Source organism: Duganella sp. CF458, assembly GCF_900113115.1.
In the GTDB taxonomy this organism is placed as follows: Bacteria; Pseudomonadota; Gammaproteobacteria; order Burkholderiales; family Burkholderiaceae_D; genus Rugamonas.
In genome coordinates this window covers 110,888-165,631 of the sequence record NZ_FOOF01000002.1, presented here as the reverse complement: position 1 = coordinate 165,631, position 54,744 = coordinate 110,888, and the positions used below count along the sequence as shown (strand labels likewise).

Here is a 54,744-nt window from a genome sequence, read left to right as displayed (position 1 = left end):
GCACGGCCATGTCGCCAGCGCCAAGCCGCTCGCCGATGCAACGCTGTCCATCCGCCTGCAGCACGCTACCCAGCCGGCCCGCGATATGGTGCTGATGGCCCGCCCCGATGCGCAAGGTGATTTCAGCGTTGCCTTGCCGATGTTGGAACGCTCGCGCTGGCAAGTGCTGGTGGAAGGCATGCAGCGCGACTGGCGCCTGGAAGGCGCATGGCAATGGCCGAGCGAGCGCGAAGTGGCGATCCGCGCGGACGCGGGCAAACCCTAACCGACCAGATACTCACGCGCCAGCGTACGCGCGCGGTGCAGGCGGCTCTTGGTAGCCGCCGTCGTCAGCCCCAATTCCTGCGCAATCTCCGCAATGCTCAACTCCTCGAAATCGCGCAGCAGCACGATCTGCAGGTAGTCGCGCGGCAGCGATTCCAGCGCCTGCACCAATTCCGTCCGCAAGCCGGCGTCATCCTGGGACGCCAGCCACTGCTCCGCGCGCTCTTCGTCGTAAGGATCGAAATGGAAAGCGCGCCGGCCCAGCCGCCGGCATTCGCGCTGCACCACCTTGAACAGCCACCCCGAAAACGCGGCCAGCACCTTCAGCGACGACAGGCGGCGCGACATCACCAGCAGCACCTCCTGCACCGCATCATCGACGTCGCTGACCAGGCAATTGCGCTGGGCGTAGCGGCGGATATCCGGTTGGCACACTGCCAGCAGCTTGGCCAGCGCCTGCGGATCGCCGCCGTGGGCCGCCTGTAGCACCGGCTGGTGCTGTTCAAGAAGTGCCATTTACCGTTTCGCCTTATCCAGTTTGCGGCCAACCATGGCGCAGGCCGGGCAGAAGCCAACGAGCCCGGACAGGACGATGCCCGCCGCCGACAGCGCCAACACGGTGCCCCAAAGGCCGCCCAGGGCCGGCACGCTCCACGCCACCACGGCCAAACCGGCAATCACGCGCAACGCCCGCTCCCAAATTGGTACATTTTTAACATAGAACATTTTGCACTCCTTTTCGCTTTGGAGGGAAATTCCTCACCGGATAAGAGGAGTCGCTGCGTCATTTGGATTCGCGGTTACAAAAATAATTTACACTAGCGAGCAGCTCCCTCGCCCAAAGGACGTCAATGAAGCCTCTCGGGATCAATGTGAAGGTCGCTCTTGCCACCAGCATCACGTCGATCGTGATGATCGCCGTGGTGACCGTGTTGCAGGCACAACGCCTGCGCGAGGACTTCACCAAGGTGCTGTTTGCGCAGCAGGATGCCTTGATCGCCCGCACGGCCGAAGACCTTGACGACAAGCTGACCGCCTTGTTGGACGTGATCGCCCAATCCGCGCGCAAGCAGCCGCGCAGCCTGATGGGCGATCCCGCCGGCCTGCGCAACTGGTACGAAGAGCGCGCCATGCTGTCGATGTTCGACGACGTCATCGTCATCGACGGTGCCGGCTTGGTGGTGGCCGACGTTCCGCACGTCGCCGGCAGGGAAAAAGTCTCGGTGGCGGACCGCGAATACTTCAAGAAGGTGCTTGAAACACGCAAGCCGCTGATCGCGGGCCCGATCAAGAGCCGCGTCAGCGGCCAGCCCATCGTTCAGATGGTGGCGCCTATCCTGGACGATCGCGGCAAGGTGGTCGGCATGCTGGCCGGTGTGCTGCGCCTGTACAAGGACAATATGCTGGGCCACTTGCGCACCGCCAAGGTCGGCAAGACCGGCTATTACTTCGCCGTAACGATCGCCGAGCCTTCGATCTATGTGGTGCATCCCGACGCCAGCCGTATCCTGCAGCCGCGCGCTCCGAATGCCAATCCCGCCACCACGCGTGCAATGAAGGAAGGATTCGTTGGCACGGTCCTCAGCGTCAATTCCGCCGGCGTGCCTGGCGTGACCAGCTACCGGCGGCTGAAGTCCACCGATTGGCTGCTTGCCTCGATCCTGCCGGTGAAAGAAGCGTTTGAGCCTTTCGAAGGGGTGCAGCTGCACCTGCTGGCCTGGGGCGTGGCGGCGTCCGTCATTTCGGCCCTGCTGCTCGGCTGGATTACGCTCTACCTGCTGGCGCCGGTCGCCAGACTGCGCAATGCGATCCAGGACTTGCGCGCCAAGCCGGGCGCGTTCGCGCCGATTCCGGTCACCCGCAAGGATGAAATCGGCGAGCTGACGGAAGCGTTCAATAGCCTGATGCACGAGCGGCAGGCGGCCGAAACCCACTTGCAAACGTTAATGGCGGAGGCCGACCTGCGCGCCGTGGAACTGGAACAGGAGCGGGACCGCGCGGAAGCCGCCAACCGCGCCAAGACCGACTTCGTGGCCAATATGAGCCATGAGATCCGCACGCCGATGAATGCGGTGCTGGGCATGGTGTATCTGCTGGGGAATACCTCGCTCAGCGCGCAGCAGCGCAAGTACCTGACCATGATCCGCACTTCGGGCCAGTCCTTGCTGGGCATCCTGAACGACGTGCTGGACTTCTCCAAGATCGAAGCGCGCCGCATGGAACTGGCGCCGATCGACTTCGACCTGGACGAGACGATGGCGACCCTGGCCACCACCATGACCATGAATGGGGGCGACAAGGAGCTCGAGCTGGCCATCGTGGTGGCGCCGGACGTACCAAGCCTGCTGCATGGCGACGCACTGCGGCTGCAGCAGATCCTGACCAACCTGGCCGGCAATGCGATCAAGTTTACCGAGCGGGGCGAGGTTGTGGTCTCGGTGCGAACGGCTGTACGGGTGGCCGACCGCGTGCTGCTGTGCTTTGAAGTCCGCGATACCGGCATCGGCATGACCGAGCAGCAGACTACCCAGTTATTCACCGCTTTCTCCCAGGGCGACGAGAGCATCACGCGCCGCTTCGGCGGCACCGGCCTGGGCCTGGCCATCACGCGCCGCCTGGTGGAACTGATGGGCGGGCAGGTGCAGCTTCAGACCATCCCCGGCGCGGGCAGCACGTTCTCCTTCGAGCTGTGGTTCGGCGTGCTGCCGGACCGCAGTGAGGCACGACGGTTGCCCGCCATGGGCCGGCTGAACGTGCTGGTGGCGGACGACAACAGCACCAGCCGCGCCATGATCACCCAATTGTTGCGCGCGTGGGGCTGGGACGCGGACGAAGCCGATTCCGGCGCAGCGGCGCTGCAACGCTTCCGGCAGCAACTTGCCAGTCCACATCCTTACGACGTGGTATTGACCGATTGGCATATGCCGGGCTCGGACGGCTACGCTTCCGCACGCGAGATCCGGCGTGCTGCCGAAGGCCATCGCCAGCCTATCGTGGTGACCATCAATGCCTTTGCGCGTGCCCAGGTCGACGACATTGCCGGCACGCCGGAGGCTGACGTCGTGCTGATCAAGCCGATCACCGCATCCAGCCTGTTCGATGCCATGCACCAGGCGCTGGCGGCAACCAGCGGCGCCGAAGACGTTTCGGCGTCCGCATCCGCTCTTGGCAATCGCCTGCGCGGCGTGCATTTCCTGCTGGTCGAGGACAATCCGCTGAACCAGGCCGTTGCGCGCGGCATTCTCGAACTTGCCGGCGCCACGCTCGACGTGGTGGGAGATGGCCAGCAGGCTGTGGATATCCTGCGCACCAGCGCCAGCCGCTATGACATCGTGCTGATGGATATGCAGATGCCGGTACTCGATGGTTTCAGCGCTACGCGCGTGATCCGCGAAGAACTGAAACTGGACCTGCCGGTGATTGCGATGACAGCCGGCGTGCTGGCGTCCGAGCGCCACCGCTGTACCGAGGCCGGCGTCACCGGCTTCATTGCCAAGCCTGTCGTGGTGGAGGAAATGATGGCGGTGATCGAGCATAACCTGCACATGGCCCCTGCGCGCGCCAACCCGGCGAACGATGCCGCCCCGGCGATTGCAGGGCAAGTTTCGACGGAACAGGTGTTCAGCATGGATAGCCTGATGCGGGTAATGGGCAAGGACCAGAAGGGCCGGGCGGTCATGTTCAAGATGGTGCGCGGTGCGCTGGAAGGCGGTCTGCAGCCGATGGATGATGCCGACGCCGCCGTGCGCGCAGGGCGTCCAGGTGAAGCGGCGCGCATCCTACATAGCCTGCGCGGTGCAGTCGGCGTGCTGGGCGCAAAGCGGCTGGTGAAGGCCACGCTGGACGCGGAGTCGGCAATCCGCGTCGGCGATCCGGACACGCTGCCCGACATGCTGACTGCCGTGCGCCATGAACTCGAGCAAGTCCTGGCGCACGGACGCCGCTGGCTGGAGCAGGAGGACCGCTAGCTTTCGCGGCGGTTCATGCAGGCGCCCGGTTCTGGCGCCGCTTCCGCCCCTGCGCAGGCCCGGGGATCCCGGTTCTTCGCCTTCATCGCCGTGTTCTACTTGATGGTCGTAAAACCGGCCTGGGGATGAATCACCTCGCCCCGCTCCAGCATGGCGATGAAATCGCTGATCCGCCTGGCCCGCGTCTCTGCGCGCTTTGCCTGGTGAGTGCGGAACAGGATCGCATAGCGGTTCTGGGAGCTCAGGGCGGCGAAATTGGCGCGGCCCTTTGCGCTGGCATCCAGCGCCGACTGCAGGTCGGGCGGTACTTCCGCCGCGCTCCATGAGTCATATGCCGCCTCCCAGCGGCCATCCTGCTTGGCACGTTCCACCTCCGCCAGCCCGGCAGGCTGCATCAGCCCCTTCCCGGTCAGCGCCGCCACCTTATCCCGGTTGATCTTCGACCAGATGCTGCGCTTCGCGCGCGGCGTGAATTTTTGCAGCCAGTAGTGCTCGTCGATGGTCTTTTTCTGCCCATCGATCCAGCCGAAGCACAGCGCCGCGTCGAGCGCTTCCGGGTACTGCACCGACGTTTCCGGCGCGCCCTTCTTGGCGATCTTCATCCACACGCCGGGCGAAGCGGCATGCTGCTTCTGCAGCCACGTCCACCATGCTTTGCCGCTAGCGAACAAGCGCTGTTCCAGTTCGGGTTTGTCACTCACAGTTTGACCTTTCGTGCGACTTCGACAAATGCCTTGGCTGCCGGCGAGGCCTGCGCCAGGTTACGCAGCGCCAGCCCGACGCGGCGCCGTACAGGCGGGGAGAACGGCCGCACCGCGATATTCGGATGGCTGGAGGCCAGGTCCATCGGCAACGCCAACTCCGCCATGCCGGACACGCCATTGCCGCGCCCCACCATGCCCAGCACGGTCAGCACCTGCGACATGCGGTAGCGCACTTGCGGGCACAACCCCTGGGCGGCAAACAGCGGTTCGATCAGCGAAGAGCAGCCGGCATCGGGCATGATAAAGGGTTCGTTCGCCAGATCGTGCGCGCTAACGGATTTCTTGGCCGCCAGCTGATGGCCGGCCGGCAGCAGTGCCACCATCTGGTCTTCCACCAGGTCTATGGTGTCGAAGCGGTCGTCGGGCTGCTGGATAAAGCCGATATCGACGCGGCGGTCGAGAATCCATTGCAGCGTATCGTCGTCGGTGCCCTCGTCGATGCGCACTTCAATGCCCGGGTAGCGCTTCTGGAACACATCGAGGATGGCCGGGATCAGCTTGAGCGACGAGGTAGGGCCGAACGAGCCGATGCGCAGCAAGCCCTTGTTCAAGCCGCTGGCTGCAGCGACTTCCTGCCGCATGGATTCGGCCAGGCCAAGGATTTCGCGGGCGCGCACCAGCAGGCGCTTACCCAACTCTGTCACGTCCGCCGTGGCGCCCTGGCGCTCGATCAGTTGCGCGCCCAGTTCCTGTTCCAGCGACTTGACGGCGTGGGAGATGGCGGACTGGCTCACCCCCAGGCGCAGGGCGGCGGCGGTAAAGCCGCGCAATTCCGCCACCAGGGCAAAGATTTCCAGTTGGGTGAACGTCATGAGCTTTTCCTCATTTTTCTATGAGTAAGGATTAGTATTAATGTATATCCTCCTTCACTGACACGCAAGGCCCACTGCCATGATCTACCTGAAACTGATCGCCTGCACCCTGATCTGGGGCGGCACCTTCATCGCCGGCCATATTGTCTCGAATGCACTGCCGCCGCTGACGGCAGCCTCCATCCGCTTTTCGATTGCGGCGGTACTGCTGCTGCTGCTGGCGTGGAAACGGGAAGGCGGCCTGCCGAAGTTGTCGCTGCAGCAGCTGGGCGCTACGGCGGCACTGGGCCTGACCGGTATCTTCCTGTACAACTTCTGCTTCTTTTCCGCGCTGGGCAAGATGGAAGCCAGCCGCTCGGCACTCTTTATTGCGATGAATCCCATCGTGACCGCGCTGGCCGCAGCCGCCGTGCTGCGCGAACGCCTGAACTGGCAGAAATGGGCCGGCATCGGCATCGCCTTCATCGGCGCCACCGTGCTGATCACGCGCGGCGAGCCGATGGCCGCCCTGCACGACATCAGCCAATCGATCGGTGTGGGTGAGTTGATGATGCTGGGCGCCGCCTCCTGCTGGGCCGCCTACACCCTGGTCGGCCGCGCGGCGCTGAAAGGCCTGTCGCCGATCGCCGCCACCACCTATGCTTCGCTGTGGGGCCTGGGCTTCCTGCTGATCACCGCCTCGCGCGAACTGCCGAACGTGGGCTGGGCTTCGCTGGGCTGGCAGGTGTGGGCGTCCGTCACCTACCTGGGCGCCTTCGGCACCGTGGTGGCTTTCGTGTGGTGGTATGAAGGCGTGAAAGCGCTTGGCCCGGCACGCACGGCGGTGTTCAACAACCTGGTGCCGGTGTTTGGGGTATCCCTCGCGGCGCTGATGCTGGGCGAGCAGGTGATGGCTTCGATGATTGCCGGCGGCCTGCTGGTAGCCACCGGCGTCACCATCACGAACCGCTAATCAGGCGTAGCGCAGCACGTCGTCCAGCGGACGGCGTGGCTTCTGCGGCCAATTGCCCTGGGCGGCATGGCCGACGGCGACCAGCATTACCGGCACCTCGTCCGCACCCAGCCCGAAGGCCGCGTGCACGGCTGGCGCATCGAAGCCGGTCATGGCGCAGCTCGAAAGGCCCATGCCTTCGGCTGCCAGGATCATGGTCATCCCGGCCAGGGAGGCGGAACGCAAGGCTTCATCGCGCTGGGCGCGCTCGTCGCCGTTCATGGAACCTTGGGCCATGCGGGTCCAGCTATCGACAACGGGCTGGATAAGTATGCCTTTATCCACAGCCGGTTTCAGTGCAGCGGCTACCTGGTCCTGCGCCTTCAAGGTGCCGCTGATGATGAAGGTCACCGGCGCATCCACTACTTTCTGCTGGCCGAAGGACAATTCGCGCAATTTCTCACGTGCTCCCGCCGAGCGCACAGCGACGAACTTCCAGTTCTGCACGTTGTAGGCCGAAGGTGCCAGCGTTGCCAGGCGCACCAGTTCCGCCACCTGCTCGTCGCTGACCGGCGCTGCCGCGTCGAAATAGTTGGCTGATACGCGGGATTCAATCAAGTCTTTAATGGGCTTGTTCATTTTATTTGGCCTCCTGCAGTTTGAGTTGAAGTGTCAGCACGCTGCCCAGCACCACGGCCAAGCCGATGATCGCGGTGCCGCCCAGCTTTTGACCGAGCAGGATCCAGCCCAGTACCACCGCCGTCGCGGGGCTCAGCAAGCCAAGCGAGGACACGGCAACCGGCGACAGGCGGCTCAGGCCACGGAACCAGAGCAGGTAGGCCACCAGGGCGCCGACGAACGTCAGGTAAGCGTAACCAAGCAGTTCGCTGGCGGCCAGCGAGGCAGGCAGCGGCGGGTCGGCCAGCAGCGCCAGCGGCGCGAGCATCAGGCCACCAAGCAGCAGCTGCCAGCCGGCCAGCTCGACCACCGGCAGACCGGTTTTCCAGCGGCGCGCCAGCCAGGTGCCGACGGCCATGCTCAGGGCACCGGCCAGGGCTGCGGCCACGCCCAGGGCATCCCAGCGCGCGGCTGGCGACAGCAGCAAGGCGCCCATGCCGGCCACGCCTACCGCTGCGGCACCAAGTGCGGCCCACTGCGGACGGCGGCCATCCCATCCCCAGGCCAGGCCCATGATCACGATCGGCTGGATGGCGCCCAGCACGGCAGCCAGGCCGCCCGGCAGTCGATAGGCGGCAACGAACAGCAGGGCCTGGAACGCGCCGATGTTCAATGCTGCCAACACGGCGACGCGCCACCACAGGTGGCGGGCCAGCATGCGGCCGGCGAACAGCACCAGCAGCAAGCCCGCCGGCAGGGCGCGCACGGCGGCGGCGGTGAACGGACGCCCGGCGGGCAGGATTTCGGTGGCGACGATATAGGTCGAACCCCAGATGACGGGGGCCAGCGCGGTGATCGCGGTATCGGCGAGGGGGAATTTTTTCATGGGAGGCAAAACTATCTTGAAGTCGAGATAAATCGAAGTATAGCAAATTATCTTGAAATCGAGATAAATTGATATAATCGTCCCGATAGCTAACCTGGAGACGGCTGTGGATAAAGTGGATTTAATCCTGGAGCAATGGGCACGCGAGATGCCCGCCCTGGACGTTGGACCGATGGGCGTGATCGGGCGCCTGAACCGCTGCGCGGCGCTGATGCGGCGGCGGCTCGATGCGACGTTCGAGGAATTCGGGCTCAGTAATTGGGAATTCGACGTGCTGGCGACCTTGCGCCGCTCCGGCGCCCCTCATCAGCTGGCGCCGACCGCCCTGTTTTCCCAGCTGATGGTGACTTCCGGGACGATGACCCACCGCCTGCAAAGGCTGGAGGCTCAGGGCTGGGTAACGCGGGCGCCGAATCCGGCCGATGCGCGCAGCATGCTGGTCCAGCTCAGCCCCGCAGGCTTGGAGCTGATCGAGCGCGCCGTGGTGGCGCACGTGGAAAACGAGAAGAACATCATCGCCCCGCTAGGAGCGCAAGGCACAGCCGAGCTGGACGCCCAGCTGCGCAAGGTTCTCGCGATGCTGGAAAACTAGGCTGTAGCCTTGAACGCTCCAACCTGGGCGCCGATCCGCGCGCCCATGGCCTCGCCCAGCGCCTGCAGGCCGCTCAGCGGGCGCACCATCACCTCGAAATCGACAATCTTGCCGGCCTCATTGAAGCGGATGAAATCGATGCCCTTGAGCTGCTTGTCGCCGACGTTAGCGCTGAACTCCAGCACCACGTTCAAGCCGTCGTCGCTCGCCAACTGGCGGTGATAGGCAAAGTTCTCGAACACCTGGTAAGCGGTGTTCAGCACCAGCACCACCGCCTGCCGGCTGGCGTAAGGCTTGTTCGCAATCGGCGAGCGGAACACCGCCTCCGCATCGACGATGGAGGGCAGGGTGGACAGATCGCCGCTGGCGACCATCTTGTGCCAGCGCTCGAGCGATTCCGCAACGGCAGGTTGAAGCTGCATGGGCTTACTCCTTAAATGGCGGCAGCCAGTCGGGTGCCTTGGTTGATAGCGCGTTTCGCATCCAGTTCGGCCGCCACGTCGGCGCCGCCGATCAGGTGTACTTTGCAGCCCGCATCGAGCAGGCCTTGCTGCAGCTCGCGCAACGGCTCCTGGCCGGCGCAAACAATCACATTATCCACAGGCAGCACATGCTGCTGGCCTTCCACCGTGACGTGCAGGCCCGCGTCGTCAATGCGATCATAGCTGACGCCCGATTGCATGTTGACGCGCTTGGCTTTCAGGCCGGTGCGGTGGATCCAGCCTGTGGTCTTGCCCAGGCCATCGCCAACCTTGCTGGTCTTGCGCTGCAGCAGGTGGACCTGGCGCGGCGAAGCTTCCACCTGCGGGGCGCGCAGGCCGCCGCGGTCCTTGTAGCCATTGTCGATGCCCCACTCGGCGTAGAACTTTTCCGGTACCAGGCTGGCGCTCTTGCCTTCGTGGGTCAGGTATTCGGAGACGTCGAAACCGATGCCGCCTGCGCCGATCACGGCCACGTTCTTACCCACTGGCGCGCCGTCGCGCAGCACCTGCAGGTAGCCCAGGGCCTTGGGATGGTCGATGCCGTCGATGGCGGGGTTGCGCGGGGTGACGCCGGTAGCCAGCACCACGTCATCGAAGCCGCCTGCCGCCAGGCCGGCCGCGTCGACGCGGGTATTCAGGTGCAGCTTGACGCCGGTCAGCTCGATCTGGCGGCCGAAATAACGCAGGGTTTCGTTGAATTCTTCCTTGCCCGGCACCTTTTTCGCCACGTTGAACTGGCCGCCGATTTCGCTGCCTGCGTCGAACAGGGTGACGTCGTGGCCGCGCGAGGCGGCGGTGGTGGCGAAGCTCAGGCCCGCTGGCCCCGCGCCGACCACGGCGATGCGCCTGGCTTGCTGTGCCGGTGCGATAACCAGCTCCGTTTCATGGCAGGCACGCGGGTTCACCAGGCAGGACGTGATCTTGCCGGAGAAGGTGTGGTCCAGGCAGGCCTGGTTGCAGCCGATGCAGGTGTTGATCTCGTCGCCGCGGTCTTCGCGCGCTTTCTGCATGAAGAAGGCGTCGGCCAGGAAGGGGCGCGCCATCGACACCATATTCGCCGCGCCGTCGGCCAGGATGCCTTCGGCCACTTCCGGCGTGTTGATGCGGTTGGTCGCAACCAGCGGGATGCCGACCTTGCCCATCAGGTTCTTGGTGACCCAGGCGAAACCGGCGCGCGGCACCTTGGTGGCGATAGTCGGGATGCGCGCCTCGTGCCAGCCAATGCCGGTGTTGAGGATGGTGGCGCCAGCCTGTTCGACCGCCTGCGCCAGCTGCACCACTTCTTCCAGCGAGGAGCCGCCTTCCACCAGGTCCAGCATGGACAGGCGGTAGATGATGATGAAGTCCTGGCCCACGCGCTCGCGCACGCGGCGTACGATGTCAACCGGGAAGCGCATGCGGTTCTCGTAGCTGCCACCCCATTCGTCGGTACGGTGGTTGGTGCGGGCCGCGATGAATTCGTTGATCAGGTAACCCTCGGAGCCCATGATTTCCACGCCGTCGTAGCCGGCTTCGCGTGCCAGCACGGCGCACTGGGCATAGTCCTCGATGGTGGCCGCCACTTCTTCCGTGCTCAGCTCATGCGGGGTGAACTGGTTGATCGGCGCCTTGATCGCGCTCGGTCCCACCAGTTTCGGGTGATAGGCGTAGCGCCCGAAGTGCAGGATCTGCATGGCGATCTTGCCGCCTTCCGCGTGGACGGCGGCAGTCACCTTGCGGTGCTGCGCCACTTCCTCGGTGGTGGTCAGCTTGGCGCCCGCCTTCCATGGACGTCCCGCCTCGTTCGGGGCAATGCCGCCGGTGACGATCAGGCCCACTTCGCCGCGTGCGCGCTCGGCGTAGAAGGCGGCCATGCGTTCAAAGCCGTCGACTTCTTCTTCGAGTCCGACGTGCATGGAACCCATGATCACGCGGTTTTTCAGGGTGGTAAAGCCCAGGTCGAGCGGGGCGAGCAGGTGTGGGTAGCGGTTCATTGGCGTCCTCATTATGCAACTGGTTGCATAAATATAGCCCGGTTGACGCGTCTCTGCAACTAGTTGCAGAGACGGTGTGGCTTGTCCGCCTCGCGCCGCTCAGGCAAGATGGTGGCATCTTTTTCATTGTTTCCTGCCATGTCTTTGCCCCACGCGCTGTTGACGTCCCTGTCCGAGCGAGCCGGTTCCGGCTCGGAGCTGGCGCGGCGCTTCGATAAATCGATCGGCTTTTTCTGGGCCGCCACCCACCAGCAGATTTACCGCGAACTGGCGCGCCTGGAGCAAGCCGGCTGGATCGAATCGCTGCCCGCCGAAACGGGCCGCGGCCGCAAACGCGCCTACCGGGTGCTGCCGGCCGGCACCGCGGAGTTGCGGCGCTGGGTCGCCGAGGGCGAGGATCCCCGTCCGCAGCGCGACGCGCTGATGGTGCGCATCCGCGCGGAAGCGGCGATCGGGCCGGCGGGACTGGCAGAGGAAATGCGCCGCCACCTGGCATTGCATGAGGCGAAACTGGCGCTGTACAAGAGCTTCGAGCAGCGCGACCTGGCCGGCGAATCCGATTCGCGCGAACGGAAACTGCAATACGTTCTACTGAAGGGCGGTATCGCGCAGGAAGAGCTGGCAATCAATATGGCGCGCGAGGCTTTGCGCATCCTGGAAAGTTGAAACCAGAAGTTTCAGGAACTACGAATAGTGTAGGCAGTGTTATGCTCCAGGTAAGAGTTTGCCGGGAGATCAAATGCGTCGTCGCGCCGTGCTGGGTTTCGCGCTGTCTGGCCTGCTGCCAGCCTGGGTAGCTGCGCAAACTTTGCCGGTGATGAACGTCTCCACCCTGGTGGGCGACGACCCCGCCGCCACCGTCTCGGAACTGGTGCTGCGCGAAGCCTACCGGCGCATTGGCCGCACACTCGTCGTGCACCAGCTGCCCGGCGAGCGCTCGCTGATGTACGCCAACGACGGCAAGATGGATGGCGAGCTGTATCGCAAGCTTGGCCTGGACCGCGATTACCCCAACCTCGTCATCGTTCCCGTTCCCTTGCTCACCTTCGAGCTGGTGATTTTCTCGCGCGGGACATCCTTCATCGTCAATGGCTGGGAAAGCCTGCGCCCTTATACCATGGGCTTTGTGCGCGGAAACAAGATCGCACAGGAGAACACCAAGGGCATGAAGGTTGAGCAGGTGCCGACCATGCACCAGGCTTTTGAGAAACTGACGATGGGGCGCACCGACCTGGTGCTGGGGCACCGCGCCTCCGGCATGGCCGTGGTGCGCAGCCAGAAACTGGACGGCATTACTGTACTCGAACCGCCGCTGTCCTCCTTCCCTGTCTATCACTACCTGAACAAAAAGCATGCTGCGCTGGTGCCGGAGCTGACGCGGGTGCTGAAACAAATGCAGGCCGATCGCACCATCGAGCGCATTCAAAAGTCCATGTCAGGCAATTGACCGGCAATACCAGTGAGTGACTTGCATATTGCCGGTATCTACCGTTTAACAGAATGTCTCATTTGAGACATCGCCCGCTACATTCACGTTTCCCTCATTTTTGCCGCCGTTTTCCGCGCGTGCATTTTTGCAACTGGTCTTATATTGGTGACACTAATTAAAACCACTTGACTACCAATTGTCCCCATCCCATCCTGTCCCGACAACCACAACCAAAGAAGGAGGGGAGCAATGGAACGAAAGATTTCAAGAAGTTTGCTGGTCGCCGGCTTGACTGGCAGCGTGCTGGCGGCCTGCGGTGGCGGCAGCGATAATGGCCAGACGACACAGCAGCCAAAGACGCTTGCGTCAACGACCGTAGCGGAATCGTGTCCGGCCTGGAGCAGCAGCGCGGTGTATACCGCGGGCATGTGCGTCACCCATAACGGCACCGTGTACAAGGCCAAGTGGTGGACGCAGAACAATGTGCCGGGCACCGAGCAGTATGGGCCTTGGGAGGCGCAGGCGACTACACCGACTCCTACCCCAACGCCTACTCCGACCCCAACACCAACGCCGGATTGTCCGTCCTGGAGCTCCAGCGCGGTCTACACTGGCGGCATGTGCGTGACCTATAACGGTTCCGTGTACAAGGCGAAGTGGTGGACGCAGAATAATGTCCCTGGCACGGAAGCGAATGGGCCTTGGGAACTGCAGTCGACCACGCCGACGCCTACCCCAACTCCAACTCCAACTCCGACTCCAACCCCGACTCCGACTCCAACCCCAACACCCACTCCAACACCTACGCCGACGCCTACCCCGACTCCAAACGGCCGCGAGATCGGTTCCTACTTCGCACAGTGGGGCGTGTACGGCCGTGATTACGAGGTGGCGGACATCCACACCACGAAAACGCCGGTGAACGGTGTGCAGACCAGCGTCGCCGACCAGCTCACCTTCATCAACTACGCCTTCGGCAATGTGTACCAGAAGAACGGCGGCTACGAGTGCGACATGGTGACGAAGGCCGAAGTCGGCAACGACAATCCATCTTCGCCGGATGCCGGCACTGGCGGCGACTCTTATGCCGACTACCAGCGCCAGCCAAAACGCACCGTCAACGGCCAGTCCGTGCCGTGGGATGCGCCATTGTCCGGCAACTTCCTGCAACTGAAACTGCTCAAGCAGCAGCATCCGAACCTGAAAGTCTTCATCTCGCTGGGCGGCTGGTCGTGGTCGAAATTCTTCTCGGCCGCATCCAAGACCGACGCGCTGCGCAAGCAGCTCGCCAAGTCCTGCGTGAAGATGTTCATCGCCGGCGACCTGCCGGTACAGGATGGGCGCGGCGGCCCCGGCGCAGGCAAGGGCGTGTTCGACGGCATCGACATCGACTGGGAATACCCGGGCGGCGGCGGCCAGCCGTACAACACTTACGACGCGGTCAACGACAAGCATAACTTCACGCTGCTGATGGCGGAGTTCCGTGCCCAGCTTGATGCGCAAGGCGCCATCGACGGCAAGCGCTATCCACTGACCGCAGCGATCGGCGCCGGCGTCGACAAGATTGCCAACACGGAGCCGAACCTGTACGCGCAGTACATGGATTGGGTGAATGTGATGACCTACGACTTCCACGGCGCGTGGGAATCGAGCACCAACTTCCATTCGCCGCTGTACCGCGACCCTGCCGATCCTGCGACCGGCAACCTGGTCAAGTACAACGCCAACGACGCGATCGCAGCGCTGACGGCAGCCGGTATGCCGAAGAACAAGATCCTGCTTGGGATTCCGTTCTATGGGCGCGGCTGGAAAGGCGTCACTGCAGGCCCGAACGGCAATGGCTTGTACCAGGCCGCTACCGGCGGTGCGGGCGGTACGTACGAAGGCGGTATCGACGACTACAAGGTCCTGCGCAACAAGACCGGCCAGCGCTGGTACCACCCGGTGACCAAGCAACTCTACCTGTACACCAGCACCGGCGAGTGGTGGAGCTATGACGATCCGACCGTGATCGGCACCAAGATGCAGTACGTCCGCGACCAGGGCCTGCGCGGCGCCTTCTCGTGGGAACTCGATGGCGATGCCAGCGGTGCACTGACCAGCGAAGTCTGGAAAGGACGTTAATCGTCCATCCCCCTGCCGGCGGCGCTCCCCACGCCGCCGGCTTTTCCCATTTGGAGACGATTATGAAACGTCGTGCGACGGTGCATTCCATTGGCATCAGCGACGAATGGCGGCGCTGGATCGCCGAAAACCTGATGCTGGGCCATTCTCCTGCGACGCTGGCCGGCATCCTCGGCCAGTCCGGCATTCCGCCCCAACTCGCGCAAGCCGAAATCACGGCTGCGATGAACAGCCCATACCTGCACGGTGTACAACGCCTGCATAACCGGCTGGCCAAGCGCGACTGGCTGCTTGGCATCCAGGCACGCCTGAACCGCATGGCGCCGCAGGAAGTACCGCGCCGCGAGCGATTGTCGACCGAGGCTTTCCTGCACGAGCACTACCTGTGCAACCGTCCGGTGATCATTACCGGCATGCTGGACGACTGGCCTGGGCGCGGCAAATGGACGTTGGATTGGCTGGCCGCGCAGTTCGGCGAGCGCGAAGTGGAGGTGCAGTTCGGCCGCAATGCCGACGCCGATTACGAAATGAACAGCATCGCGCACAAGCGCCACATGCCGTTCGGCGAGTATGTGGAAAGGGTACGCAGCAGCGGCAGCACCAACGATTTCTACATGACGGCCAATAACGACGGCCGTAACCGTCAAGCGCTGGATGAGTTGTGGCAGGACATGCCGCTGCTTCCGGAGTATCTGAATGGCGAGCGCAAAGGCTTCTTCTGGCTTGGTCCGGCAGGCACCATTACGCCCTTCCATCACGACCTGACCAACAACTTCATGATCCAGGTGATGGGCCGCAAACGCGTACGGCTGATCGCCCCGTGCGAGACGCCAAAGTTGCAAAACCAGCGCCATTGCTTTACTCCCGTCGATGGCCGCGACATCGACCTGCAACGCTTCCCTTCGATGGCTGGCGTGCCGGTAGTCGACGTTGAGCTGGCGCCCGGCGAGATCCTGTTCCTGCCAGTCGGCTGGTGGCACTTCGTCGAAGGGCTCGACATCTCATTAACCATCTCGGCGACGCACTTCCGCTGGGATAACGACTTCTTCAGCAGTTATCCGAATAACCACGATTTCTAATAACGGAGACAGCAATGAATTTTCGACCGAATTACCTGATGCTCGCGCTGGTTGGCAGCGCCATCGCCGGCTGCGGCGGTGGAACCGACAGCGGCCAGGCCCCACAAGCAACACGCACTCTCGCTTCCACGGCGGTTGCTGAATCCTGCCCGGCATGGAGCGCGAGCGCGACTTACACCGCGGGTATGTGTGTGACCTATAACGGCACTGTCTACAAGGCGAAGTGGTGGACGCAAAATAACGTCCCTGGCGCCGAACAGTATGGCCCATGGGAAGTGCAGGCGACTACGCCGACGCCGACGCCAACGCCAACGCCAACGCCCACTCCTACGCCAACCCCGACGCCAACGCCTGACTGTCCGGCATGGAGCTCCAGCGCGGTCTACACCGGCGGCATGTGCGTTACCTATAACGGCGCCGTGTACAAGGCGAAGTGGTGGACGCAGAACAATGTACCGGGCACCGAAGTGAACGGCCCATGGGAGCTACAGACGTCCACGCCAACTCCGACGCCGACTCCAACTCCGACGCCGACTCCAACTCCGACGCCGACTCCAACTCCAACTCCAACTCCGACCCCGACACCAACTCCTACGCCGACACCGACGCCGACTCCAACACCTACCCCGACTCCAACGCCTACGCCAACGCCGACTCCAGTGGCCTGTCGTCCTGACGGCCTGACTTCGCCGGTGCCAAACGTCCCGTATTGCAGCGTGTACGACGCCAATGGCCGCGAGAAGCTGGCAAATGGCCTGAACCGCCGCATCGTCGGCTACTTCACGAGCTGGCGCACCGGCGCCAACGGCCAACCGTCCTACCTGGTCAACGACATCCCGTGGCAGAACGTCACCCACATCAACTACGCCTTCGCCAGTGTCGGCACGGACAATAAGGTGTTAATCGGCAGCGGTGCCAGCAGCCCCGAAACCGGCATCACCTGGCCGAACATCCCCGCCGCAGCGATGGATCCATCCCTGCCGTACAAGGGCCACTTCAATCTGCTGGCGCAGTACAAGAAGAAGCATCCAGGCGTGAAGATCATGCTGTCGGTCGGCGGCTGGGCTGGCAGCGGCGGCTTCTACACCGCCACCACCAATGCGGACGGCAGCATCAACACGGCAGGCATCAACACCTTGGCCGATTCGATGGTCAGCTTCCTGCGCCAATACACCTTCTTCGACGGGATGGACATCGACTACGAGCACCCGACCACCAACAACGAGGCAGGCAACCCGCTCGACTTCCCGATCTCCAAGCCACGGCTGGCTGGGCTGATGAAAAGCTACAACGTGCTGTTGAAAACCGTGCGTGAAAAACTCGATGCGGCGGCGGCGGCAGACAACAAGTACTACATGCTGACGATCGCCGGCTCCGCATCCGGCTGGGTGCTGCGCGGCGAGGAAAACCTGTCCGGCCTGAAGTACCTCGATTACGCCAGCTTGATGAGCTACGACCTGCACGGCGGATGGAACCAGTACGTCGGCCCCAACGCCGCCTTGTTCGACGACGGCAACGACGGCGAACTGAGAGCCGGCAACGCCTATCAGTACGGCGGCATCGGCTACCTGAACGTCGACTGGGCATACCGCTACTACCGCGGTGCGCTGCAGGCCGGCCGCATCAACATCGGCGTGCCGTATTACACGCGCGGCTGGAAGGAAGTCAGCGGTGGCAACAATGGCCTGTGGGGCACCAGCCCGGTGGTCAACGACCCGGTGGTTTGCGCCGGTGTGAAGTCCTGCGGCAAAGGCGCCACCGGCATCGATAACGTCTGGTACGACCTGGACACCAACGGCAAACCGGTACCGGGTGGCGGCAACCCGCTGTGGCACGCGCTCAACCTGCAAAATGCCATTGTGCCATCCTACCTCGATGCCTATGGCGTCACCGAGAAGACCATCACCGGCACCTACAGCCCGCAGTACAGCGCTACGTTGGCGGCACCGTGGCTGTGGAACGCCACGCGCCAGGTCTTCCTCTCCACGGAAACAGCGCAATCCATCGCAGCCAAGACCAGCTACGTCGTCAACAACGGCATCGGCGGCATCATGATCTGGGAGCTGGCCGGCGACTATGCATGGAACGCAGCGCGCAATGGCGGCGCGGGCGAGTACTTCATGGGCTACACGCTCACCAACAACATCGCCGCAGCCTTCCGTAGCGCAGCGCCATATGGTGCCACGCGTGCCGAAACGGCAATGCCAAGCAGCAGCGCGAAGGTCAGCATCTCCCTCGGCGGCTGGAAGCTGGGCGACAGCAACTACCCGATCAATCCTGTGATGACGGTGACGAACAATACCGCCACCACGATTCCGGGAGGTTCGGCCGTGGAGTTCGACTATCCGGTTTCGGCACCGGCCAATATGAGCGACCAGTCGGGTTACGGCCTGACGGTCATCAAGGCTGGCTATACCGGGCCGAATAACATCGGCGGCTTCAAGGCCAACTTCAACCGCGCCAAGTTCACGATACCGGCATGGCAATCGCTGGCACCCGGCGCATCGGTTTCGCTGACGCTTAACTACACCTTGCCGATCAGCGGTCCGTCCGCCTACACGATCACGGTGAACGGCGTGCGCTACGCGCTGAGCGAAGAGTATCCCGACCTGCCGGTGGCGCTCAAGTAAGCGAGGGGGGCTGACATGAGAACTCTCACTTATGCGTTACTCGCACTGGTGCTGTCCGCCTGCGGAGGCGGCGGCACCGAGGGGACTGCGCCCGCGCGCACGCTGGCGCTGGGCGCCGTGGCCAGCGCCACGGCATCCTGCCCGGCGTGGAGCGCGAGCCAGGTGTACACCGCCGGCATGTGCGCCATTTACCAAAGCAAGCAATATGAGGCGAAATGGTGGACACAGGGGAATGCACCGAGCCAAGCCGATACCTGGGGTCCGTGGAAGGTCATCGGTGATGCCACTGATCCGCCCACCGACCCTGGCGATCCGCCGACGCAGCCCGGCGGGGTGCCGACCAAGTTGCAGGCCGAGGCGCGCGAGCAGGCGCTGACCAACAATGACTTCTTCCGCAGCGTCAAGGCGTCGATACGGACACTCGACAACGCAGCGGTGGAAGCCGTGGCGCCCAGCGCGGCAAGCAACCCCGCCAACGTGAAGCGGGTCGAACGCCTTTTGTCGTCGGCGAAATGGGACTACTACTTCTCCCTGCGCGAAGCGAGCTATGAGTATCGGCGCTTCCTGCAGGCGGTCGCGAAGTTCCCGGCAGTGTGCGGCGACTATAGCGACGGCCGCAATGCGGACAACATCTGCCGCCATTCGCTGGCCACGATGTTCGCGCACTTTGCGCAGGAGACTGGCGAGCACAATGCCAGCCTGCCGTTGCCGCAATGGCGGCAAGGCTTGAAGTACTTGCGCGAACTGGGATGCAACGAGGAAGGCCCGGGCTGCGGCTACAACACCGAATGTGCGGATCCAGTCTTCAATACGGTCTGGACCTGCGGGAAGAACGCCGATGGCAGCTACAAGAAGTATTTCGGGCGTGGCGCCAAACAGCTCTCGTACAACTACAACTACGGGCCGTTCTCGCAGGTGATGTTCAATGGCGACCAGTCGGTGCTGCTGAAGAATCCTGACCAGGTGGCGTCTACCTGGCTGAATTTGGCATCGGCGACGTTCTTCTTCGTCTATCCGCAACCACCCAAGCCATCGATGCTGCACGTGATCGACGGAAGCTGGGTTCCCAACGCCAGCGATACCGCCGCCGGCGCGGGGAACAACTTCGCCACCACGATCATGATCATCAATGCGGAATGCGGCACCGGCAGTGAAAAGCCGGCGGCGCAGAACCGCATCGATTATTACAAGCAGTTCGCGGCGGATCTCGGGTGGAATGTGGCTGGCGAACAGCTGTCGTGCGCCACCATGCAGCGCTTCGGTCCGTCCAGTTCCGCTGCCTACAACATCTATTGGGAGAAGAACTGGAACAGCGGCGGCGATTACCAATGCCAGCTGGTGAATTACCAGACGCCCTACAACGCGCTTATCGCCGGCAATTACGTGAAGTGCGTTGAGCGCAACTGGAACGTCACGCTCAAGTAAGCTGCATCAGCGCTGCGCAGTGGCACCGACCGTGCCAAGGGATTCCGCCATTCGTACCATTTTCACGAATTCGGCGCGATACCCTTCACGGTCGGCGCCGCGCGCACCTTCCGCCAGCTTGGCGATGTCTCCAAAGCTGAAATCCGCCACCTGCTGCTCGCCACGCAGGCGCTGTCCGAAGGCCGCGACCGCAACGGCAAAGCGCTGGTCATCCGGCGCGGCGTCGAGCGAATCCCGCGCACTGTCGGCACGTACGGCGTGGTCGACCTGCTTGCTGGCCGACTGGCCCGGCAGCTTGTAGCGCACTTTCACGTAGCACAATTCATCGCTGTTGCCCGATTCCGTGGCCTTCTTCTTGCCCGGCTGCGCGTACCGCAGCGGATCGACCAACTTGCCCGCGTTGGCGGCCGGCGTGATCTCGTAAATGGCGGTCACGGTGTGGCCGGCGCCCATATCGCCCGCGTCGACCTTGTCGTCCTTGAAGTCCTGACGGTTCAGCATGCGGGTTTCGTAGCCGACCAGGCGGTAGGCGGCGACTTGCGCCGGGTTGAATTCAACCTGCACTTTCACATCATTCGCAATCGGGAACATGGTCGAACCCAGTTCCTGTGCCAGCGCCTTGCGCGCTTCCAGCAAGGTGTCGATGTAGGCGGCGTTGCCGTTGCCGGACTGGGTCAGTCGCTGGATCAGCGCGTCGTTCAGGTTGCCCAGGCCCACCCCGAAGACCGACAGGTAGACGCCGGACTTGCGCTTGTCGACGATGAACTTTTCAAGCTGCTTGGGATCGGTGATGCCGATATTGAAGTCGCCATCGGTGGCCAGGATCACACGGTTGACCGCTTTGGGATCGAAGTTGCGCTCGGCCTGGGCGTACGCGCGCTGCAGGCCGTCGCCGCCGGCAGTGCCGCCCGACGCGTGCAGGTTGTTGATCACGTCGATAATTTTCTGCTTGTCCTTGCCGCTGGTCGGTTCGAGGGCGACAGCAGTGCCGTTGGCATAGGTGACGATGGAGACCATGTCATCGTCGCGCAGCTGCTCGGCAAACAGGCGGAAGCCTTGCTGCAGCAGCGGCAGGCGGTCGCGCGGGCCCATCGAGCCGGAAATGTCCACCAGCAGCACCACGTTGGCGCGCGGACGGGCCGCAGCCTTGATGTCGTAGCCTTTCAGCGCGACGTGGACAAGCTGGTTGCCTTGCTGCCAGGGACTCGGCATCACCTCGGTTGTTACGGCGAACGGCTGGCTGGCGTTGGCCGGAGTAGCGTAGTTGTAGGGGAAGTAGTTGACCATTTCCTCCACGCGCACCGCTTGCAGCGGCGGCATGCGGCCGTCGGACAGCATGCGGCGCACGAAGGAGTAGGAAGCGGTATCGACGTCGACGCTGAAGGTCGAAACGGGCTGCTCGCTCACCAGGACGGATTTGTTGCCGTCCTTGTCGGGGAATTTGTCTGCGGATTCCGGCAGTCGCGCACTATGTGGCACCGGCGCGGGCATGCCGGCCAGGTAATTCATTGGCGGCGCCGACTTCGCAGCCTGTTCGCGCGTCCGGCCCATGAGGGCATTGGCGGCATTGGCGGCATTGGCGGCTATGCGCTGGTCAGCCATCGGCACCGGCGCGACGGGTGGTGCCGGCGCCGGAGCTGCGGCAACCGGATAAGGCTCGTGCCTTGGCGGCAGGGTGCTGCAGGCTGCGAGCGTGAGCGTGAGCGTGAGCATGCCCACGGCCACGACCGGGGCAAATCCAATGTTCTTTTTCATGGTGGACGTCCTCTGGAATTATTGTCTTGCCAAGATGCTCCAGAGGCACGTCCGTTGCAACGAAGGTTACAACTTGTATCGCTTATGCGGTGACCACATTGATCGCCACGTCGATGTTGCCGCGCACAGCTTTCGAGTAAGGGCAGATGGCGTCGGCCAGGTGGGCGACCTCGGTCACTGCCGCGTGGTCGGCGCCCGGCGCGAACACGGTCAAGCGCGCCTGGAGGAAGTATTCACCGCGCCCTTGGCCAAGATCGACCTCGATCTCGACGTGGGTACCGTCCGGCAGCACCACCTTTTTTTCCTTGGCCGCCAGGCCAACGGCGCCCGAGTAGCAAGCCGACCAGGCACCGGCGAACAACTGTTCCGCGAGTGGGTGCGGCTGGGTCGCCTGGATGTCGATCACGCGACCGGCCGGGTTGCCAGGCGTGGTCAGGTGGATGTCCAGGAAACCTTCAGGATTGCCGGAAAAGATCGCGGAATCGACAGGGGTGGTGGTGGTTTTGCCGGTGGCGAGGACTTTGGTGATCTTGCTCATGTGTAGCTCCATTAAGTTCAGTTAAGCTCAGTTGATTTGAATCGCATACGATGCAGTCGCATTCGATGAACAGGAGTATAGCCGTGCATTTCGCGATGTCAAGCGGATTCGATTGCATCGGATACGATATTTAATTTACTTGAGCTGGCTCGATCGCAGCGGGACAATTCCTCGGTTATCCATCAGCCGTGCTCATATGTCGAACGCCAGACTGCCCTCGTTCAAGTTCCTGATCGGCTTTGAGGCAGCCGCACGGCTGGGCAATTACTCGCGCGCGGCGGATGAGTTATGCGTTTCGCAATCTGCCATCAGCCACCAGATCGCCCAGTTGGAGCAACAACTCGGGCAACCGCTATTCCGCCGCAAAGGGCGCGGTGTCGAATTGACGGTGGCCGGGCGCCTGTTGCTGGACAGCGTGGGCAAGTCGCTGGAGCAGATCCGGAATGGCCTCAACCGCATCGAGACGTATATGGACGACAGCCTGGCCACGATCGTGTGCCCGGCCCATATTGCCAGCGGCTGGCTGCAAGCCCGGGTGGACCGCCTGTGCGAAGCGCACCCGGCCCTGTGCCCGATCATCTCGGTTGACGTCACGGCCCGGTATATCGACGAACTGGATGTGGATATCTGCATTACGAGCGAGCCGCTCAAGCAGGCCGGCCTGCACCAGGTGCCGCTGCTGACAGACGAGCTGGTGGCGGTCTGCGCGCCGGCCCAGCCCGCGCATCCGGAGCTCGGCATTGCCTGTATTGAAGGCGACTTGACCAGCGACTGGATCGGCCCATTCGTCCGCCGCCATTTCGGCAGCCGCCGCAAGGTCGCGATATATGACGATCCGCGCCTGGCCCTTGATGCCGCCCTGCGCGGCCGCGGCATGGCACTGGTCTCGCGCCTGCTGGCCGACGACGCCCTGCGCTGTGGCCAGTTGCAGCTTCTGCCCGGCTATCCGAGCCTGCCCCTTGGCACGGTATGGATTGCCCGCGCCGAAGGCGATACCCGTATCCCCCTGATCCGGGAAATGTTCGACAGCCTGCTGCGTTTCGCCCAGACAGACCCGCCTATCATGAGCAAAATCGATTAAAAAGGGCAAAAAACATCAATTGTTCGCATGAGTGACGGTTCGTAGAATTCGAACTTTCGAATCGCAACCAACACTCAACATGACGAATCGACGTACTTTCTTGCACCTGGGCGGTATCGGGCTGGTCGGTGGGCTCATCAGCGCATGCGGCGGCGGCGCCGATCACACTGCGGGAGGTGACGGCACCACCGTCGCGCCCCAACCCAAGCCCGACACGGCGAACTGGCAGATGCCGGATGAAGGCAGCCCCCAGCGCGCAGTATGGATGGCCTTTGTGGCGCAGGAGTCGATTTGGGGCACCCAATTGCAGTTGCCAGTACAACAAGCACTGGCCCGTATCGCCAACGCCATCGCCGTCCACCATCCGGTGAAGATGCTGGTGAACCCGGAAGACCTCGGCGCGGCCCGCCAGCTGTGCGGCGCCAATGTGCAACTGATTGAGCATGCGGTCGACGACCTGTGGATGAGGGATACGGGCTGCGTGTTCGTGCGCGACGGGCGCAATGCGCACAATACCCACGAAAAGCGCGCCGCACTCAGCTTCAATTTCAATGGTTGGGGCAACAAGCAGGCGCATACGCGCGATGCAACCGTGGCAGCCCGCATGGCCGCACTGAGCAACGTTCCCCTGCTGCGCAGCAAGCTGATACTGGAAGGCGGCGGCATCGAGGTCGACGGCCAAGGCACGGCAATCATCACCGAAAGCTGCGTGCTCAACGCTAACCGCAACCCGGGCGTGAGCAAGGCCGATGCTGAGCTGGAATTGAAACGCCTGCTCGGCCTGGAAAAGATCATCTGGCTGCCGGGCATCGCAGGGCGCGACATCACCGATGGCCACACCGACTTCTACGCCCGCTTCATCAAGCCTGGCGTGGTGGTTGCAGCGCTGGACAACGACAGCAAATCCTTTGACTACACTGTAACTCGACAACACCTGGATTTGCTGCGCAGCGCAAGCGACGCGCGCGGCCGTCCGCTGCAGCTCATTACGCTGGAAACGCCAAAGCAAGTGCGTCCAGCCTATGCAGGCAAGGACTTCGCCGCAGGGTATGTGAACTTCCTGCTGACCGACAAGGCCCTGTTCCTGCCCGAATTCGGCGATGCCGCTGCCGACCAGGCCGCCCGCAACGCGCTGGCGGCACAGCTGCCGGGCCACCAGATCGTTCAATTGAATATCGACGCCATCGCCGCCGGCGGCGGCGGCATCCACTGCACCACACAGCAAGAACCTGTTTGACTCATCAACCGGCCACCACAGGAGATACCATGCCGACCCGCAGAACATTCATGCAGCAAATCGCAGCAGGCAGCTTACTCGGTTTGACCGCAGGCGCAGCCGGCGCACGCGGCATCGCCGCCAGCAGCTGGTATATGCCCGACGAGCATTTGCCGCAAGAACGCGTATTCGTTTCATATGCGGCGTCCGGCACCGTATGGAAGGATTGGGCCGCGCCGGTCAATGCCGCCGTGGCGCGCCTGGCGCAGGCCATTGCGCGCTACCAGCCGGTGACGGTGTTCTGCCGGCCGGCGCAACTGGCACAGGCCCAGCGCGAATGCGGCTTGACGAACATCGATTACTTCCCGCTGGCGCTGGACGATATCTGGGTGCGCGACTATGGTGGCTGCTTTGTGATCGACGGCGCCGGCAACCTGGGCCTGGTGGACTTCAACTTCAACGGCTGGGGCGGCAAGCAGCGTGCCGCCAGCGACACCCGTGTCGCCAAGGCCCTGAGCGAAGACCTGGAAGCGAACTACTTCGTCAGCTCCCTGGTCGGCGAGGGCGGCGGCATCGAGGTGGATGGACACGGCACCGGCATCATGACGGAAAGCTGCTGGGTCAACGCCAACCGCAACCCTCGCATGGGCAGGAGCCAGGTCGAAGCAGAGCTGAAACAGCGGCTCGGCCTGCGCAAGATCATCTGGCTGCCGGGCATCCGCGACAAGGACATTACCGACGCCCACGTCGATTTCTACGCCCGCTTTGTGCGCGCCGGCGTGGTCGTGGTGAACCGCGACGACGATCCGCAATCCTACGATTACGCGGTCACCCGCAAGCACCTGGACATCCTGAAGAACGCCACCGATGCCGATGGCCGCAAACTGGAGATCCACATCCTGCCGCCGCCGGCCAAGCCGCGCAGCAACCGATTCTCCGAAGGCAACCCGGATTTCGCCGCCGGCTACATCAACTACCTGCCGATCAATGGTGCGGTGATCGCGCCGCAATTCGGCGACGCGGAAGCCGATGGTTATTGCCGCGAGCTGCTGGCCAGGCTTTATCCAGGCCGCGACATCGTGCAGCTCGATATCGATCCGATCGCTGCCGGCGGTGGCGGCATCCACTGCGTCACGAAGCAGATGCCGCGGCTATAGGAGAACTTATTTGTCCAGCGACTTGGCCAGGTTGTTGCGCAGCTTGAGCACGGCGTCGCGCGTCTCGGCGAATTCATCGCCGGTCAAGCCGCAAGCATCGCGCAGGCTTGTGTTGAAAGCGCGCTCGCGCAGCGCGCGGCCCTGCGCGGTCAGGCTGACCAGCACCTGGCGCTCATCGGAGGCACTGCGCTGGCGGGTGACGTAACCCATGGCTTCCAGCTTTTTCAGGATCGGCGTCAGCGTGTTCGATTCCAGGAACAGCTTTTCGCCAAGCTCGCTCACCATCTGGCCCGATTCTTCATACAGCGCGATGACGGTGATGTACTGGGTATAGGTCAGGCCAAGCTGGTCCAGGATCGGCTTATAGGCCTTGCCGAACGTGAGGTTGGCCGAGTAGATGGCGAAGCACAGGAAGTCCGCAAGCTTCAGGTCTTTCGGGTCCGGTATCGGCTTTGCATTGCTCATGATAAGTAGTGGCATTGGTTGAACGCCACTACTTTACCATGTGATCCGATTCAATCGGATCGGAGGCTTCACAGGAAGCCGAGGTCGCGCGTGCTGTAGTTGTCCAGGTTCTGCAGCAAATCAAGCAGTTCGCCGTCGCTCGCTCCCAGCCATTTTCCTAGCGTTGCCGCATACTGGTCAACCGAGGTGCTGGGCAGCAAACGGCCCTGGCCGACGTCATCCGGACCATTGTTGGCAACCACCGGCGCGGTCCCGTAGAAGCGCTTGCCCTTGACGGCGCCGCCCATCATGAAGTGCATGCTGCCCCAGCCGTGGTCCGAGCCGTCGTTATTGGCCACCAGGGTGCGGCCGAAATCGGAGGCGGTGAAGGTGGTCACCTTGTCGGCCACGCCCAGTTCCACGGTCGCCTGGTAGAAAGCCGACATCGCGTCGCCCAGCTTGGCCATCAGGCCCGGATGGACGGTTGCCAGGTTGTCGTGCGTGTCGAAGCCGCCCATCGAAACGAAGAACACCTGGCGCTTGGCGCCCAGGCTGTCCTTGGCGGAGATCATACGCGCCACCATCTTCAACTGGTCGCCCAGCGAATTCGACGCCGGGAACACCGTCTGCAGCACGGGCGCCGTGGCCAGGGCCGAGGTGAGCGCCGCGTTGGCGTCCACCGAACGGCGCGTGACGCGGTTGTATTCGTTTTCCAGCGAGTGGCTGCGCTGCTGCGTGATGAGGGTGCGCAGCGCTTCGGTGGCGCTGGAAGAGCCAAACAGCGGCGACTTCAGCCCGTTGAACTGCATCGAACCATTGGCCGACACCTGGTATTGCACGGCGGTCTTGCCGGCCATGTAGACCGCGTTGCCCGACACGTTGACGCAGGTGAAGGTGGCGTTGCCATTGCTGGCTTCGAACAGGTCGCCCAGGCGGCCGCCCCATCCCGAACGCGAGCCTTCCGGCGCGGACGATTGCCAGATCGATTGCTGGTCATTGTGAGAGAACAACTTGGGTGGCAGCGGCACCGACTTGGCCTGGTACTGCGCCTTGGTGGTCGGCTGGATCAGCGGGCCGACGTTCAGCATGACGCCCAGGGCGCCCGCGTTGAAGATCGGGACCAGCGGCGCCAGCGCGGGGGCGAGCGCGAACTCGCGCGTGGCGCCGGTCGAATCCAGCACGGGCACGGACGGCACCAAAGCGGTAGCCGTCAAGGCGTCGCGCGCATAGGCGATGGTTGGGCGCAGCTGCTGGTACAGCGTGTAATTGGTGCTGTCATATGGCACCACGGTATTGGCGTAGTCGTTGCCGCCATACAGGAAGACGCAGACCAGCGCCTTGTAGTCGCTTGCGGTGGCTGCCGCCGCCTCGGCGATCGACATCAGGTTGATTGCCCAAGGCGCCGCCACGCCTGCCACGCCGAGTGCCGATGCGCGCTTGAGGAAGGCGCGGCGCGAAGCTTGATTAGTCATGGTGGGGGCCTTATTTCTGTACGATGAATTCAGGGGACGCCATGACCAGCGTGAGCGCGGCGTACACGCGGTTGGCGCGTGCGGCGTCGGTGCCGGTGGCCATGCTGGTGACGGCGGTGCGGATCAGGGTGACGGTGTCGGCACTCAGCTGGCCGGCGGCCAGCACCAGGTTGATCTCGTCGACCAGCCCCGGTACGTTGTCGGCCAGCGGCAGCAGCGTGGAATAGTCGGCCTTGACGTCGCCGATGCCCTTGCTGATGGCCGTTTGCATGTAGTTGGCGTAGCCGACCACGCTGGTTTCGTTCACGATCTGGAATTCCGGCGCGACCACGCCCAGCGCCGGCGGCACATAGCCGGGGCGGAAGAAGTTGAACACGCTCGGCGAACGCAGCGGGCTTTGGCCGAGGCGGGACGCGGGCTCGCTGGTATTGCCGATGGCCCAGGCATCGCTTGGCGAGGTCACGTTGTACGCGCGCGCCCAGGCGGTGAAGCGCAGGACGGGTTCGCGCACCTTGCCGAACGTGGTGGAACTGAGGTTGGACGCGTTGCGTGCTTCCTGGTCCAGCAGGATCGCCTTGACCACCGCTTTCAGGTCGCCTTTGACTCCGCTGCCGTTGTTGTTGAAGACAGCGGCCACGCGCGCCACATAGTCCTTCGCAGGATTACTGGTGACCAGGCGCTGGATCAGTTGTTTCGAGACGAACGGCGCCACGTTGGGATGCGCGAAAATCGCGTCGAGCGCCTGGTTCAGAGCCGTTGCGGCATCGACGCCGCTGGCGATCGTGGTGCCGAGGAAGGTCTTTTCGCCGGGCTCGTACTTGTTTCCGACCTGGACCATCGGGCGCTTGCGGTAGTCAGGCGTATCGTTGGTGCCGCCGGCGAGATCGGAGTCCCAGCCGGTGAACACGCGGGCCAGGCCGGAAATGTCGGCTTGGGTATAGGTTTCCTGCTCGCTCGGCGTGCCGTTCGTGTTCAGTTTCAGCAGGCCGATGGTGAACAGCTGCAGGAGCTCGCGGGCGTAGTTCTCGTCCGGCATGGAACCGGTTTTCGGATTCGCCTTGGCGTTGCCGCGATAGGTCAGGTATTCGCCCATGGCCGTCGACAAGGTGATCTGCTGCAGCAAGGTGCGGTAGTTGCCGAAGGCATTAGCCTCCAGGATGTCCATATAGGCGGCGCCGGTGAAGGCGCGCCAGGCACCGGTGAAGCCGTCCAGCGAAGCGACCACGATTTCGGACAGGGCCAGCGTCACGCGCTGGCGCAGGGTATCGGGGGACTTGAGCAGCTTGAACCACAGCGCGGCGTCGATGCCGGCCTGGTTGTTTTTGTTGTCGATGGCGTTGAAGCCTTTGGCCATCAGCCAGTCCCAACGCGATTGGGTAGCCGGCATGGCCATTTGCTCGTCCAGCCATTTGCTGTAGCCGACGGTCTGCACCCGCGTCATCTGTTCATGCGTGGCGCCCATCGAAGCCTGGGCGAGGAAGCGCGCAGCCTGTGCGTTGGCAATCGATTCGACCACGGACGGGGAAGTGCTGCCGCTGTCACTCCCACCCTCGCTGCCGCCGCCGCCGCAAGCCGTCAGCAATGTTGCCGCAGCCAGCGCCACGGGGAGTGTTGGCAAGCTCTCCTTACCTTCGATTGTGTCGTCCATTGTTGCCCCTTGGAAATTTCCTGGAGGGAGCAGTATAGCTAGAAATGGTTGGGAAAAACCTATCGTGCGCAGCGATTGTCTGTTTTATTCCACCCCGCCAAGGCTAGTCAGACGTGACTTGTTTCGTGAAAGTTTTCTGCGCACGGGCGTTTGCCAGTCGCAAGTTCTTTAATGTACTATTCGGCAATTGGGTGCGCGCGTCCTGTCCAGGATGCGCGTTAAACGGGAAACCGGTGACGCTGCCATATGCAGCCATTCCGGTGCAGCCCCCGCTGCTGTAAGCCTGACGACTTCGGAAATACGCCACTGCGCTTTGCGCGGGAAGGCCCGAAGGAGGATGAAGGCGAGCCAGAATACCGGCCCGATACTACCAGCACTATTCTCCGGGGTGAAGGGAAGCCGCTGTCGACCGGCTTCCTGCGTCTTGTCCGCCGCCCCTGTCGACCGTCCTCCTGCTCTCCCCTGATAGTGCTTTCATTGACCATTCGACGGGAGGTTTCGAATGCATATCATGGAAGGTTTCCTGCCGCCTGCGCACGCGCTGGGCTGGGCAGCCGTATCCATTCCCTTCCTGGCCTGGGGCTTGCGCAGCATGGCGCTCGGCCTGCAGGCGCACCCCGAACGGCGCATGCTGTTGGGCGTTGCTTCGGCCTTTGCGTTCCTGCTGTCGGCGCTGAAGCTGCCGTCCGTAACGGGCAGCTGCTCGCATCCGACCGGCGTCGGGCTGGGCGCGCTGTTGTTTGGCCCCGCCGCGATGGTGCCGGTTGGCTTTGTCGTGCTGCTGTTCCAGGCCTTGCTGCTGGCGCATGGCGGCTTGACCACGCTTGGCGCCAATGTGTTTTCCATGGCGGTCGTCGGGCCTTTCGTCGCCTATGGCGTGTTTCGTATTGTGGCCGCAATTGGCCTGCCACGCGCCGGCGCAGTGTTCCTGGCCGCCTTCATTGGTGACCTGGCGACCTACCTGACCACCTCCGCACAATTGGCCTGGGCCTTTCCTGATCCGGTCGGCGGCATGGGCGCTTCGTTCGCCAAGTTCGCCGGCATCTTCGCATTGACGCAACTGCCGATCGCCATCAGCGAGGGCTTGCTCACCGTGTTGGTGGTGAACGCGATGGCCCGCTTCAATGCACATGAACTGCGCCTGCTGCCGGTCATGGCCCTGGTGAAAGGGAAAGCCGCATGAAGGCGCGCACCACATTGATCTGGGTCGCCATCGTCCTGTTGACGGTGATGCCGCTATGGTTTGCCGGCGAGACGCCGGCAGCATTCAGCGGCGCAGACTTCCGTGCGCAGCAGGCGATCGGTACCATTGCGCCGAATTACAAGCCCTGGTTTGCGCCGCTGTTCGAGCCTCCGAGCGGCGAAGTCTCGTCGCTGCTGTTCGCGCTGCAGGCAGCCATTGGCGCCGTGGTGATCGGATTCTGGCTCGGCATGTCGGTGGCGCGCGAGCGGGAGCGGCGCTGCGCAAAGCAGGATGCCGGACAGGATACCCATGCGGATTGACGCAACGGCCTACGCCTGCCGCTGGCAGGACGTCGCGCCGGCAGCCAAGGGCGGGTTTGCGCTTGCGGGAATGGTTTCGGCCTGGCTGGCTTGCAAACCGGGCACGCTGGCCATACTCGCGCTGCTGTCCATGCTGGGCACACTGGCCGGCGCGCGCGTCCCATTGCGTACCTACCTCGCAGTAGCGCTCGCCCCGCTCAGCTTCGTTTTGTTGTCCTGCCTGACGATGCTGGTCATCGCCACCGGCGACGGCAGCTGGCGTTGGGCGCCGGAGCTGCTGCCGACAGTTGCGCACATTGCCCTGCGCTCGGTCGCCGCGCTGGCTGCGGTGCTCGGGCTGGTGCTGACCACCCCGATGCCGGACTTGCTGGCATTGCTGCGCCGCTTGCGCACGCCGGAACTCCTGCTGGACCTGATGGCGCTGTGCTACCGCATGCTGTTCGTGCTGCGCCAGGCATGGGACGAAGGCAGCACCGCGCAGGCCGCGCGGCTCGGGCATCGCGGCTTGCGCAAGCAATGGAGGTCGACGGGCCTGCTGGCGGGGCAAATGGCGGTGCAGGTGTGGCAGCGCGCATCGGCACTGCAGATGGCGTGCGACGCGCGCGCCTGTCAAGGTGGATTGCGTTTCATGCCTGCATCCTTCCCCCGTACGCGACGCCAGCTTGGCCTGTCGCTGCTGGCCAGCGCGCTGCTTCTGGCACTCTCCCTGCGGGACCGCCTATGACGCCCTTGATTGAACTGCAAGCGGTGGAGCACGTATTCGCCGACGGCAGCACCGGCCTGCGCGGCTGCACGCTGTCGCTGGCGCCGGGACGCCGTCATGCAATGCTTGGCGCCAACGGCGCCGGCAAGACCACCTTGCTGCTTCACCTGAACGGCCTTCTCCGCCCAAGCGCAGGGCAGTTGCGCTGGAACGGCCGAGCCTATGACTATCGCCGCAGCGCCCTGGCCGCCTTGCGCAGCCGGGTCGGCCTGGTATTCCAGAATCCGGACCGCCAGCTCATCTCCGCGTTGGTCGAAGAGGATGTGGCATTCGGCCCGCTGAACCTGGGACTCGATGACGCCACCGTGCGCGAACGTGTCGCCGCAGCGCTTGACGCAGTTGGCCTTGGCGGCTTCGGCCGCCGTCCCGTCCACCACCTGAGCTTTGGCCAGAAGAAGCGCGTCTGCATCGCCGGCGTGCTGGCCATGGAGCCCGAGGTGCTGCTGCTGGACGAACCCATGGCAGGCCTGGACGCACCGATGCAGGCCGAACTCGAAGCATTGCTGGATCGCCAGGCCGCACGCGGCGTGACGGTCGTGCTGTCCACCCACGACGTCGACTTTGCTTACCGATGGGGCGACGAGATCCACATGATGGCTGCGGGCAGGTGCATCGCCTCGACACCGGCACTGGAATTAGCTTCGCAGCGCGAGGCACTGCACGCCGCCGGCCAGCGCATGCCGCATGCGCTGGCATTGCACGCCGAACTGGCGAAGCGCGGCCTTCTTGCCGCTGGCACCACCCTGCGCAGCGTTGATGCCGTGCTGGCCGCCCTGCGTGCGCAGCCGGTCCACGAACACACAGGAGAATTTCAGACATGACACTCGGCCCTATAGGCAAAGTCTGGTTTGTCGGCGCCGGTCCCGGCGATCCCGAATTGATCACGCTCAAAGGACAGAAGCTGCTGGCGCAAGCCGGCGCGGTGCTGTTCGCCGGCTCGCTGGTCGACCGGGCCGCGACGCTGTACGCGCCGCCCGGCTGCGTGATCCGCGATTCGAAAGACATGACGCTGGAAGAAATGACAGCCTGGCTGATCGAACAAACACGCGCGCACGCCACCGTAGTACGGCTGCAAACCGGCGATCCCGGCCTGTACGGCGCGCTGATCGAAATGGCGCGCCCGCTCAGTGCGGAAGGGATTGAATGGGCCGTCGTACCCGGCGTTTCGTCCGCCATGGCCTCGATGGCCGCCGCCGGCGAATCAATGACCTTGCCCGAGGTGACGCAAAGCGTGATCTTCACGCGCGTCGAAGGACGGACGCCAATGCCGGAAGGCGAAGACCTGGCCGGCCTGGCAGCACACCGGACCACCCTGTGCATTTTCCTGTCGATCACCCTGATGTACAAGGTCGAAGCCGCGCTGCGCGCGGCAGGCTGGCCGGAAGACGCGCCAATGCTGGTGGTGCACAAAGCCAGTTGGCCGGGCGAGGAAAAGATCCTGCGCGGCACCCTGGCCGACATCAAGCAGCGCTGCCGCGAAGCCGGCGTCGCCAGCCAGGCCATGATCGTCGCCAGCCCCACGCTGGGCGCACTGCACTGGGAAACCCTGGTGCGCTCCAAGTTATACGACCCAACTTTCACCCACCGTTTCAGAAAGGCCAGCGCATGAACCAACCCATCATGATGCCAGCGATTGCAGCAGCGAGCGATACCATCCTCGTCGTCGGCCATGGCTCCCGCGAGGAGTCCGGCAACCAGGAAATCCGTGACTTTGTGGACATGTGGCGGGCACGCCGGCCAGGCTGGCGTATCGAGCTTTGCTTCATCGAGTTCGCGCCGCCCGAGCTGAATGCCAGCCTGCAGTCGGTGGCCGCGAATTCGCGCCGCGTACTGGTAGTGCCGCTGATCCTGAACGCCGCCGGCCACGTCAAGATGGAGATTCCGGAAGCGATCGAAGGCGCGCGCATCGCCTGCCCACAGACGGAATTCCTCCTGGCACCCCATCTGACCGCCTGCGATCCGGTGCTGGCCATTCTCAAGCGCCGCCTGCGCAAGGCCATGGGCACCCTGGACATGCCCGATCCGACCACGACCGGCGTGGTGGTGCTGGGGCGCGGCTCTTCCGACCGCGGCGCCAACGGCGAGATGGCCAAGATCTCGCGCTGGCTGCTGGAAGAGGGCGACCACGAACTGGTGGATCTCGCCTTCACCGGCATCACTTGGCCGCGCCTGGAGAAAGTCGTGCAACGCCAGGTGACGCTGGGCATGCGCCAGGTCGTAGTGCTGCCTTACTACCTGTACACCGGCACGCTGATGCAACGCATCCACCGCCAGGTCGAACACCTGCGCGGCCAGTATCCGCATGTGCGTTTTGCCTGCACCGAGCATTTCGGCTTCGAGGACGAGATCTTCGATCTGATGGACCAGCGCGTGGAAGACTTGCGCGCCGGCGCGCCGGACAGCCGCTTGCCTTGCGACGGCTGCAGCTACCGCGAGATCGCGCACGACCTGGGTCACGGCCACTCTCATTCGCACACGCATGATCATCCCCATGCACATGCGGAGGCGCAGCCGGCATGAGCACCATCAACACCGTCACCGAACAACTGACCCGCGCCGGCCAGGTGATCGAGCATGACAGCTTCGCCATCATCGATGCCGAAGTCGGTTCGCACACCTACACCGAATCGCAGTGGCCGATCGTGCGGCGCATGATCCATGCGAATGCGGACTTCGACTTCAACGGCCTGACCGACTTCCATCCCTCGGCAGTGCGGGCCGGTATCGCGGCGATGCTGGCTGGCGGGACGCCCGTGGTGGCCGACGTCGAGATGATCTGCTCCGGCCTGTCGCAACCGCGCCTGGCGCACTTCGGCATGAAGACGCACCAGTTCATCAGCGATCCCGACGTCATCGACGCGGCGAGAACGGAAGACACCACGCGCGCTGTGCAAGCGATGCGCAAGGCGCACCGGCTTGGCCTGCTGGAAGGCGCTATCGTCGGCATCGGCAATGCACCGACTGCGCTGATCGAGCTGGTCAGGCTGATCCGCGAAGAGGGTGTGCGCCCTGCGCTGGTGGTTGGCATGCCGGTCGGTTTCGTCTCCGCCGCCGAATCCAAGGACCTGATGGCGGAAGTAGCCGAGGTGCCGTGGATCGTCATTCGCGGCCGCAAAGGCGGCTCGACGCTGGTGGTCGCGGCCCTGCATGCGCTGCTGGCTCTGGCCGAGGCAAAGCAGAAGGCAGGGCAGGCATGAAAGAGAAAGCTGCTGCCGAACGCGGCACACGCACCGGTTTCACGACCGGCGCCTGTGCTGCCGCGGCGGCGCGCGCTGCGGTGCTTGGCCTGGCAACCGGACAAGTTCCGGGCGAGATCGAAAGCCTTCTGCCGAATGGCAGCCGGGTACGCTTCGCCGTGCACGACGGCGGCTGCAACGCGCAATCTGCGCACGCCATGGTGGTCAAGTTCGCCGGCGACGATCCCGATTGCACCGATGGCGCCCACCTGACGGTCGATTTGCGCCTGCTGCCCGGCCGGGCCGGCGACGTGCAGTACGTGGCCGGCGATGGCGTCGGCACTGTCACCATGCCCGGTCTCGGCCTGGAAGTAGGCGGGCCGGCGATCAACCCTGTACCGCGCCGTAATATCGCCGACAACCTGCGCGAAGCCGCACCGGCCCTGCTGCAGGAGCACGGCATCGAAGTCACCATCAGCGTGCCGGATGGGCAAGTGATGGCCAAGAAGACCACCAATGCGCGCCTGGGAATCCTGGGCGGCATCAGCATCCTTGGCACCACCGGTATTGTCAGGCCATATTCGACTGCAGCCTGGCGTGCCAGCGTGGTGCAGGGCGTGCAGGTAGCGGCGACCACCGGGCACGAAGTGGTGGCGCTGACCACCGGCGGCCGCACGGAGACCTTTGCCATTGCCACGCTGCGCGCCGAGCGCCCTGAACTGCCTTCCGCCTGCTTCGTCCAGATGGGCGATTTCCTGCGCTACGCGCTGGACGAAGCGGCTTCGCAACGCATCGGCCTCGTCGTGCTGGCGGTGATGGTGGGCAAGCTGACCAAGATAGCGCAAGGCGAAACGATCACCCACGCCAACCGCAGCGAAGTCGATACCGACCTGGTCGCCGACATCGCGCGCAAGATCGGCGCCGCGCCTGAGGACTGCGCCGCCATCGCGGCCGCGGAAACCGCGCGCTTTGGCGCCGAACTGATGGTCGAACGGGGCTTGGGCGACGCCTTTCACCACGCGCTGGCGCAAGCCGCCATCGACACGCTTACCGCGCCCGAGCGCTATGGCCGCGTCTTCCAGCTGCGCGTGCTGGTGTGCGATTTCAGCGGCAACCAGGTGGCCGACGTGTGGTCCGCGCCTGCGCTGCCGCAAGAGCGGCCTGACGATGCAAGGCGCATCGGCATCGACCATATCCTCGATATCGACCCCGAACCAATTTCAGAGTGAGCCAATGGATACCTGTTTAACCGATCCCAATCCCTGCCGCGTCATCGGCGTGCTCGATGACGGCGCGGCCAGCCTGAATGCGACCGCGCTGGCCTGGCTGCGCAACGCCGACGTGGTCATCGGCGGTGCCCGCACGCTCGCGCTGCTGAAGAATGAATTCAAGGAGGGCGCCCTCTGCCGCGACCTGACCGCGCGGCTGAAGGACGTTCCCGAATGGGTCCGCGCCGCACGCGCCGACAACCTGTGCTGCGTCGTGCTGGCCACGGGCGATCCGCTGTGCCACGGCATCGCGCCATACCTGGCTCAGCACTTGTGCGTGCAGGCGCTGGATATCCTGCCCAACCTGTCGACGCTGCAACTGGCTTGCGCGCGCATCGGTCTGGCCTGGCAGGACGCGCGCATCGTGTCGGTCCACGCGCGCGATGCCGGCGAATGGTCGCGCGGCAGCACGCCGGGTCACGGCCTGTACGGTCTGGCCCAGGCGCTGCGCCAGTATTCGCGCCTGCTGGTGCTGACCAGCCCCGACAACAGTCCCGACCGCATTGCCCGGCTGCTGCTGGCCGAAGGCCTGGGCGACGATTTCCACATGGCGGTCGCGGAGAACCTGCTGCAGCCGGAAGAGCGCGTGCTGGCCGAGCTTAGTCCACAGGAAGCGGCGGGCATGCGCTTCGCCGCCCTGAACGTGGTGTTGCTGTGGCGGGTGACACCGATGCCGCGTCCTGTGCGTTTCGGCCTGGCGGATGCGGAATTCGAACAACGCCAGCCGGAGAAGGGCCTGATCACCAAGCAGGAAGTACGCGCCGTCAGCCTGGCGCGGCTGCAGCTTCGGACCGACAGCGTGGTGTGGGACATCGGCGCAGGTTCCGGCTCGGTAGGACTGGAAGCTGCGCGCCTTTGTCCACAAGGTCACGTGTTTGCCATTGAAAAGAACGACGAAGATTGTGCCATCGCCGGCCGCAATCACGCCGCCTTCGGCGTCGCAAACTATAGCCTGTATCACGCCAAGGCACCGGAAGGCCTGGATGCCTGGCCCGATCCGGACGCGGTGTTCATCGGCGGTTCGGGCGGGGAACTGGCAGGCCTGATCACCGGTATTCTTCGCCGCCTGCGCTCGAACGGCACCCTGGTGATGAACTTCGTCACGCTGGAGAACCTGGCCACCGCCACCGCCGCGTTGCAGGCGCTGGAAGGCGAGGGTGTGTCCTGGGACGTCTTGCAGCTGCAGGCTGCACGCAGCAAACCGATCCTGCACATGCACCGCATGGCGGCCGAGAACCCTGTATGGATCGTCTGCGCGCGCCGCGTGGGAGGGCAGGCATGAGCGGCACCTTATGGGGAATTTCGCTTGGTCCCGGCGATCCGGGCCTGATTACGCGCGCAGCCTGGGAAGCGTTGCAGCGCCGCGATGCCATATGGGTCTATCCCGCCCGCAGCGGCAAGACGCCCAGCTACGCGCTGGATATCGTGCTGCGCGCCGGCCTGGAGCCGCCAACAGAGCATGAACTGCTGCTGTTCCCCATGACGCACGATGGCGAAAAGCTCGCGCGCGCCTGGCTGAAGGCCGCCCAAACCGTGCTGCCCTGGCTGCGCGCAGGACGCGACGTATTGTTCCTGGTCGAAGGCGACGCCAGCACCTACGCCACGTTCGGCCACCTGGCGCGTACCGTGCGGGCAATGGACGACCAGGTCGCGGTCCAGGTCATCGCTGGCGTCAACTCTTTCACCGCCGCCTGCGCCGACGTTCAGGTGCCATTCGCCGAGCAGGACGACACAGTGGCCATTGTGCCCGCCGCATATGGCGTAAGCGCCGTCGACCGCCTGCTGCCCGACTTCGACACCCTGGTGCTGATGAAGGTAAAGCCGCTGCTGGACGAGCTGATCGACTGGCTGGAACGCGAAGACCTTCTGCCCGGTGCACATTTCATCGAACGCGTTGGCGCGCCCGACGAACGCCGTTTCAGCGCCGGCGAGATTCTTGCGCTGCGCGGCACCAAGGTCAGCTACCTGTCGCTGTTGATCCTCAAACACCCGCATCGCATTCGCGGCGAACGAATCAAGGGCTGCCTCAAAAAAGCCGGCCCTCAACCAACCTCCCTGGAGACTGCATGAGCAGCTTATCAATTGTCGACACAGCCGCGCCGCGCCTGTGCCTGGTGGCCATCACAAAGCACGGCGCAGCACAGGCAGTACGCCTGGCGGCCGATCTGCCCGGCGCCGACATCTGCACTTCCGCCAAGTTCGCAGCACAGTTTGCCGGCCTGCCGAATGCGCTGCACGCCTACGACGGCGCGTTGCGCGACGAGATCGGTCCCCTGTTTGAAGGATATGACCAGATCGTATTCTTCGTTTCGCTGGGCGCCGTGGTGCGCCTGATCGCGCCACACCTGCGCAGCAAAGACGAAGACCCCGGCGTGATCGTGGTCGACGACGCCGGCCAGTACGTGATCCCGATGCTGTCCGGCCACGTCGGCGGCGCCAATGAATGGAGCGAGCGCGTGGCCGACTTGCTGGGTGCGGCGCCTGTGCTGACCACCGCGTCCGATGTCGGCCGCACAATTCCCGTCGATATCCTAGGCCGGCACCTCGGCTGGCGCGTGGAAGCCCCCAAGATCAACATTACGCGCGTTTCGGCACACGTCGTGAACGGCGAGCCGATCGCCTTCGTACAGGAAGCAGGCAGCCCGGACTGGTGGACCCGCCCAACGCCGCTGCCGGACAACATCCACTTCTTCAAGAGCTTTGACGACGTGCTGCTGGAGCGTTACACGGCCCTGCTGTGGGTGACCCATGCCGAAGTGCCGCAAGAACGCTGGAACGCACTGCACGAGCGTTTGGTGGTCTATCGTCCTCCGCAGGATGGCGCAGCGTGAGTACGTTCACCATCGGCCTGGGTTGCGACCGCGGCGCCATGTTGCAAACGGTACGCGATGCGGTGCAGGCTGCACTGCGGGAAGCCGGTGCCGAGCCCGGCCAAGTGAGCGCCGCCGCGAGCATCACGCTGAAGCGCGATGAACAGGCTTTGCTCGCCTTTGCACAGGAAAACGGCTGGTCCCTGCACTTCTACGCGCCGGAAGAGCTGGCAGCGGTGCCTGTACCGAATCCCTCCGAGACCGTTCGCCACTACACCGGCACCCCTTCGGTCAGCGAGGCGGCCGCGCTGCTGGCCGCCGGCGCAGGCACGCCAATGACCGCCCTGGTGGTCGAAAAATTCAAACTCCGAGGCGCCGACAACCGCAACGTCACCGTCTCAATCGCAAGGAAGAACCCATGAACGCTCCATTCGAACAACCCGCCGCCGCGGGCAAGATCATGCTGGTCGGGATCGGCCCGGGCAGCGTGGACCACATGACGCAACGTGCCCGCGACGCCATCGCCGAAGCAGACGTGGTGATCGGCTACGTCACCTACATCAAGCTGGTGGCCGACCTCATTGAAGGCAAGGAGATCATCCGCAAATCCATGACGGAAGAACTGGATCGCGCCGTCAGCGCGTTGGAGGCAGCGCGTGCCGGCAAGAAGGTCGCCTTGATCTCCTCCGGCGACGCCGGCGTGTACGGCATGGCCGGCCCGACCTACGAGGTGCTGTTCCAGTCCGGCTGGACTCCGGAAGACCCTGTGCAAGTGGAGATCATTCCCGGCGCATCGGCACTGAATAGCTGCGCCGCCCTGGTCGGTGCACCGTTGACCCACGACTTCTGCGCAATTTCACTGTCCGACCTTCTGACGCCCTGGCCAACCATTGCCCGCCGCCTTGACGCGGTGGCCATGGCCGACTTTGTGGTGGCGCTGTACAACCCGAAAAGCGGCCGCCGCACGCGCCAGATCGTGGAAGCACAGCGCCTGTTCCTGCGCCACCGCCGTCCCGATACGCCGGTTGCCATCGTCAAAAGCGCCTATCGCCGTCGCGAGAACATTGTGTTCACTACCCTGGACTGCATGGCCGACGCCGATATCGGCATGCTCAGCACCGTCCTGATCGGCAACAGCAACACCTTCGTGCGCGACGGCCTGATGGTGACGCCACGCGGCTACTCCAACAAATACGATATGCAGGAGGGTGGAGCAACGCGCGAAGGCGAGCGCGCGGGCCGTTCGCTGTCGACCGGCTTGCTGGGATGGCTCGACACGCTGCGTGCCGAGCACGACGCCGGCGCCGGCATCGAAGCACTGGCGGCGCAGTACCGCCTGCCGGCCGACTACATCCGCGCCACGCTGGACGAGCCGTGGGAGGCCGAAACAGGCACCGCAGCCGACGGGAGCGAGGCATGAGCGACATTCCGGTAAAGCCGAAGATCGGCAGCTATCACCGCCACCTGTTGATCTGCACCGGCCCACGCTGCGCCGCCGACGGCCAGTCGCAAGCCTTGTTCGATAGCCTGGGCGACAAGTTCAAGGCTGCCGGCCTGAACGAAGGCGAGCTGCGGGTGAAGCGCAGCCGTGTAAGCTGTTTCGCCGCCTGCAAGGGCGGCCCGATAGCCTGCGTCCAGCCGGACGGCACCTGGTACTACAATGTCACTCCCGAAAACATGGACCGCATCATTGACCAACACCTGTGCAATGGCCAGGCCGTTGAGGAAATCGTGTTCCATCAAAGTGAGAATGGAAGTGCAAAGTAGCTTTGACCAGTCAGAGATTGATGTCGTTTATCGTGTGATTGCCGAACGGCGCGACGTGCGCCATTTCGTGCCCGGTGCAGTCGATGAGGACCTCCTCATGCGCCTTCTGGGTGCCGCGCACCAGGCGCCCAGCGTCGGTCTGATGCAGCCTTGGCGCTTTATCCGCATCCAGCGCCCCGAACTGCGCGAACAGATGTACCGGTTGGTCGACGAAGAACGCCAGGCCACCGGCGCCGCCTTGGGTGATCGCAACGAAGAGTTCATGCGCCTGAAGGTTGAAGGCATCCGCGAGTGCGGCGAAGTGCTGGTGGCAACCCTGATGGACCAGCGCGAAAAGCACATCTTCGGCCGCCGCACCTTGCCTGAAATGGATTTGGCATCCGTGGCCTGCGCCATCCAGAACATGTGGCTGGCCGCCCGCGCCGAGGGCCTTGGCATGGGTTGGGTCTCGCTGTTCGACCCTGCCAAGCTGGCGGCCTTGCTCGGCATACCGGACGGCGGCAAACCGGTCGCCATCATCTGCCTGGGTCACGTCGCCGGCTTCTATCCCAAGCCGATGCTGGAACTCGAGGGATGGGCAACACGCGGCAAGCTGGCCGACCTGGTTTACACCGACAGGTGGCAGGATAACAACAGTGCATAGCGTATAATCGCCGCCGTTTGGTGCCTCGCGCGCGTTCATGCGCGCAGTTAAACGGGAAACACATGGCCGTGCTGCTTCAGCCAGCAAGCCAAGGTGTGCTGCCCCCGCAACGGTAAGCAAGCGTCGTTCTTCAACGACAGGCCGTCTCTCAAGCCACTGTGCGCAAGCATGGGAAGGCAAGACGGTCCGCCTTGCGAGCCCGGATACCGGCCAGACAGGTGGTGCGCGCATCGGCAAGATGCGCGTGCTGTTCGGTCGCGCTCACGGGGAGGTGGGCGGGATTGCCGATTCAAACATCCATAATGAAGAAATCATTGATCCCCATGATCGCGGGGGCCTTGTGCGCTGTCGCGCAGGCACAAGAGCAGGAGACACCAGCAAGGGTGTACGTTGTTGGACACCACTACGACAATGGCATTCGCACTTCCGACGCTGCCAGCGAAGGAACCATTACCGCAACACTGATCGCCAACCGCCCCGCATTGCGACCTGGAGAGATCCTGGAATTCGTTCCGGGCATGATCGTCACCCAGCACAGCGGCGACGGCAAGGCTAACCAGTACTACCTGCGCGGCTTCAACCTGGACCACGGCACCGACTTCGCCACCTTCGTCGACGGCATGCCGATCAATATGCGCACGCACGGGCACGGCCAGGGCTACACAGACCTCAACTTCCTGATCCCGGAGTTGGTGAGCAAGATCCGCTATCGCAAAGGCCCTTATTACGCTGACGAAGGCGACTTCGCTTCGGCCGGTGCTGCACATATGAGCTTGGCGGATAAGCTGAATGAAGGCATTGCGTCGCTGACTGCCGGCGCGCATGCGTATCGCCGTGGCGTGGTGGCGAATTCCACAGAAGTCGGCAACGGCAACCTCCTGTACGCGCTGGATTTGGGCCACAACGACGGTCCATGGCAGATGCCGGAAAGATTCCACAAGTCGATTGGCGTGCTGCGGTACAGCTCAGGAACCGGCGCCGAACGATTCAGCATTACCGGCATGGCGTACAAGGCCGGCTGGCACGCAACCAGCCAGATTCCGCTGCGCGCAGTGCAGGATGGCCGTCTCGACGAATTCGGTGCGGCCGACCCGAGCGACGGCGGCCGCACAGCGCGTTACAGCCTCTCCACCGAATGGCGCAGGCGCGTCGGCGACAGCCTGACGGAGGCGCACGCATATGTGGTGCGTAACGACCTGTCACTGTACAACAACGTCACCTACTTCCTCGACGACCCGGTCAACGGCGACCAGTTCCTGCAGACGGAGCGCCGCAAGATGAGGGGTTTCGACCTGACGCAGACCTGGTTCGGTCAATTCGGTGACCGGTCGATGGAAAACAGCATCGGCGTGCAAGGCCGCTTCGACCGCATCGCACCGGTAGGCCTGTATGCCACGACGCAGCAGCGCGTGCGGCACCCGATCGCCGAGTCACGTGTGACCGAGGGCAGCGTTGCAGCGTGGTTCCAGAACACTGTGCAGTGGACGCCGTGGCTGCGCTCCATCGCCGGCGTGCGCTACGACCGCTACAGCTTTGACGTCGCCAGTTCCATCTCGGAGAATTCCGGGAAGGTGAACGACCATATTGCATCGCCCAAGCTCTCGCTGATCTTGGGCCCCTGGAGCAAGACGGAGTTCTTCGTAAATTACGGCGAAGGCTTCCACAGCAACGATGCCCGCGGTACAACGGCGCGACTATCGCCACGCGAACGCGAGCCGGTCGACCCCGTCACGCCTCTGGTTAAAACTCGTGGCGCGGAAATTGGTGCACGCAGCGAGTTCGTGCCGGGCCTGCAAAGCTCGATGGCACTGTGGCGCCTGCGCTCCGGTTCGGAATTGGTGTTCTCCGGCGATGCCGGCGACACCGCGCCGAGCCGCGCCAGCAAGCGCTCCGGCATCGAGTGGAATAATCACTATGCCGCGACCAAGCAGCTGCTGCTGGACTTCGACCTCGCCTATTCGCGCGCACGCTACACGGAGTTTGACCCAGCAGGTGACCGCGTTCCGGGTGCTGTGGAAAAGGTGGTTTCGTTTGGCGCAACGCTGAACGACATCGGCGCATGGTCCGGCGCTTTCCAGCTGCGCTATTTCGGCCCGCGTCCACTGGTCGAAGACAACAGCGTTCGCTCGTCCAGCACTTCGCTCGCCTACCTGCGCACCACCTATCGCTTTGACCGCCGCTGGCAATTGACGGCCGACGTGTTCAACCTGTTCGACCGCAAGGCAAGCGATGTCGATTACTATTACCCGTCACGCCTTGCCGGCGAACCGGCGGAGGGTGTATCCGACATCCACTTTCATCCCGGCGAACCACGCACGGTGCGTTTGACCTTGCGCGCGGTGTTCTGAGCTGCCAGCCCGGCCAGGTATGCACACAGCATATCGGCCAGGGCGCCTGCATAGGCCTTGATTTCCTTGTCGGTACGCGGCACTTGCGAAAACTGCTGGCCGACAGCGCTGAGCGTATCCATCACCAGGTCGCTCGCCAATGTGCGCTCGGCATCGCTCGCATTGGGCAGCACTTCGTCGATGAAGGCGCGGAACATCCGGTCGCCGGCAGCCTTGGTTTCAATTGCCTCCGGCGCATCGCGGTAAAGCGGCGCAGCATCGTTAAGGGCCGTGCGAACCGCCGCCTCTTCGCATTCCGAATGCACAAAGGCTTGGACCAATTCCCGCAAGCGCGCCAGCGGCGGCTTCGAGGCATCCTGCAGGATTTCGGTCAGCATGGCCGAAGTCTGCCGCCACTCATCGCTCTGCAGCCGGAACAGGATAGAGGCCTTGTTGGGGAAGTACTGGTAGATCGAGCCTACGCTCACGCCAGCCCGCTCCGCCACCCGGGTCGTGGTGAAGCGGCGGGCGCCTTCTTTCGCTAAAACCTGAATAGCTGCCTCCAGGATCGCGCTGACAAGGTCATTGGAGCGGGCCTGTTTGGGCCTTCTTCGCGAGGAGATACGGGCGTTTTTGCTGTCAGTCATATGGTGCTTTGGGAATGCGAATATGAAATGTGAAGGATTCTTCATATTATTCCTGCTCTTACACAAGAAAGGAATACCCCCATGATTACCCTGACATCCGCACCTGTCGCGCCCTTGTTGAACCGCCTGTTTGACGAAGACAAAAGCACGAGAGTGCCGGCCATCGCCGCCTTCGCCGCACTGCCGGAAGAAGAGCGCGTGCGTATCATGAGCAGCAAAACCGGCTATCGCGAGATTTACTCGGACCTCAAAGACGCCGCGATCCCGGTATCGCGCGAGACCGGCCTGCTGCTATATATGTTGGCACGCAATGCCAAAGCAAACGTGATCGTCGAATTCGGAACTTCGTTCGGCATCTCGACCCTGCACCTTGCAGCAGCCCTGCGCGACAACGGCGGCGGCCTGCTGATCACCACGGAGTTCGAACCGTCCAAGGCGAAGCGCGCCCGCGAGAACCTGGAAGCCGGCGGCTTGCTCGACCTGGTTGAAATCCGTGAAGGCGACGCGCTGGAGACCCTGCGCAACGGCTTGCCGGAGCAGATCGACCTGTTGCTGCTGGATGGCGCCAAAGGACTGTACTTCGACATCCTGCGTTTGGTGGAGCACCGCCTGCGTCCGGGTGCCCTGATCATCGCCGACAACGCCGATTACTGCCCTGAGTACATGTCGGTGGTGCGCGAGCCGGACGGCGCCTACCTGTCACTGTCGCTGCCTGGCGATGTTGAGCTATCGATGAAGCGCAGCTAGTTCTGCCCCGTAGCGCGCGCTCATTTATAGACTCATCCTTAGCTCCCGTATAGAACTATAATCGACTAGGATCGATTGTTTATGACCATAATGATCGATTACAACCGATCATCTATACGATATTGATCGGTTCCAGTCGAGAACGCCACCAGGCTACATCATCGTTTAGTCTTGATTCATCCGTTTCTGAACGGGAATGGACGCCACGCTCGACTGTTCACCGAAGTCTTTTTGCATGTGAATGGCGCTGTGCCATTCACATGGGGACAAGCCAAATTGAACACCGCGTCGACAACACGTGCTGCCTACATCGCTGCTCTACAGGCGGCAGATGCGCGCGATTACATTTCTTTACTAAATTTCGTTCGCTCATAAACCTCATCCTGACCTCCGCTTAGCAAGGTTGTAAGCGGTCGCTGAAGCAGGCAGTCCGCATGCTATTGAATGCCGGCAATCGGCAGTGCGCGGCCCGGCTCTTATCTCGATACGATGACTGACGTCGAACTACTTGGCCAGCTAATCACTATGGCCGATTCCGGCGCCTATACCTAAGTCAACACAGACTAACTGGGCAGCCGCCAGGAACGCGTTTCTGCATGTCTCATGAGTGGTACTCAACGCCAGGCGGTAGCGCGATGCCTGAAAGCGGTATAAAGAACGCTCCGTTCCCAAATATGACCGCGGCCTCCTCGGACTGTGCAGTTTCGAACAGTCTTCGAATGCGGGAAAGCATTGCAAGTGCTCGACGTCGGACAATCAGTGGCTGATGCGGGCGCTCGGGACGGCCGGGTTTTTTGATAGTCCCAAGGACATTGCGCCACTTATCGGGACTATTCAAAATGATGGTTTCTACTTCAGCGCATATTTCAAGACCTCGTTGCAGCGAAGAGCCAGCGGCTCGAGCCAAGATGTGAAGCCCGTCAATGTCTTCACCGTGCAAGACAAACTCTTGAAAGGGCGGCGCAATAAGGAAAAAGTATCCATCAGCTACGGAGCTATGGCTACGGAATCGGATCTGATGCTCGAGCGGCATCAAGCCGCCTTCGATAGGCTTCCTTGAAATTCCGATAATTCCCATAGACCTTACTAGACTGGTTTGCTGGCGATTAGAGCAAGCTCTGCGCTAGCTGCTGAGTTGATAAAATGCTTAGCCATGAATTTTCCAGCGCTGATCGTAAAAGCTAAACGACAGGAACGGCGAACCTTCAGTTCCTTCTGGCGTAATGGCGCAGTCAAGGCCGACAACATTTGCCGCCGCTTCGACAAACGCTAGCAATGCTTCGTGTTCATTTTGACCAAGTACCTCACGGGGATCTAGGTCAAGTTCAATTTCATCTGTCACGAAGAAGTGGCAATTCGCACAGGCATCACCAATCCAGATCGAGAAGCAGTGCGCTACCTCCCGAGCCCGGAAGACCTCTTCAATGCCTGGAAACTCTGCGGCCTCGCCGTCGGTCATGTAAGTGAAACGGTGCGTCAACGCGAATTCAAGAAACCGTGACCAGCGATCAATATCAGCGCCAAAAAAGTAGACATCTCGGAGAGAGCCATCGCATTCCCAAAGCCCCGGCACTTGCTCTATATGTGGTCGTTCCATTGGTTATCGTGTAGGTGCGCTGAAGCCATTTTCGGTCCGCTCGACCGAATCTTACGAAGGCCGTTGCGAGACGAGGACACCACATCAAAGCAGTGTCCCGTCCCCACCTAATGCCAATTGTCAGTCTTTATTATTTTTTCAGATTTTATTATTTCTCTACAACTGGTCAGGCGCCTACGCTCCAGCTTATTCGACAGTCACTGATTTCGCGAGGTTGCGAGGCTTGTCGACGTCAGTTCCGCGTGCCAGAGCGGTGTGGTAGGCCAGCAGCTGCAACGCGACCACGTGCAGGATCGGCGACAGCTGGCCGTAGTGTTCCGGCAGGCGGATCACATGGACGCCGTCGCCGGACGTGATGCGCGAGTCGACGTCGGCGAAGACGTAGAGCTGGCCGCCGCGGGCGCGCACTTCCTGCATGTTCGACTTCAGCTTTTCCAGCAGGGCGTCGTTCGGGGCGATGGTCACTACCGGCATTTCGTCGGTCACCAGCGCCAGCGGTCCGTGTTTCAGTTCACCGGCTGGATAGGCTTCCGCGTGGATGTAGGAAATCTCCTTCAGCTTCAGCGCGCCTTCCAGAGCGATCGGGTAGTGCATGCCGCGGCCCAGGAACAGGGCGTTCTCTTTGCGCGCGAATTCTTCGGCCCAGGCGATGATCTGCGGTTCCAGCGCCAGCACGGCGGCGATGGCGGAAGGCAGGTGGCGCATGGCTTTCAGGTGCGCGGATTCCTGTTCTTCCGTCAGCAGGCCGTTCACTTGCGCCAGGCTGAGGGTCAGCAGGAACAGGGCGGACAGCTGGGTGGTGAAAGCTTTGGTCGATGCCACGCCAACCTCCACGCCGGCGCGGGTGATGTAGGACAGTTTGCACTCGCGCACCATGGCGCTGGTGGACACGTTACAGATAGTCAGAGTGTGTTCCATGCCCAGGCTGCGCGCGTGCTTCAGCGCGGCGATAGTGTCGGCGGTTTCGCCGGACTGGGAGATGGTCACCACCAGGGTCTTCGGATTCGGCACGCTGTCGCGGTAGCGGTATTCGGAGGCGATTTCCACGCTGACCGGGACTTTGGCGATGGATTCGATCCAGTATTTGGCGGTCAAGCCGGCGTAGTAGCTGGTGCCGCAAGCGAGGATCAGCACGCGGTCGATTTCCCTGAACACCTTGTAGGCACCGTCACCAAACAACTCCGGCATGACGCCGGTGACGCCTTCCAGGGTATCGCCGACAACGCGTGGCTGCTCGAAGATTTCCTTTTGCATGAAGTGGCGGTATGGGCCCAATTCCGCAGCGCCGGTGTGGGCATGCACGGTCTTCACTTCGCGATTCACTTGCTTGCCGTCGACGTCGACGATCCAGGTGCGGCCCAGTTGCAGGTCGACCACGTCGCCTTCTTCCAGGTAGATGATCTGGTCGGTGGTGCCGGCCAGCGCCATGGCGTCGGATGCGACAAAGTTCTCGCCCTGGCCGATGCCGACGATCAGCGGCGAGCCCTGGCGCGCGGCGACCACGCGGTGCGGTTCCTCGCGGCAGAACACGGCGATGGCGTAGGCGCCGTGCAGGCGCTTGACGGCGTGCTGCACGGTGTCGAACAGGTCACCGTTGTACATATGGTCGACCAGATGGGCGATCACTTCGGTGTCGGTCTGGCTGGTGAAGACATAACCCAGGGCGGTCAGCTCGGCACGCAGTTCGTCGTGGTTCTCGATGATGCCGTTGTGGACCAGGGCGATGCGGGCGGCCGCTTCGCTTGGGGAGAAGTGCGGGTGGGCGTTGTGCGAGGCTGGGGCGCCGTGGGTGGCCCAGCGGGTGTGGGCGATGCCGGTGAAGCCGTTCAAACCACCTTCATTGATCTGCTTTTCGAGGTCAGCCACGCGGGAGGTGCTGCGGGAGCGCTGCAGCTTGCCGTCCAGGTGCAGGGCGACGCCGCAGGAGTCGTAGCCGCGGTATTCCAGGCGCTTCAGGCCTTCAACCAGGATAGGGGTGATATTGCGCTGAGCTACAGCGCCGACAATACCGCACATATGCGACCTCGTTCGTTAAAAGTTAATGATTGCATGCTAGAGCAGGCGTGAAGAAATTTGCTTTCTCATTTCCATCTACTGTGCAAGAATATTTCACGTCGCATACCGAGTGAAATATTCTTTCAAATTATGAACTTTGATGAAATCGACCGTCGTATCCTGAATGCCCTGCAGAAGGATGCGTCCCAAACGAATGCCGAACTGGCTGCTGCCGTACACGTTTCGGCGCCTACGTGCTTACGCAGGGTCAAGCATTTGCGCGATGCCGGCGTGATCGCGCGCGAAGTTGTCCTGGTGGCGCCGGACAAAGTCGGCGCGCACCTGACGGCGGTTGTGGAAATCTCCTTGGATATCCAAGCCGCGGAACGCATGGCGGAGTTCGAGGCCCTGGTGGCACCGGAACCGGCGGTGCTGCAATGCTACCGGGTCTCGCCCGGGCCGGATTTCGTGCTGATTGTGCAGGTGGCGGATATGCCGGCCTATCACGCCCTGGCCCACCGCTTGTTCGCCGGCCAAGCCAATGTACGCAATGTGAAAGCGTACTTTTCCACTTTTCGTAGCAAGTTTGAAACCAGCATTCCGGTATGAGCAGGTTATACCGGCTTATACCGGGCTAAGCACAGGCTTATGCACATACTTTCCTACACCGGCGAACCAGCCGAACGCAGTTATCCAGCGATCCACACAGCCTATCCCCGCATTTTCCGCAGGGTTTCCCACATCTTTATCCACAGTTTTAAGTTATCCAGGGTTATTGACGTGTAGTCCCCAGGCTTTTCCACAGCAAGTGCGCAACAACACGCAATGTGGATAATTCCAGCATACCGGCTAGCCCTTATCCAATGCCTATCACGGCGTTTTCAAGCGGAATTGCACCAGCTTTTACACATCTTTATCCACAGCGCTAGAATGGGGTATGAACTACCTTGCACATATCTACCTGGCGCGCCATAGCGACGCCGCGATGGTCGGCGCCATGCTGGGCGATTTCGTCAAGACGAACGGTGGAGACCACTACGCGCCGGAGATTGCGAACGAGATCGCGCTGCACCGCTTCATCGACACGTTCACGGATAGCCATCCGGTGGTGACCGAAGCCAAGAGTTTATTTACCGAGGGCCGGCGGCGTTATGCCGGCATCGTGCTGGACGTGTTTTACGACCATATCCTGAGCCAACGCTGGGATGAATATTGCGAGGAGCCGCGCAAGGAGTTGATCGAGCGCTTTTACGGCGCCCTGGCGGCGCACGAGGGGCAATTGCCGGAGCGGCTGCGCGAGATCCTGCCCAAGCTGATCAAGCAAGACTGGTTGGGTGCGTATGGGGAGTTCAGCGGGGTCGAGCTGGCGCTGACCCGCATGTCGGACAGGTTAAGCCGGAATGGCCACCTGCTGCGCGAGGGCATTGGGGAAGTGCAGCAGCACTATGAAGCGATCGCGGATGGATTCGATCGCTTCTTCCCCGAGTTGGTGAAATTCACTTACCAACGCCGCCGCCAGTTCTCGGTTGCTTAGGCTTTCTTTACCTTGACCGGGCGCTTCCAGCCCTCAACCGTCAACTGTTTGGGGCGCGAGATGGTCAGCTTGCCGGCTGGCGCATCCTTGGTCAGCGTCGTGCCGGCGCCGATAGTCGCACCTGCGCCGACGGTCACCGGGGCCACAAGCTGGCTGTCGCTACCGATAAAGGCGTCGTCTTCGATCACGGTGCGGAACTTGTTCGCGCCATCGTAGTTGCAGGTAATGGTACCGGCGCCGATGTTCACGCGCGAACCGACGGTTGCATCGCCAACGTAGGCCAGGTGGTTGGCCTTCGAATGCGCGGCAACCTGGCTATTCTTGATCTCGACGAAGTTGCCAACGTGGACGTCTTCACCCAACTCGGTGCCTGGACGCAGGCGGGCGTATGGGCCGATCTGCCCCTTGTCGCCCACCACCGCCTCTTCGATATGGGTGAAGGCCTTGATGTTGGCGCCTGCGCCGATGCGCGCGTTAATCAGCACGCAGTTCGGGCCGATGGTCGCGCCTTCGCCGATTTCCACCTTGCCTTCGAAGACGCAGCCCACGTCGATGGTCACGTCGCGGCCGCAAATCAGCTCGCCTCGCACATCGATGCGCGCCGGATCGGCCAGGGTCACGCCTTTGTCCAGCAGGCAGTTGGCAACATTGCGCTGGTAGATGCGTTCCAGTTCGGCCAGTTGCGCCTTGCTGTTCACGCCCAGCACTTCCCACGGTGCGGCGGGGTGGGCCGAGACCACTTGCACGCCTTCTTCCACCGCCATGGCGACGATATCGGTCAGGTAGTACTCGCCTTGGGCGTTCTCGTTCTTCAACTTGCCCAGCCACTGTTTCAGCTTGGCGGTCGGGATCACCATGATGCCGGAATTGATTTCCTTGATCATGCGCTCGGCTTCTGTGGCATCCTTCTCTTCAACGATGCGCTGGATGGCACCGCCCACGCGCACGATGCGGCCCAGGCCAAACGGGTTGTCCTGCACCACGGTCAGGATGCCCAGCTTGTCATGGCCCGCGGCGTCGGCCAGGCGCTTCAGCGAAGCGGCGGAAGTCAGCGGCACGTCGCCGTACAGCACCAGGGTCGGCTGGTCATCATCGAGGTGCTCAAGGCCTTGCTGGACAGCGTGACCGGTGCCCAGCTGCGGTTCCTGCAGCGCAGCCGAGATGTCGGTACCGGGAACGGCCTTGTGCTTGTCGAGCGAAGCCAGCACCGCTGCGCCGCCGTGACCGTAAATGACGCACAATTTAGCCGGAGACAGGCTGCGCGCAGTGTCAATAACGTGAGACAACAAGGACTTGCCGGCTACGGGATGCAAAACTTTTGGCAGCGCCGACTGCATGCGCTTACCCATGCCGGCGGCGAGAATGACGACGTTCATAGACCGTAGTTTTCTTGTGTGAGTTAAAAGATGAAAAAGTTTAACACGTGCATCGTGCTGGCTTTTGCCATTCTGCTCGCAGCGTGCAGCTCCCTGCGCCTGGCGTATAACAACGGCGACACGCTGCTGTATTGGTGGCTGGACGCCTATGTCGATTTCGATAGCGAGCAAAAATCGGAGGTCAAGCAGGATATCGGGGAGTTCTTCCGCTGGCACCGCAAGACCCAGCTCCAGGACTATGTGCAGTTCCTGCAAAAGGCCCAGCACCAGCTGCGCGGCAATCCAACGCAAGCCGACCTGATGGCCGATTATGTGGATATCCGCGACCGCACCGAGGCGCTGCTGCTGCGTTCCGCCCCCGAGATTGCGGAACTGGCGCTATCGCTCAAGCCGGATCAATTGGAGGGCATGGAGAAGAAGTTCGCCAAGAACAATGCCAAATTCCGCAAGGAGAACATGAAGGGCGACGCGCAGGATCAGAACAAGTTCCGCTACAAAAAGTCGATGGAGCAGTTCGAACTGTGGTTCGGCGACTTCAGCGACGAGCAGGAAGCCATTATCCGCAAGGCCTCCGATGCGAGGCCGCTGAATAACGCGCTGTGGCTCGATGAACGCATGCGCCGCCAGCTCAAGATCATGAACCTGGCGCGCAAGATCATGAAGGAGCAACCGAGCAAGCAGGTCGCCACGCAATGGATAGAGGAGTTGATCCGTTCGGGTTTTGACCGCTTCGGCTTCCCGGAGCGCAAAGCGTTCTTCGATAGCTATACCCAGGGGACGCTGGAACTTGTCCACACCGTGGTGCGCATCTCCACGCCGGAGCAGAAGGCCCACGCGCAAAAGCGCATGGAAGGCTGGATCAAGGACTTGAATACCCTTGCGGCGCAAGTGCATTAGACCTTGGCGCATGGGCGGCATGAGATAATGCCGGCCATGCAAAAAAAGAAAGTTCCCAACCAGGTCCGCATCATCGGCGGCGACTGGAAGCGCACCCCATTGCCCGTGCTGGAAGCACTGGGCCTGCGCCCAACGCCTGACCGGGTGCGCGAAACCGTCTTCAACTGGATCAACCACCTGCACGATGCCGCCTGGAGCGACACCCAGGTGCTGGACCTGTTCGCCGGCAGCGGCGCCCTCGGTTTCGAGGCAGCCAGCCGCGGCGCGGCCAAGGTCACGATGGTGGACGCCAACAGCGCCGTCGTCCGCCAGCTTGAGTCCAACCGCGAAAAGCTGAAGGCTACCAATATCGCCATCCAGCGCGGCGACGCACTGGCGATGGCGCAATCGCTGGCCGGCCGCGGCGCCAAATTCGACCTGATCTTCCTCGATCCGCCTTACCAGCAAGGCTTGCTGGAGCGCGCGCTGCCGCTTTGCCGCGATCTGCTCAAGGATGGCGGCCTGGTTTATGCCGAGGCCGAAGTTCCGCTGGCCTTCGACGGCTGGGAAGTGGTTCGCGCCGATAAGGCGGGCATGGTGTATTACCACCTGCTTCAGGCCTTGCCTGAAAATGAGGCATAATCCTTCTTTGTTCTAAGCCAAACGCATGGAGTTGCAATGGTTGTAGCAGTTTATCCGGGTACTTTCGACCCGCTGACCCGGGGTCATGAAGACCTGGTGCGCCGCGCATCGGGCCTGTTCGACACACTGATCGTCGGCGTGGCCGATAGCCAGAACAAGCATCCGTTCTTCACGCTCGAGGAACGGCTGGAAATTGCCAACGAAGTGCTGGGCCATTATCCAAACGTCAAAGTTGAGAGCTTTTCCGGCCTGCTGAAAGACTTCGTGCGCGAGCACGATGCGCGCGTGATCGTGCGCGGCCTGCGCGCCGTGTCGGACTTCGAGTTCGAATTCCAGATGGCGGGCATGAACCGCTACATGCTGCCGGATGTGGAAACGCTGTTCCTGACCCCATCCGACCAGTACCAATTCATCTCGGGCACCATCGTGCGCGAGATCGCCGAGCTTGGCGGAGACGTGTCCAAGTTTGTTTTCCCGTCCGTTGACCGCTGGCTGCGCAAGAAAATCGCAGCGCGCAAGGGCGAATAAGAGAGTAATGCCATGGCTTTAATGATTACCGACGACTGCATCAATTGCGACGTATGCGAGCCGGAGTGCCCGAACGACGCGATCTATATGGGTCCGGAGATCTACGAAATTGATCCCAACAAGTGCACCGAATGCGTCGGGCACTTTGATGAACCGCAGTGCCAGCAGGTCTGCCCGGTCTCTTGCATTCCTTTTAATCCAGATTGGCGGGAAAGCAAGGAGCAACTGTTGGCAAAATTCGGGAAATTGCAGGCAGATAAGACCTGATGCCTCCCAAAAAGGGTAGCTCTGCGTTATATTGCTATCTGATACAAACGGAGACAAAATGAGTATTACTCGCCGTAAACTTTTACAAAGTGCTGCCGCCGCCGTTTTCCTGGCCGCCAGCAGCCTGCCCGCCTTTGCCGCTGATGTGGCAGGCGTCAAATTCCCGGAAACGGTTTCTGTCGCCGGCCATGACCTCAAGCTGAACGGCGCCGGCGTGCGCAGCAAGCTGGTGTTCAAGGTCTATGCCGTGGGCTTCTACCTGCAAGAAAAGAAGTCCACTGTGCAGGACGTGCTGGCCGTGGCCGGTGCGCGCCGGATCCGCATCGTCGCGATGCGTGACCTGAGCTCGGACGACTTCGGCATGGCCTTCATGAAGGGACTGAACGACAACGTCAGCCCGGAAGAACGTACCAAGCTGCTGCCGCAAACCAAGGCCTTCGGGGAGATTTTTGCCCAGTTCCCTGGACTGAAGAAGGGCGACGAGTTGCTCGTCGACTGGACCCCGGGCGCCGGTTCCCAGGCTTTCCTGAACGGTAAGAAGGTCGGAGAATCGTTACCGGATCAGGCGTTCTTCAACGCCATCATGCGCATCTGGATCGGCAACAAGCCGGTTGACATGTCGCTGAAACCGAAACTGCTGTCGGGCGTGGAAAAACCAGCCCCGGCTCCAGAAACGAACTGATTGCTGCGCTGCGGAAGGCTTACGCGCGGCAGGCCAACGCTCGCAGTTCTGCGACGTGGCTAGGCGAGCCTTCCATCGAATTCAGCATACGCTTGAACATCATGGTGTCGCGCATCAGGCGACGCTGCAGGCGTTCCTCTTTGCTCAACTTTGGCTTAACGACAAGCACGGCTGCGCGGGCGATACCCCGCAGCAGCGGCTTGAACACGACAGCCAGCGCCAGCGCCAGGATCACCAGCGGCAGGTACTGTGCGAATTCGATGATGTTAATGTAAGTAGACATGGCGGTTTCTATACCCTTAGAATCT

The 54,744-nt window shown here is 62.7% G+C and carries 55 protein-coding genes, 3 pseudogenes and 2 riboswitches (1 of these 60 running past the window's edge); of the genes and pseudogenes, 40 read left to right on the top strand and 18 right to left on the bottom strand.

Annotation, left to right across the window (positions count from 1 at the left end):
* Positions 1–265, top strand: the 3' portion of a protein-coding gene (locus BM269_RS03945; RefSeq protein WP_090435976.1) for a FixH family protein. Its footprint begins 260 nt before the window's first position; only the last 265 of its 525 coding nucleotides appear in the window; its start codon lies off the left edge, out of view; its stop codon occupies positions 263–265.
* On the opposite strand, the gene BM269_RS03940 is transcribed toward BM269_RS03945, so the two are convergent.
* A complete protein-coding gene (locus BM269_RS03940) occupies positions 262–780 on the bottom strand; it encodes an RNA polymerase sigma factor (protein ID WP_090435734.1) in 519 nt (172 codons plus the stop codon). The two genes, BM269_RS03945 and BM269_RS03940, sit on opposite strands and share 4 nt — an antisense overlap.
* The gene (locus BM269_RS03935; RefSeq protein WP_090435733.1) at positions 781–990 is read right to left on the bottom strand and encodes a YgaP family membrane protein; all 210 of its coding nucleotides are present in this window, start codon (positions 988–990) and stop codon (positions 781–783) included.
* A gap of 125 nt (positions 991–1,115) precedes the next feature.
* Between BM269_RS03935 and BM269_RS03930 the strand changes: the two genes are divergently transcribed.
* Complete coding sequence (locus tag BM269_RS03930; RefSeq protein ID WP_090435732.1) at positions 1,116–4,232, top strand: response regulator; 3,117 nt, start codon at positions 1,116–1,118, stop codon at positions 4,230–4,232.
* Between the two features lie 95 nt (positions 4,233–4,327).
* Here BM269_RS03930 and BM269_RS03925 read toward each other — a convergent pair whose 3' ends face one another.
* Positions 4,328–4,933 carry a YdeI/OmpD-associated family protein gene (locus BM269_RS03925; protein ID WP_229204497.1) on the bottom strand — a complete coding sequence of 202 codons (606 nt, stop codon included), beginning with the start codon at positions 4,931–4,933 and terminating at the stop codon, positions 4,328–4,330.
* The gene (locus BM269_RS03920) at positions 4,930–5,808 is read right to left on the bottom strand and encodes a LysR family transcriptional regulator (RefSeq protein WP_090435731.1); all 879 of its coding nucleotides are present in this window, start codon (positions 5,806–5,808) and stop codon (positions 4,930–4,932) included. Before BM269_RS03920 ends, BM269_RS03925 begins: the two co-directional genes overlap by 4 nt.
* Positions 5,809–5,887: 79 nt before the next feature.
* Between BM269_RS03920 and BM269_RS03915 the strand changes: the two genes are divergently transcribed.
* Positions 5,888–6,760, top strand: a complete 873-nt coding sequence (locus tag BM269_RS03915; protein ID WP_090435730.1) for a DMT family transporter — start codon at positions 5,888–5,890, stop codon at positions 6,758–6,760.
* On the opposite strand, the gene BM269_RS03910 is transcribed toward BM269_RS03915, so the two are convergent.
* Both BM269_RS03910 and BM269_RS03905 read right to left on the bottom strand, forming a co-directional pair.
* Complete coding sequence (locus BM269_RS03910) at positions 6,761–7,378, bottom strand: nitroreductase family protein (RefSeq protein ID WP_090435729.1); 618 nt, start codon at positions 7,376–7,378, stop codon at positions 6,761–6,763. It lies immediately after the preceding gene.
* Position 7,379: 1 nt separating this feature from the next.
* Positions 7,380–8,243, bottom strand: a complete 864-nt coding sequence (locus BM269_RS03905; RefSeq protein ID WP_090435728.1) for an EamA family transporter — start codon at positions 8,241–8,243, stop codon at positions 7,380–7,382.
* Positions 8,244–8,391: 148 nt separating this feature from the next.
* Between BM269_RS03905 and BM269_RS03900 the strand changes: the two genes are divergently transcribed.
* A complete protein-coding gene (locus tag BM269_RS03900; RefSeq protein WP_090435974.1) occupies positions 8,392–8,835 on the top strand; it encodes a MarR family winged helix-turn-helix transcriptional regulator in 444 nt (147 codons plus the stop codon).
* Here BM269_RS03900 and BM269_RS03895 read toward each other — a convergent pair.
* The gene (locus tag BM269_RS03895; protein WP_090435727.1) at positions 8,832–9,257 is read right to left on the bottom strand and encodes a nuclear transport factor 2 family protein; all 426 of its coding nucleotides are present in this window, start codon (positions 9,255–9,257) and stop codon (positions 8,832–8,834) included. The two genes, BM269_RS03900 and BM269_RS03895, sit on opposite strands and share 4 nt — an antisense overlap.
* 11 nt (positions 9,258–9,268) lie before the next feature.
* Complete coding sequence (locus BM269_RS03890) at positions 9,269–11,290, bottom strand: NADPH-dependent 2,4-dienoyl-CoA reductase (RefSeq protein ID WP_090435726.1); 2,022 nt, start codon at positions 11,288–11,290, stop codon at positions 9,269–9,271.
* A 138-nt stretch (positions 11,291–11,428) separates the two neighbouring features.
* Between BM269_RS03890 and BM269_RS03885 the strand changes: the two genes are divergently transcribed.
* The 7 genes and pseudogenes from BM269_RS03885 to BM269_RS03860 all read left to right on the top strand — a co-directional run bounded on the left by BM269_RS03885 (position 11,429) and on the right by BM269_RS03860 (position 19,977).
* The gene (locus tag BM269_RS03885) at positions 11,429–11,956 is read left to right on the top strand and encodes a PadR family transcriptional regulator (protein ID WP_090435725.1); all 528 of its coding nucleotides are present in this window, start codon (positions 11,429–11,431) and stop codon (positions 11,954–11,956) included.
* Positions 11,957–12,029: 73 nt separating this feature from the next.
* A complete protein-coding gene (locus BM269_RS03880; protein ID WP_090435724.1) occupies positions 12,030–12,737 on the top strand; it encodes a substrate-binding periplasmic protein in 708 nt (235 codons plus the stop codon).
* Positions 12,738–12,968: 231 nt separating this feature from the next.
* Positions 12,969–14,843 (top strand): glycosyl hydrolase family 18 protein, encoded by a 1,875-nt coding sequence (locus BM269_RS03875; protein ID WP_090435723.1) that lies wholly within the window; start codon positions 12,969–12,971, stop codon positions 14,841–14,843.
* Positions 14,844–14,905: 62 nt separating this feature from the next.
* Positions 14,906–15,922 carry a cupin-like domain-containing protein gene (locus tag BM269_RS03870; protein WP_090435722.1) on the top strand — a complete coding sequence of 339 codons (1,017 nt, stop codon included), beginning with the start codon at positions 14,906–14,908 and terminating at the stop codon, positions 15,920–15,922.
* 14 nt (positions 15,923–15,936) lie between these two features.
* Positions 15,937–16,182: pseudogene (locus tag BM269_RS30150) on the top strand (carbohydrate-binding protein); the annotation flags it as partial.
* Positions 16,183–16,272: 90 nt separating this feature from the next.
* Positions 16,273–18,552: pseudogene (locus tag BM269_RS03865) on the top strand (chitinase C-terminal domain-containing protein); the annotation flags it as partial.
* A 15-nt stretch (positions 18,553–18,567) separates the two neighbouring features.
* A complete protein-coding gene (locus BM269_RS03860) occupies positions 18,568–19,977 on the top strand; it encodes a glycoside hydrolase family 19 protein (protein ID WP_090435721.1) in 1,410 nt (469 codons plus the stop codon).
* Between the two features lie 6 nt (positions 19,978–19,983).
* Here the strand turns inward: BM269_RS03860 and BM269_RS03855 are convergent, their stop codons facing one another.
* Together BM269_RS03855 and BM269_RS03850 are read right to left on the bottom strand one after the other, a co-directional pair.
* Complete coding sequence (locus BM269_RS03855; RefSeq protein ID WP_229204495.1) at positions 19,984–21,732, bottom strand: vWA domain-containing protein; 1,749 nt, start codon at positions 21,730–21,732, stop codon at positions 19,984–19,986.
* A gap of 82 nt (positions 21,733–21,814) precedes the next feature.
* Positions 21,815–22,270 carry an Ohr family peroxiredoxin gene (locus BM269_RS03850; protein WP_090435720.1) on the bottom strand — a complete coding sequence of 152 codons (456 nt, stop codon included), beginning with the start codon at positions 22,268–22,270 and terminating at the stop codon, positions 21,815–21,817.
* A 196-nt stretch (positions 22,271–22,466) separates the two neighbouring features.
* On the opposite strand from BM269_RS03850, the gene BM269_RS03845 reads away from it, so the two are divergent.
* From BM269_RS03845 to BM269_RS03835, 3 genes are all read left to right on the top strand, one after another.
* Positions 22,467–23,351: a LysR family transcriptional regulator gene (locus tag BM269_RS03845; RefSeq protein ID WP_090435719.1), complete on the top strand. Its 885-nt coding sequence runs from the start codon at positions 22,467–22,469 to the stop codon at positions 23,349–23,351.
* Between the two features lie 79 nt (positions 23,352–23,430).
* Entirely contained in the window at positions 23,431–24,588 is a 1,158-nt protein-coding gene (locus tag BM269_RS03840; RefSeq protein WP_170860276.1) for an agmatine deiminase family protein, read from the top strand.
* A gap of 29 nt (positions 24,589–24,617) precedes the next feature.
* Positions 24,618–25,724 (top strand): agmatine deiminase family protein, encoded by a 1,107-nt coding sequence (locus tag BM269_RS03835; protein WP_090435718.1) that lies wholly within the window; start codon positions 24,618–24,620, stop codon positions 25,722–25,724.
* 6 nt (positions 25,725–25,730) lie between these two features.
* On the opposite strand, the gene BM269_RS03830 is transcribed toward BM269_RS03835, so the two are convergent.
* The 3 genes from BM269_RS03830 to BM269_RS03820 are packed head-to-tail and all read right to left on the bottom strand — an operon-like array spanning position 25,731 to position 29,288.
* On the bottom strand, positions 25,731–26,204 hold the full coding sequence (locus tag BM269_RS03830) for a MarR family winged helix-turn-helix transcriptional regulator (RefSeq protein WP_229204494.1): 474 nt from the start codon (positions 26,202–26,204) through the stop codon (positions 25,731–25,733).
* Between the two features lie 53 nt (positions 26,205–26,257).
* Positions 26,258–27,640, bottom strand: a complete 1,383-nt coding sequence (locus BM269_RS03825) for a DUF1501 domain-containing protein (protein ID WP_090435716.1) — start codon at positions 27,638–27,640, stop codon at positions 26,258–26,260.
* A gap of 10 nt (positions 27,641–27,650) precedes the next feature.
* Entirely contained in the window at positions 27,651–29,288 is a 1,638-nt protein-coding gene (locus BM269_RS03820; RefSeq protein ID WP_090435715.1) for a DUF1800 domain-containing protein, read from the bottom strand.
* Positions 29,289–29,460: 172 nt separating this feature from the next.
* Positions 29,461–29,668, top strand: a riboswitch (cobalamin riboswitch).
* Positions 29,669–29,790: 122 nt separating this feature from the next.
* Between BM269_RS03820 and BM269_RS03815 the strand changes: the two genes are divergently transcribed.
* The 16 genes from BM269_RS03815 (at position 29,791) to BM269_RS03740 (ending at position 43,566) form a co-directional block, all read left to right on the top strand.
* Positions 29,791–30,471 (top strand): energy-coupling factor ABC transporter permease, encoded by a 681-nt coding sequence (locus BM269_RS03815; RefSeq protein WP_090435714.1) that lies wholly within the window; start codon positions 29,791–29,793, stop codon positions 30,469–30,471.
* The gene (locus tag BM269_RS03810) at positions 30,468–30,791 is read left to right on the top strand and encodes an energy-coupling factor ABC transporter substrate-binding protein (RefSeq protein WP_090435713.1); all 324 of its coding nucleotides are present in this window, start codon (positions 30,468–30,470) and stop codon (positions 30,789–30,791) included. The genes BM269_RS03815 and BM269_RS03810 overlap by 4 nt, the downstream gene beginning before the upstream one ends.
* Entirely contained in the window at positions 30,781–31,515 is a 735-nt protein-coding gene (gene cbiQ / locus BM269_RS03805) for a cobalt ECF transporter T component CbiQ (protein WP_170860275.1), read from the top strand. Before BM269_RS03810 ends, cbiQ begins: the two co-directional genes overlap by 11 nt.
* Entirely contained in the window at positions 31,512–32,375 is an 864-nt protein-coding gene (locus BM269_RS03800; protein ID WP_090435711.1) for an energy-coupling factor ABC transporter ATP-binding protein, read from the top strand. The genes cbiQ and BM269_RS03800 overlap by 4 nt, the downstream gene beginning before the upstream one ends.
* Positions 32,372–33,163, top strand: a complete 792-nt coding sequence (cobM, locus tag BM269_RS03795; protein WP_090435710.1) for a precorrin-4 C(11)-methyltransferase — start codon at positions 32,372–32,374, stop codon at positions 33,161–33,163. The genes BM269_RS03800 and cobM overlap by 4 nt, the downstream gene beginning before the upstream one ends.
* Entirely contained in the window at positions 33,160–34,074 is a 915-nt protein-coding gene (locus BM269_RS03790; RefSeq protein WP_229204493.1) for a sirohydrochlorin chelatase, read from the top strand. The genes cobM and BM269_RS03790 overlap by 4 nt, the downstream gene beginning before the upstream one ends.
* Positions 34,071–34,751, top strand: coding sequence for a precorrin-8X methylmutase (locus BM269_RS03785; protein ID WP_090435709.1), 681 nt, complete (start codon positions 34,071–34,073; stop codon positions 34,749–34,751). Before BM269_RS03790 ends, BM269_RS03785 begins: the two co-directional genes overlap by 4 nt.
* Positions 34,748–35,959, top strand: a complete 1,212-nt coding sequence (locus BM269_RS03780; protein WP_090435708.1) for a cobalt-precorrin-5B (C(1))-methyltransferase — start codon at positions 34,748–34,750, stop codon at positions 35,957–35,959. Before BM269_RS03785 ends, BM269_RS03780 begins: the two co-directional genes overlap by 4 nt.
* A gap of 4 nt (positions 35,960–35,963) precedes the next feature.
* Complete coding sequence (gene cbiE, locus BM269_RS03775; protein WP_090435707.1) at positions 35,964–37,280, top strand: precorrin-6y C5,15-methyltransferase (decarboxylating) subunit CbiE; 1,317 nt, start codon at positions 35,964–35,966, stop codon at positions 37,278–37,280.
* Positions 37,241–38,068 (top strand): precorrin-2 C(20)-methyltransferase, encoded by an 828-nt coding sequence (cobI, locus tag BM269_RS03770; RefSeq protein ID WP_090435706.1) that lies wholly within the window; start codon positions 37,241–37,243, stop codon positions 38,066–38,068. The genes cbiE and cobI overlap by 40 nt, the downstream gene beginning before the upstream one ends.
* Positions 38,065–38,829, top strand: coding sequence for a cobalamin biosynthesis central domain-containing protein (locus tag BM269_RS03765; protein WP_170860274.1), 765 nt, complete (start codon positions 38,065–38,067; stop codon positions 38,827–38,829). The genes cobI and BM269_RS03765 overlap by 4 nt, the downstream gene beginning before the upstream one ends.
* A complete protein-coding gene (locus BM269_RS03760) occupies positions 38,826–39,230 on the top strand; it encodes a cobalamin biosynthesis protein (RefSeq protein WP_255372304.1) in 405 nt (134 codons plus the stop codon). The genes BM269_RS03765 and BM269_RS03760 overlap by 4 nt, the downstream gene beginning before the upstream one ends.
* The gene (gene cobJ / locus BM269_RS03755; RefSeq protein WP_090435705.1) at positions 39,227–40,228 is read left to right on the top strand and encodes a precorrin-3B C(17)-methyltransferase; all 1,002 of its coding nucleotides are present in this window, start codon (positions 39,227–39,229) and stop codon (positions 40,226–40,228) included. The genes BM269_RS03760 and cobJ overlap by 4 nt, the downstream gene beginning before the upstream one ends.
* Positions 40,225–40,575 (top strand): (2Fe-2S) ferredoxin domain-containing protein, encoded by a 351-nt coding sequence (locus BM269_RS03750; protein WP_090435704.1) that lies wholly within the window; start codon positions 40,225–40,227, stop codon positions 40,573–40,575. The genes cobJ and BM269_RS03750 overlap by 4 nt, the downstream gene beginning before the upstream one ends.
* Positions 40,559–41,218, top strand: coding sequence for a 5,6-dimethylbenzimidazole synthase (bluB, locus tag BM269_RS03745; protein ID WP_090435703.1), 660 nt, complete (start codon positions 40,559–40,561; stop codon positions 41,216–41,218). The genes BM269_RS03750 and bluB overlap by 17 nt, the downstream gene beginning before the upstream one ends.
* 1 nt (position 41,219) lies before the next feature.
* A riboswitch (cobalamin riboswitch) is annotated at positions 41,220–41,448 on the top strand.
* 72 nt (positions 41,449–41,520) lie between these two features.
* Positions 41,521–43,566, top strand: coding sequence for a TonB-dependent receptor (locus BM269_RS03740; RefSeq protein WP_229204491.1), 2,046 nt, complete (start codon positions 41,521–41,523; stop codon positions 43,564–43,566).
* Here the strand turns inward: BM269_RS03740 and BM269_RS03735 are convergent.
* Positions 43,515–44,192 carry a TetR/AcrR family transcriptional regulator gene (locus tag BM269_RS03735; protein WP_090435966.1) on the bottom strand — a complete coding sequence of 226 codons (678 nt, stop codon included), beginning with the start codon at positions 44,190–44,192 and terminating at the stop codon, positions 43,515–43,517. The genes BM269_RS03740 and BM269_RS03735 overlap by 52 nt on opposite strands.
* A gap of 81 nt (positions 44,193–44,273) precedes the next feature.
* Between BM269_RS03735 and BM269_RS03730 the strand changes: the two genes are divergently transcribed.
* The 3 genes and pseudogenes from BM269_RS03730 to BM269_RS03720 all read left to right on the top strand — a co-directional run bounded on the left by BM269_RS03730 (position 44,274) and on the right by BM269_RS03720 (position 45,999).
* Positions 44,274–44,939, top strand: a complete 666-nt coding sequence (locus BM269_RS03730; RefSeq protein WP_090435702.1) for an O-methyltransferase — start codon at positions 44,274–44,276, stop codon at positions 44,937–44,939.
* A gap of 144 nt (positions 44,940–45,083) precedes the next feature.
* Positions 45,084–45,314, top strand: a pseudogene (locus BM269_RS03725) (Fic family protein); the annotation flags it as partial.
* Positions 45,315–45,705: 391 nt separating this feature from the next.
* Positions 45,706–45,999, top strand: coding sequence for a hypothetical protein (locus BM269_RS03720; protein WP_090435700.1), 294 nt, complete (start codon positions 45,706–45,708; stop codon positions 45,997–45,999).
* An 87-nt stretch (positions 46,000–46,086) separates the two neighbouring features.
* On the opposite strand, the gene BM269_RS03715 is transcribed toward BM269_RS03720, so the two are convergent.
* Both BM269_RS03715 and glmS read right to left on the bottom strand, forming a co-directional pair.
* Entirely contained in the window at positions 46,087–46,536 is a 450-nt protein-coding gene (locus tag BM269_RS03715) for a hypothetical protein (RefSeq protein WP_139232659.1), read from the bottom strand.
* Positions 46,537–46,722: 186 nt separating this feature from the next.
* Complete coding sequence (gene glmS, locus BM269_RS03710; RefSeq protein ID WP_090435698.1) at positions 46,723–48,552, bottom strand: glutamine--fructose-6-phosphate transaminase (isomerizing); 1,830 nt, start codon at positions 48,550–48,552, stop codon at positions 46,723–46,725.
* 129 nt (positions 48,553–48,681) lie between these two features.
* On the opposite strand from glmS, the gene BM269_RS03705 reads away from it, so the two are divergent.
* On the top strand, positions 48,682–49,140 hold the full coding sequence (locus BM269_RS03705; RefSeq protein WP_090435697.1) for an Lrp/AsnC family transcriptional regulator: 459 nt from the start codon (positions 48,682–48,684) through the stop codon (positions 49,138–49,140).
* A gap of 328 nt (positions 49,141–49,468) precedes the next feature.
* On the top strand, positions 49,469–50,065 hold the full coding sequence (locus tag BM269_RS03700) for an acyl carrier protein phosphodiesterase (RefSeq protein WP_090435696.1): 597 nt from the start codon (positions 49,469–49,471) through the stop codon (positions 50,063–50,065).
* Here the strand turns inward: BM269_RS03700 and glmU are convergent.
* A complete protein-coding gene (glmU, locus tag BM269_RS03695; RefSeq protein WP_090435695.1) occupies positions 50,062–51,441 on the bottom strand; it encodes a bifunctional UDP-N-acetylglucosamine diphosphorylase/glucosamine-1-phosphate N-acetyltransferase GlmU in 1,380 nt (459 codons plus the stop codon). The genes BM269_RS03700 and glmU overlap by 4 nt on opposite strands.
* 30 nt (positions 51,442–51,471) lie before the next feature.
* On the opposite strand from glmU, the gene BM269_RS03690 reads away from it, so the two are divergent.
* From BM269_RS03690 to BM269_RS03670, 5 genes are read left to right on the top strand one after another with little or no spacing between them, the layout of a single operon-like run.
* Positions 51,472–52,338, top strand: coding sequence for a DUF6279 family lipoprotein (locus BM269_RS03690; RefSeq protein ID WP_090435694.1), 867 nt, complete (start codon positions 51,472–51,474; stop codon positions 52,336–52,338).
* A 36-nt stretch (positions 52,339–52,374) separates the two neighbouring features.
* On the top strand, positions 52,375–52,959 hold the full coding sequence (rsmD, locus tag BM269_RS03685; protein ID WP_229204490.1) for a 16S rRNA (guanine(966)-N(2))-methyltransferase RsmD: 585 nt from the start codon (positions 52,375–52,377) through the stop codon (positions 52,957–52,959).
* Positions 52,960–52,995: 36 nt separating this feature from the next.
* Positions 52,996–53,487 carry a pantetheine-phosphate adenylyltransferase gene (gene coaD, locus BM269_RS03680; RefSeq protein ID WP_057262219.1) on the top strand — a complete coding sequence of 164 codons (492 nt, stop codon included), beginning with the start codon at positions 52,996–52,998 and terminating at the stop codon, positions 53,485–53,487.
* A gap of 12 nt (positions 53,488–53,499) precedes the next feature.
* Positions 53,500–53,754 carry a YfhL family 4Fe-4S dicluster ferredoxin gene (locus BM269_RS03675; protein WP_090435692.1) on the top strand — a complete coding sequence of 85 codons (255 nt, stop codon included), beginning with the start codon at positions 53,500–53,502 and terminating at the stop codon, positions 53,752–53,754.
* A gap of 58 nt (positions 53,755–53,812) precedes the next feature.
* The gene (locus BM269_RS03670; protein WP_229204489.1) at positions 53,813–54,436 is read left to right on the top strand and encodes a chalcone isomerase family protein; all 624 of its coding nucleotides are present in this window, start codon (positions 53,813–53,815) and stop codon (positions 54,434–54,436) included.
* A gap of 19 nt (positions 54,437–54,455) precedes the next feature.
* Here BM269_RS03670 and BM269_RS03665 read toward each other — a convergent pair whose 3' ends face one another.
* Positions 54,456–54,719 carry a hypothetical protein gene (locus BM269_RS03665; RefSeq protein WP_229204488.1) on the bottom strand — a complete coding sequence of 88 codons (264 nt, stop codon included), beginning with the start codon at positions 54,717–54,719 and terminating at the stop codon, positions 54,456–54,458.
* Positions 54,720–54,744 lie beyond the last annotated feature (25 nt).

Excerpts from the sequence above, each read along its gene's own strand:
- BM269_RS03740 (WP_229204491.1), top strand. The coding sequence starts at position 41,521 with ATGAAGAAATCATTGATCCCCATGATCGCGGGGGCCTTGTGCGCTGTC.
- BM269_RS03920 (WP_090435731.1), bottom strand. The coding sequence starts at position 5,808 with ATGACGTTCACCCAACTGGAAATCTTTGCCCTGGTGGCGGAATTGCGC.
- BM269_RS03895 (WP_090435727.1), bottom strand. The coding sequence starts at position 9,257 with ATGCAGCTTCAACCTGCCGTTGCGGAATCGCTCGAGCGCTGGCACAAG.
- cobJ (WP_090435705.1), top strand. The coding sequence starts at position 39,227 with ATGAACGCTCCATTCGAACAACCCGCCGCCGCGGGCAAGATCATGCTG.
- BM269_RS03915 (WP_090435730.1), top strand. The coding sequence starts at position 5,888 with ATGATCTACCTGAAACTGATCGCCTGCACCCTGATCTGGGGCGGCACC.
- BM269_RS03825 (WP_090435716.1), bottom strand. The coding sequence starts at position 27,640 with ATGACTAATCAAGCTTCGCGCCGCGCCTTCCTCAAGCGCGCATCGGCA.
- cbiE (WP_090435707.1), top strand. The coding sequence starts at position 35,964 with ATGGATACCTGTTTAACCGATCCCAATCCCTGCCGCGTCATCGGCGTG.
- cbiQ (WP_170860275.1), top strand. The coding sequence starts at position 30,781 with ATGCGGATTGACGCAACGGCCTACGCCTGCCGCTGGCAGGACGTCGCG.
- BM269_RS03875 (WP_090435723.1), top strand. The coding sequence starts at position 12,969 with ATGGAACGAAAGATTTCAAGAAGTTTGCTGGTCGCCGGCTTGACTGGC.
- BM269_RS03860 (WP_090435721.1), top strand. The coding sequence starts at position 18,568 with ATGAGAACTCTCACTTATGCGTTACTCGCACTGGTGCTGTCCGCCTGC.
- BM269_RS03750 (WP_090435704.1), top strand. The coding sequence starts at position 40,225 with ATGAGCGACATTCCGGTAAAGCCGAAGATCGGCAGCTATCACCGCCAC.
- BM269_RS03855 (WP_229204495.1), bottom strand. The coding sequence starts at position 21,732 with ATGAAAAAGAACATTGGATTTGCCCCGGTCGTGGCCGTGGGCATGCTC.
- BM269_RS03665 (WP_229204488.1), bottom strand. The coding sequence starts at position 54,719 with ATGTCTACTTACATTAACATCATCGAATTCGCACAGTACCTGCCGCTG.
- BM269_RS03790 (WP_229204493.1), top strand. The coding sequence starts at position 33,160 with ATGAACCAACCCATCATGATGCCAGCGATTGCAGCAGCGAGCGATACC.
- BM269_RS03690 (WP_090435694.1), top strand. The coding sequence starts at position 51,472 with ATGAAAAAGTTTAACACGTGCATCGTGCTGGCTTTTGCCATTCTGCTC.
- BM269_RS03675 (WP_090435692.1), top strand. The coding sequence starts at position 53,500 with ATGGCTTTAATGATTACCGACGACTGCATCAATTGCGACGTATGCGAG.
- BM269_RS03930 (WP_090435732.1), top strand. The coding sequence starts at position 1,116 with ATGAAGCCTCTCGGGATCAATGTGAAGGTCGCTCTTGCCACCAGCATC.
- BM269_RS03785 (WP_090435709.1), top strand. The coding sequence starts at position 34,071 with ATGAGCACCATCAACACCGTCACCGAACAACTGACCCGCGCCGGCCAG.
- glmS (WP_090435698.1), bottom strand. The coding sequence starts at position 48,552 with ATGTGCGGTATTGTCGGCGCTGTAGCTCAGCGCAATATCACCCCTATC.
- BM269_RS03840 (WP_170860276.1), top strand. The coding sequence starts at position 23,431 with ATGACGAATCGACGTACTTTCTTGCACCTGGGCGGTATCGGGCTGGTC.
- cobM (WP_090435710.1), top strand. The coding sequence starts at position 32,372 with ATGACACTCGGCCCTATAGGCAAAGTCTGGTTTGTCGGCGCCGGTCCC.
- BM269_RS03720 (WP_090435700.1), top strand. The coding sequence starts at position 45,706 with ATGCGGGCGCTCGGGACGGCCGGGTTTTTTGATAGTCCCAAGGACATT.
- BM269_RS03735 (WP_090435966.1), bottom strand. The coding sequence starts at position 44,192 with ATGACTGACAGCAAAAACGCCCGTATCTCCTCGCGAAGAAGGCCCAAA.
- BM269_RS03835 (WP_090435718.1), top strand. The coding sequence starts at position 24,618 with ATGCCGACCCGCAGAACATTCATGCAGCAAATCGCAGCAGGCAGCTTA.
- BM269_RS03780 (WP_090435708.1), top strand. The coding sequence starts at position 34,748 with ATGAAAGAGAAAGCTGCTGCCGAACGCGGCACACGCACCGGTTTCACG.
- BM269_RS03870 (WP_090435722.1), top strand. The coding sequence starts at position 14,906 with ATGAAACGTCGTGCGACGGTGCATTCCATTGGCATCAGCGACGAATGG.
- BM269_RS03885 (WP_090435725.1), top strand. The coding sequence starts at position 11,429 with ATGTCTTTGCCCCACGCGCTGTTGACGTCCCTGTCCGAGCGAGCCGGT.
- rsmD (WP_229204490.1), top strand. The coding sequence starts at position 52,375 with ATGCAAAAAAAGAAAGTTCCCAACCAGGTCCGCATCATCGGCGGCGAC.
- BM269_RS03935 (WP_090435733.1), bottom strand. The coding sequence starts at position 990 with ATGTTCTATGTTAAAAATGTACCAATTTGGGAGCGGGCGTTGCGCGTG.
- BM269_RS03820 (WP_090435715.1), bottom strand. The coding sequence starts at position 29,288 with ATGGACGACACAATCGAAGGTAAGGAGAGCTTGCCAACACTCCCCGTG.
- BM269_RS03845 (WP_090435719.1), top strand. The coding sequence starts at position 22,467 with ATGTCGAACGCCAGACTGCCCTCGTTCAAGTTCCTGATCGGCTTTGAG.
- BM269_RS03730 (WP_090435702.1), top strand. The coding sequence starts at position 44,274 with ATGATTACCCTGACATCCGCACCTGTCGCGCCCTTGTTGAACCGCCTG.
- BM269_RS03940 (WP_090435734.1), bottom strand. The coding sequence starts at position 780 with ATGGCACTTCTTGAACAGCACCAGCCGGTGCTACAGGCGGCCCACGGC.
- BM269_RS03905 (WP_090435728.1), bottom strand. The coding sequence starts at position 8,243 with ATGAAAAAATTCCCCCTCGCCGATACCGCGATCACCGCGCTGGCCCCC.
- BM269_RS03700 (WP_090435696.1), top strand. The coding sequence starts at position 49,469 with ATGAACTACCTTGCACATATCTACCTGGCGCGCCATAGCGACGCCGCG.
- BM269_RS03815 (WP_090435714.1), top strand. The coding sequence starts at position 29,791 with ATGCATATCATGGAAGGTTTCCTGCCGCCTGCGCACGCGCTGGGCTGG.
- BM269_RS03910 (WP_090435729.1), bottom strand. The coding sequence starts at position 7,378 with ATGAACAAGCCCATTAAAGACTTGATTGAATCCCGCGTATCAGCCAAC.
- BM269_RS03880 (WP_090435724.1), top strand. The coding sequence starts at position 12,030 with ATGCGTCGTCGCGCCGTGCTGGGTTTCGCGCTGTCTGGCCTGCTGCCA.
- BM269_RS03715 (WP_139232659.1), bottom strand. The coding sequence starts at position 46,536 with ATGGAACGACCACATATAGAGCAAGTGCCGGGGCTTTGGGAATGCGAT.
- coaD (WP_057262219.1), top strand. The coding sequence starts at position 52,996 with ATGGTTGTAGCAGTTTATCCGGGTACTTTCGACCCGCTGACCCGGGGT.
- BM269_RS03900 (WP_090435974.1), top strand. The coding sequence starts at position 8,392 with ATGCCCGCCCTGGACGTTGGACCGATGGGCGTGATCGGGCGCCTGAAC.
- BM269_RS03765 (WP_170860274.1), top strand. The coding sequence starts at position 38,065 with ATGAGCAGCTTATCAATTGTCGACACAGCCGCGCCGCGCCTGTGCCTG.
- cobI (WP_090435706.1), top strand. The coding sequence starts at position 37,241 with ATGGATCGTCTGCGCGCGCCGCGTGGGAGGGCAGGCATGAGCGGCACC.
- BM269_RS03830 (WP_229204494.1), bottom strand. The coding sequence starts at position 26,204 with ATGCCACTACTTATCATGAGCAATGCAAAGCCGATACCGGACCCGAAA.
- BM269_RS03890 (WP_090435726.1), bottom strand. The coding sequence starts at position 11,290 with ATGAACCGCTACCCACACCTGCTCGCCCCGCTCGACCTGGGCTTTACC.
- BM269_RS03850 (WP_090435720.1), bottom strand. The coding sequence starts at position 22,270 with ATGAGCAAGATCACCAAAGTCCTCGCCACCGGCAAAACCACCACCACC.
- BM269_RS03810 (WP_090435713.1), top strand. The coding sequence starts at position 30,468 with ATGAAGGCGCGCACCACATTGATCTGGGTCGCCATCGTCCTGTTGACG.
- glmU (WP_090435695.1), bottom strand. The coding sequence starts at position 51,441 with ATGAACGTCGTCATTCTCGCCGCCGGCATGGGTAAGCGCATGCAGTCG.
- BM269_RS03705 (WP_090435697.1), top strand. The coding sequence starts at position 48,682 with ATGAACTTTGATGAAATCGACCGTCGTATCCTGAATGCCCTGCAGAAG.
- BM269_RS03670 (WP_229204489.1), top strand. The coding sequence starts at position 53,813 with ATGAGTATTACTCGCCGTAAACTTTTACAAAGTGCTGCCGCCGCCGTT.
- bluB (WP_090435703.1), top strand. The coding sequence starts at position 40,559 with ATGGAAGTGCAAAGTAGCTTTGACCAGTCAGAGATTGATGTCGTTTAT.
- BM269_RS03800 (WP_090435711.1), top strand. The coding sequence starts at position 31,512 with ATGACGCCCTTGATTGAACTGCAAGCGGTGGAGCACGTATTCGCCGAC.